We start from the raw sequence: 57,671 nt of genomic DNA on the forward strand, positions 1-57,671 counted from the left end.
GGCACAACTTTAGACAGGTGCAGAGAACTTCTAGCCGGAGCAGTCCGAAGGCGGTACAACTTTAGACAGGTGCAGAGAACTTCTAGCCGGAGCAGTCCGAAGACGGCACAACTTTAGACAGGTGCAGAGAACTTCTAGCCGGAGCAGTCCGAAGACGGCACAACTTTAGACAGGTGCAGAGAATTTCCAGCCGGAGCAGTCCGAAGTCGGTATAACTTTAGACATCCACAGAGAACTACCGGCCAGTGCAGTCCAAACAAGAGGTGAATTCACCCTTCCAAAACCAAGTTCCAGCTATAACTGTCCAAAACATAACAAGCATTCAAGCTAGTCAAACGAATTTCCTGCAACTTATGGCCCGATCAAGCGCTCAACATTCCACCTTTTACCATTACTTACTTTCTTCGTAGTCCATTTTTATTAATTCCAATATTTTTTAATATACATGCCAAGAATGGGAATATTAATCGTGATATTAAAAAAATAATTCCTTGATATAATTCGGAAATCTTAGAGAAAGGACTTTTTGATGTGGAGCCAATTAAACCAATAAAACCAACAAAAATCCAATCAAGCAAGTCAGATCATACAAAGGAAAAGCTAACTTCTGTTGAATTGGGTAAGCTTTGGGTTACATACACTGGTAACACTATGGCAAAGTGTGTGCTGAGCTATTATTTGACACATGTAGATGACGAAGAAATTAAACAGATTTTACAAAATGCCCTCCAACTAACAGAAGAAATTATTAAGAGCACAAAAGGATTTATGGAGCAGGAAGGGTTCCCTTTGCCTATTGGCTTTACTCATGATGATGTAAACTTGGGGGCTCCAAGACTATTTGCTGATGAGTTTTATCTTCATTATTTACGATATACTAGCAAAGCAGGAATGAGCATCTATTCCATTGCCATACCAATATTAGTGAGAGCGGATATTCGCGAATTTTTTATCAAAACATTGAATTCCACAATTAAATTGATTGAACAGGTAAATGAAGTGATGATTGAAAAAGGTTTATTAGACAAGCCGCCTATCATACCGATTCCAGAAAAAGTCGAATTTGTAGAACAAAAAAGCTATTTTAAAGGTTTTTTCGGGGATGTCCGGCCGCTTCATGCTCTAGAAATTGCCCACTTATATGATAATATAGATAACAACATAACAAGTAAAACCTTGTTAATGGCATTTAGCCAGGTGGCAAAATCAGAAGCAGTGAAAAATTTCATGCTGAAAGGGAAAGATATAACAGGCAAACATATTGAGGCTTGTTCCAAGCAGCTAAATGAAAATAATTTGCCGTCACCATCATTACTGGGGGACCTAATCACGACCTCTACGTATGCGCCTTTTTCGGATAAATTACTAATGTGGCATAAAATTGATATGTTTTCGATGAAAATCAGGTCCTATGCCAATGCCATTTCATTAAATGGCAGGAGGGATATTGGCACCATGTATGCTCGTTTCCTGATGGATATTGCTGTATACGTACAGGAAGGAGCAAATATTATGGTTGATAATGGCTGGCTGGAAGAGCCGCCACATGCAATTGATCGTGCATCCAAAGATTAATCAGACTTTAAAACATGCGCTTCTCACCGAGATGGCAGGGCGCATGTTTTTTATTTTATATAAAATTCTCGTCATACCTTTTTGCTCCGTCAATTTCATCTCCGGGTTATAATATGAGCTCATTTAGCGGATGATAGCTATTGAAATGGTGCCACCTTTCCGGTTTTTTTATAAAAAAAGTTTCTAAAAAAGAGTAGTGTTCCGATTAAATTTTGCTATAATATAACTATTTTAAAAAACCTGGAGGTCCTTCCATGAAACTTTCTGAAAAGGAATTGGAAATTGTAGAGATTTTGGAAAAAGATAGCCGGATTCAAACTGAAGACCTGGCTAAAATGGTGAACTTAAGCACAGAAGAAACAGAAGTGGCGATCAAAAAACTCGAAGAACAAAAGATTATTGTTAAATATATATCTGTGATTGATTGGTCTAAGGTTGAAGATCACACTGGTGTAACAGCAATGATTGATGTGAAAGTTACTCCGCAAAGAGGAGTGGGATTTAATGAAATTGCTGAAAGAATCTATCGGTTTAAGGAAGTAGATTCGGTGTATTTAATGTCTGGTACGTATGATTTATCTGTCGTAATTGAGGGGAAATCCATGAATGAAATTGCAAATTTTGTTTCCCAGAAGCTATCAACACTTGATACCGTTATTTCTACTACAACTCATTTTATCTTGAAAAAATATAAGCATGACGGAACAATTTTTGAACAATCTGACGAAGACAAACGAATTGTGGTGTCACCTTAATGAAAACAAAAACAAGCTATTTATCAAAAAAAGCACAAGAATTAAAACCATCTGGGATTCGCCGGTTCTTTGATTTAGCCGCGGGCATGGAAGGGGTTATTTCTCTTGGTGTTGGTGAACCGGATTTTGTTACCCCATGGTCTGTAAGGGAAGCGGCTATCACATCCATTGAACAAGGGTATACATCCTACTCGGCAAATGCTGGTTTATTGGAGCTGCGCGAAGAAATTGCTGCATACATGAATAGACAATTTCACGTTGCTTATTCGCCTAAATCAGAAATCATTGTCACTGTTGGTGCCAGCCAAGCGATCGACATTGCCATGCGGGCAATCCTTGATCCGGGTGATGAAGTGATTGTGATTGAACCATGCTTTGTATCTTATGCTCCGATGGTGGATTTGGCAGGAGGGGTTCCTGTTACTGTTCAGACATTAAAGGAAAATGATTTTAAAATCCTTCCGTCACAGCTTGAGGAAGTGATTACACCTCGAACAAAGGCTATCATGCTTTGTTCACCAAATAACCCAACCGGATCTATGCTTAATAAAAAGGAATTAGAGGATTTGGCAGCAGTTGCAGAAAAATACGACTTACTTGTCATTGCTGATGAAATTTATGCAGAGCTTGTTTATGATGAAAAATATACCAGTTTAGCGGCTATAAAAGGAATGAGAGAAAGAACCATACTCATTTCTGGTTTTTCCAAGGGCTTTGCGATGACAGGCTGGAGGCTTGGTTTTGTCTGTGCACCTGAAGAATTGACGCAGGCGATGCTAAAAATTCATCAATATGCGATTATGTGTGCACCAACAATGGCTCAATTTGCAGCTATTGATGCCCTGCAAAATGGGCGCTCCGATGTGGAAGACATGGTTAAAAGCTATCGCAGACGCCGCAATTTTATCGTCCAGTCTTTTAATGAAATTGGACTTTCCTGTCATACACCGGGCGGAGCTTTTTATGCTTTTCCTTCTATTGAATCAACAGGGCTAACATCTGATCAGTTTGCTGAACGATTACTAAAAGAAGAAAGTGTTGCTGTAGTCCCTGGAAATGTTTTTGGTGAAAGCGGCGAGGGGCATATCCGCTGCTCATATGCCACATCTTTAGAGCAAATTCAAGAAGCCATCAAAAGAATCAAACGATTTATTGATAAATTAAACTAAGAAAAACGGGAAGGCAACTCTTTAGTGCCTTCCCGTTTCTATTTTCAATGCCTGAATTTTTCCTTTTGCTGAAAACTGATTGGAGATATAGGATCCAACTGACAAATTAATAATCATATTTATTATGGGGGCTATGGCCGCAAGCTCACTAATAAATTGAAAGGCTAAGATGGCGGCAAGTGCTGTATTGCATAGCCCGACTTGAAACAAAATAGCTCTTGCATCTTCTTTTGCTACTGAACATTTTTTAGCAATCACGTAGGCAGCGAACATTGGCAGGACGACCTGTATAAATGTGGCAAGGATAATCAGAGGTATGAAACTGATATGCTGAGAAATCGCCTCTGTGCCATTGCCGACAATGGTATGTATGATAAGCAGCAAGGAAAGGGAGGAGCCAAACCTTGTCATATCTTTAGAATGGGCTGCCATTTTCGGGAAAAATTGTTTAACCGCAAGTCCTGTACTCATCGGGATAACAACAATCAATAGAAATGATTTTAGCAGGTCTAAAAAAGAAATCGTTATACTGCTTCCTGACAGTCCAAGCATTGATAGGGGAGTAACAATTGGGCTGATGCCAACATCAATTAGTGATGAGGCAATGACTAGGGAAGTATTTCCTCCCGCCAGAAACGTATATAGGGTTGCTGCCGTTGCACTTGGTACCGTTCCTGATAAAATAATCCCCGCCGCAATCTCATGATTCGATTGAAAAAATACAAAAGCCAAGCCAATGGATACAAATACTGTAATCGTCCACTTTAACAAAGCAGCCAGGACGAGTTCTTTCCTTTTGGAGCGGATTCCTTTAATTTCATCAATATTCATCGAAAGCCCGGTGAAAAAAATAACTACTCCTAAAAGTAAACTCGGTACCCATGAAGCTGTTTTCCAATAAATCGGTGAAACATATGTCCCAGCACCAACTAAAATAATTAGCAAGGGAAGGTTCTTCGATAGAAAATTACTTATTTTTATCATTAATCAACAATTCCTTTTAGTTTTTACATACTTACGAGCTGGGGAGCGGAATGAGAACCTGAATAGGATTATTTTAAAGGATCTGCATTCTTTAATGATAAACCAAATTTGCTTAACTTTTTGCTTATCGTTGATTGACTTACGTGTAGGGCTTTAGACATTTCCACTGTTGACTTATATTTTTCCAAGGAATACTCAAGAATTTTTCTCTCAATTGCTTGAAGAGTTTCATAGTAATGTACGTCATCGGTAATATCAAAATGAAAGCCCGAGTCTGAGGCAGTATCTTTGTTAAATAAAATGTCCAGGACATCGTCTTTTTCAATGACTTCCCCATGGGACATGATTAAAACCCGTTCAATAATATTCTGCAGCTCTCTTACATTGCCTTCCCACTTGTACTTCATTAGGTCTCTTAACGCTTCTGCGCTAATTGATTTATTTGTTTTGTACTCCTGGTTGAATAGTTCTATAAAGTGTTTTGTGATGGCAGGAATATCTTCTTTTCTATCCCTTAATGGAGGAACTTCGATAGGAAAAACATTTAAGCGATAATATAGATCTTCTCTAAATTGCTTATCATCTATTAGCTTTTTGATGTTTTTGTTTGTTGATGCGATCACCCTTACATCGATTTTAATAGGTTTAACACTTCCAACACGTCTAATTTCTCTTTCTTGAAGAACACGAAGAAGTTTTACCTGCAAGGGCATGGACATTTCGGTTACTTCGTCCAGTAAGATGGTACCATTGTTCGCAGCAAAAAACAGCCCGTCCTTCCCATTCTTATTTCCCCCGGTAAATGTGCCTTTTTCATAACCAAAAAGTTCTGATTCTAACAGGCTTTCCGGAATGGCCCCGCAGTTTATTTTTACAAACGGCTGATCATTTCGATAGCTGAAATGATGAATCATTGAAGCGATAATTTCTTTACCGACACCAGACTCTCCCAAGATTAATACATTCGAATGATAACTTGCCACTTTTTTTATTTGATGAACAACCTGCTGCATTTTTTTACTTTCATAAACCAGCTTAGATTGAATTGGCGAGGATTTAAGCTCTTTCAGTTGTTGAATCTCTCGCTGATACCCTGCAGATATTTCCTTCATTTCATTTAATTCTTTTTGTAATTGATCAATTTCTGTAATATCCCTTGAGGCATTAACAATTCTTCTAACCTTTCCGCTTTTGTCAAATACAGGGGTCCCAACAACTAATAAAGTTCTGTTTTTATCGGTCTTTTGTATTGTTGAGATTTTTCTTTTTTGCTCCAAAACCATTCGTGTAACCGAAGGGGTAAAAACACCTTGCTCCTCAAGTTTAAAAACGTTGCTTCCGATAAATTCTTCTTTTTTTACTCCCCAAAATCTTTCACAGGAATCACTTACTCGCAACGCTGTTCCATTTTCATCTGCAACAAAGATGACATCATAGGAGGATTCGAAAATAATTCGCAGATCTGTTGCAAGGCTTTGTAATTCTTCATAATCATTGATTTCAGGGATTTCAAAGAATAAAAAGACTCCTAACAGTTTCCCAGATGATAGGACTGGATTTCCCCGAATACGTACCTTAATTCCATGAATACCCGTATCGATTACTTTGGAAATCGACTTTTCATCTAAAAAAATATCATCCACCAATTTTTTTATCGCAGGATCTTCTAAACTTATATCATTTAATGAATCTGTTAAAAACATATACTGAATATTTTTATCACAATCGTATAAAACATATGGAACCTGAAAAGCATTTAAGAAATCTTGCTGAATCATGTCCTGAAAAGAAGACAGGGATTTGGCCAATAATAACACCTCATATTATTTATTCCAAATGTAATATGTATTATGAATATTATGATAACCGTATAAAGCCTATTATTCAAGGGATATCATACATGGCAGATTACGTTTGGAATAACTTTAATAAAAATAAGATTTTTAAATCATAGGATTCAGCTGGTAATAAGCTATATTGACAGTTTTTTATAGTTGGCACATTAATTGCATTATGAAAAATGTAATAACTAATCAGAATGGAGAGAGAGGAAGCATGAAATCTACTGTAAAAGCGGCGCTTGTGCAGCATTCACCTTTTTCAATGTGGGATAAGGAAAAGAACGCCAGCTTTATTTCAGAAAAAATTTCTGAATTAGCAAGGAGGGGAAATGAGTTAATCGTCTTTCCTGAAATGAGTCTGACAAACTTTTATGAGCATATTCCAAATGGAAAAAAGACCTATTGGGATAATGGTGCCATCACATTTGATGATCCATATTTACAAAGAATAATAGAAACAGTGAAAGAACATCAGGTACATATCATTATTGGAATTGCCGAACGCTCAGATATTATTGGAAACATATATAATTCAGCCTTATTGATTGGACCAGAGGGAATTGTTGGGATTGCAAGAAAAGTTCATTTTCCTGGATTAGAAAAGCTATATTTTACACCAGGCAGCGACATTCCTGTCTTTGATACTCCCCTAGGGAGAATCGGGATATGTATTTGCTATGATTGCATGTTCCCTGAACATGTTAGAATGCTAGCCTCCAAAGGTGCTGAAATCATCGCATTTCCTTCCTCTATCTGGAAGGGCGGCAATAAAGGCGGAATAGGTGCACTGGGATCCAAGGAACAATTCTGGAGAGAACTCCCCGCCGTAAGAGCAGTGGAAAATCAATGTTTTATCATTGCATGCAATGGAGGAGGAACACATGATCTTGGACCAGAGCTGGGAACATGGGAAAGAATGGGGTTAAGTAAAATTGTTTCTCCCTCCGGAAAAATTTTAGCTCAGGCAGAAGGAAATCAGGAGGAGGTTCTTGAAGCTCTTTTAGAGAGAGAGGTTCTGGAAGATTCGAGGAGTGTTTATGCCTTTCTTTCGGATCGCAGGCCGAATATGTATAAAGAAATTGCAGATCCTTTGTCTTAATGTCTATTAAGTATTCACAATATTAAAAATTATCCATCTACTTATTTTTAATATTTAGAAATATATAAAAGGAGGACTATTATGTTTCGATTAGGTGTTGATGTGGGAGGTACATTTACAGATTTAATATTAACGAATGAATCAAAAGGGGAGTCTTGGGTACATAAGGTTCCTTCGACACCATCTGATCCTTCAGAAGGGGTTATTACTGGTTTATTGGAAATTTGCGAAATGGCAAAAATTACTCCAAAAGATATTGAACAATTTTTCCACGGCACGACTGTATCTACCAATATAGTTCTCGAGCATAACGGTGCCAATGTTGGGATGATTACTACAGAGGGATTTAGGGATATTTTGCACATTGCCCGACATAAGCGGCCATATAATTTTTCATTGTATCAAGACCTGCCTTGGCAAAGCCATCCCCTTGTAAAAAGAAGAAACCGATTAGTTGTTCCTGAAAGGATTTCGGCTGAAGGAGAAATACTTAAGCCATTAGATGAAGAAAAGGTAAGAGAGCAAGTTAGAACATTAAAGGAACAGCAGGTTGAAGCCATTGCTGTATGCTTCTTATTTTCTTTCAAAAACCCAGTTCATGAAAATCGCGTGAAAGAAATTATTCAGGAAGAATATCCGGAAGCCTATTTATCTATTAGTAATGAAATCCTGCCTCAATATCGGGAATATGAGCGTTTCAGCACAGTAGCATTAAACGCATTTATTGGGCCAAAAACCAGTTCATATATTAAGAGGTTAGAAAAAAATCTTAAAGAAGAAGGTCTGGAAACAAGTCTCCATCTTATGCAATCAAACGGCGGGATTGCAACTTCAGAAGTAGCAGCTGAGAAACCAATTGGGCTTCTTTTATCAGGGCCTGTCGGCGGGTTGATTGGCGGTATTTCAGCCGCAAGAAACGCTGGATTTGAAAATGTTATTACACTGGATATTGGCGGCACATCAGCAGATATTGGTGTTGCTCCACAAGGGAAAATGAGAATGCGACATTTGCTCGATACACGCATAGGGCAATACAATGCCATGGTTCCTATGGTCGATATTGATACGATTGGTGCTGGCGGCGGGTCGATTGCCTATGTTGATGAAGGAGGAATTTTCCGTGTTGGCCCTAAGAGTGCTGGAGCTGATCCTGGTCCGGCATGCTATGGAAAAGGCGGAGATTTGCCAACATCAACAGATGCAAATGTCTTGCTTGGCAGAATCAATGCTGATGGAGAGCTTGCGGGGAACCTAAAAATTAATCCAGAGTTATCCAGAAAAGCTTATGAAACACATATTGGTTCCAAGTTAAACATGACTCCTTTAGAAGCTGCAGCTGGAGCTTTAAAAATCATGACACACAATATGGTCAATGCGATTGAAATGAACAGTGTCAGAAAAGGATATGATCCGCGTGAATTTACCCTTGTTGCAGCTGGCGGTGCAGGTCCATTATTTGCGTGTGACATTGCTGAAGAATTAAATATTCCGCATGTGGTGGTACCGCCATACCCAGGAATTACGGCTGCCATGGGATTATTATCAACAGATATTGCGTATGAAAAGGTATTTACCGTTTGGGCAAGTCTTTCTTATCCAGACATTCAGCATATCTCATCAGCGATCAGCCAGTTAGAAAAAGAGTCTATGGATTCATTGCTTGCGGATGGATTATCTAAAGAACAAATTAAGCTAAAACGTGTGTTTGATTGCCGGTATGCCGGCCAAGGGTACGAGCTGCGCGTCGATGCACCAGAAGGTGAAATTACGCAGGAATGGATTGATGAGGTCATTCAGCGCTTCCACAAAGTACATGAACAGGAATATGCAAGCCAGTTCCCTGACCAGGAAGTTCAAGTTATTAATGTCCGTGTGATTGGCATTGGATTAGTGACTGCCGATAAAAAGACAGAAGCCAAGATTAATCAAAAGACCGATTTTGACCTGTCAAAATGCGCGAAGCATTCCGTTTATTTCTGGATTAATGATCAATTAAGCCAATTTGAAACACCTTTTATTAACCGTGAGGACATTCCAACTTACACAGAATTAGTTGGCCCTGCGATTATCCAGCAAAAGGATTCGACAACAGTGATCCCTCCATATCGCAAAGCGACTTTTGATCATTACGGAAATATCGTCATCAATATGAAAGAAATATTTGCTGAAAAAGCAGAAAGATACATTGCATCAACAAAAGAGTAAGGGAGGAGAAAATACTATGACAGAGAAGAAAACCTATGAAAATATTGATCCTGTTACGCTAGGTGTTATAGCCGGTTCCTTTAATTCAATTGCAAAGGAAATGGCTCTTGTCCTATACCGAATGGCTTACTCAAGTATCATCCGCGAATCTGAGGATCTTGGGGCTGGGTTATTTGATGTAAATGGAAATGAACTTTGCGAAAGTGATTCCACACCGATGCATATCGGTTCACTGCCTGGCTACATTGCCGGTGTGAAGCATTTCTTAGGCGACGACATTCATGATGGCGATATCATTTTGCACAATAACCCATATTATGGGGCATCACATACACCTGACTTGGCTATTATTATTCCAATCTTCCATGAGGGTGAATTAGTAGCCTATGCTGCGAACACTGGGCATGTTCTGGATGTAGGCGGAATGTCTCCTGGATTAATGGTAGACGTTGTGGATGTTTACGCTGAGGGCAAACATTACAATGCTGTTAAGCTTTATAGCAAAGGCATTAAGAATGATGAGATTTGGCGGCATGTCCTCGAAAATGTCCGTACGCCTAAAGAAAACAAAGGCGATATCGAAGCATTGATTGCTTCTGCAAAATTAGGCAGAAAACGATATCTTGAATTAATCGAACGATACGGGCTAGAAACTGTAAGAGCAGCGGAACAGCGCTGGATGGACTACTCAGAAGAAATGCTGAGAAAAGAAATTGAAAAAATTCCTGATGGAGTCTATAAGGCACCAACAGGCTGGCTTGATGATGATGGCCGAAATTATGGCAAGCGTCTTCGAATTGAAACGAGTGTCAAAATTGAGGGAAGCGATTTAACCGTTGATTTGACTGGAAGCTCGCCGCAGGTGGAAACTGCTTATAATGTGCCATATTCCGGTTCCACACTTCCAGCTACCTATACAATCGTTCGCGCCATCTTGCTTGATGAAGCGAATTCAGAAGTATTTATCCCGCAAAACAGCGGAATTTTTAAGCCGATTAAAGTTATTGCTCCGTATGGAAGTATTTGGAATCCAAAGCCGCCAGCTGCAAACACAGCACGTATTAATCAGGTTCAGAGATTAGCAGACCAAATTAACCTGGCTTTATCAGAAGTGCTCCCAGAAAAGACAACCGCCGGAAACTCTGCGCATGTTCATTTCAACTCTTACGCTGGGGTTAAATCGGATTCTGGTGAGTACTGGGTATATGTTGAAGTCAATGAAGGCTCATATGGCGGACGTAATGGGAAAGATGGTCTTGATAGCGTCGATAATCTTATTGCCAATACAAGAAATAATCCAATTGAAGAATTGGAAATGCGTCTTCCTATGAGATGCAATCGGTATGAATTGCGTGAAGAAGGTGCAGTTGCGGGTAAATGGCGCGGCGGAATTGGTATTGTAAGAACATGGGAGTTTTTAGAAGGTGGTCTTTTCACAGGTGAAGGTGACCGCCATACTGATCCGCCTAAAGGAGTAAATGGTGGACTTGATGGACTAACCGGCTCATTAACATTAAATCCTGGTACGGAAAATGAGAAGAGCCTGCCGGCAAAGCTGACGAATTTTAAATTCAATAAGGGGGATCAATTAGAAATTAAAACCCCTTGTGCGGCAGGATATGGCGATCCGTTAGACCGGGATGTCAATAAAGTCTTAGAAGATGTCCTAGATGGTTATATTGCAATTGAACAGGCTAGAAAGGATTATGGTGTTGTTATTACGGAAGACCTGAAGGTTGATGTAGAGGAAACAGCAAGAGTTAGAAAAAGTATGGAAAAAGTGAATCAATAAGCAAAAAAAAACGCCAGGCAATACAGAAATTTGATTCTGTGCCTGGCGTTTTTTTTATTTGGAAAGCGAATGTCCATCAACCATGGTAATCTTTTTTCCGAAAGTAATTTTTCTTGGAAGAAGGTAAGATGCAACAGCGGCAATTAAAGCCAGCAGAGCTGCAGAACCAAAAGCGATGGTGTGAGTACCGAAGGTCTCATAGCCCCATCCGCCTAAAAAGGAACCAATAGCCCCGCCAATCTGGTGGCCAAAATAGGCCCATCCGTTCAGAAAGCCGAGCAAGCGGATTCCGTATAGATCACCTAGAATTGCCGATGTTAAAGAAACGGAACCCGCCCAGACTAATCCTCCCGCCGCAGCTACAAAAAAGAGCTGTGCAGGTGTTGCCACGAAAGTTAGGCCAAGTATCCCGAGCCCTCTAACCAAATAGATCCAAAATAGGATGTTTTTTCGTGGAAAGCGATCGGCAAGGGTCCCTAAAAAAAGCGTACTAAAAATGGCAACAATCCCAATTAGCCCAAAACCAAACGATGCTGTCATCGGTCCAAATCCATGGTCCATTAACATCGGGACTGAGTGGGAACCCATCAGATTCATTCCATAGCCGCAAGCAAACATACCAAAAGCCAGCTGCCAGAACCCCTTTGTCTTTACAGCTTCTTTCCATGTTAGTCCGTCTGGGATTTCGGACTGAATATTTCTGTTTCGCGGATTTTTTCCATCAGCACCTTCTGGAACGTCTTCACGCATGACAAAAATGGCTGAAGGAAGGACAATGCAGATGAATACGACAGCAAAAATAATGAGTGTCATTTTCCAGCCGACCCATTCCAGCAGCATCGACTCAACTGGCACCATAACAGCAATACCAGCCATACCCCCGGTCGAAAGATAAAAAAGAGCTCTGCCGCGTGCTTCCACAAACCATTTGCTTATAATTGGCGTCAGGGTAATGCTGCTTAAAAATGCAAGACCAAGGGATAGAAAAACACCAAAAGAAAGCAGAAAGGAAATAAATCCTGTTGAAAAAATCGCCCAGACCATTGACCCGCAAACAACAGCCAAACCATTCAGAAGAACAAATCTAGTCGTGTGCGTCTTTAAAAAATGGCCGGCAATCGGCATGCCTAAACCATAAAGAATCATGCCAACTGCAATAATAATGGAAAATTCTGTCCTTGTCAGAGATAAGTCCTCCATAATCGGTTTGACGAAAGGACCAATTCCCATCCGCAAACCCATCGAAAGCAGAACAATCACAGATGCTGAAGCAACGATATACCAGCCGTAATAAATCGAACTGTTTCTTTTTGACATAGCTAGTCCTCCAAACCCCATCCAATCTTTTTGCTTATCTTATTACAAAATTCTGATAATTAAACTGTACCACGTTAAAGTCAATCTGTATATATATGTCAAAGACATTTTCCTTGAGTAAAAAGGATTTAATCTATGAAAACGTTTGCTTGTGATAGAATTATTTTTTCGGATATTGACGTGGGAAAAAAGATAGTACTATAATTATTTTATAAGCCAATAAAAATGATTTATATGAATGAAGGGGCCTTAGCTCAGCTGGGAGAGCGCCTGCTTTGCACGCAGGAGGTCAGCGGTTCGATCCCGCTAGGCTCCATTCCACTTGGAGGAATACCCAAGTCCGGCTGAAGGGATCGGTCTCGAAAACCGACAGGCGAGTCAAACCGCGCGGGGGTTCAAATCCCTCTTCCTCCGCCAGAATTGAATATGCGGGTGTAGTTTAGTGGTAAAATAACAGCTTCCCAAGCTGTGGTCGTGGGTTCGATTCCCATCACCCGCTCTAAATCGAGAAGAACTAATCCTTAATAAAAGGGTTAGTTTTTTTATTGCCATAAATTTAGGGACACGAAAATTATTTTTAATAATATTATGACAAAATAAACAAAAGGGTTTATAATGGTGTTTATTCTTTTGCAGAGAAAATAGAAAAATAGGAATTTATATCACTATGAAGGACAAATTTCGTTAAAAAACCAAGTCAAATGTCTATCATCGGGGTAATGAAGGACAAATCCCATTAAAAACCAAGTCAAATGTCTTTCATCAGGGTTATGAAGAACAAACCCCGTTAAAAAACCAGATCAGATGTCTTTCATCAATGTTATGAAGGACAAATCTCGTTCAAAATTCAGCAAAATGATCTAATTCAAATACATCCCAGATCACCAGAACATAATTAAACACAAAATCTTCTTTTACACAAAAACATCGAGGTGAAACCCAATTGCTTGTGACTGTTAACAGGTACCTAGAACGGCTCATGCCGGTAATTACACCAACGAGTGTAGTTATTGGCGTTTTGCTTGCTGGTACAATGGATAATTATGCTTTTTTAATACCGTGGATTTTTGCATTTATGACTTTTTCAGGAAGCTTGAACTCCAATTTTTCTTCCTTAAAAAATACGCTGCAGCACCCATTTCCAATGTTCTTAATCTTTTTCGTCCTGCACATCCTTATGCCTCTTTGGGCATGGGGGATCGGCAACATGACTTTTAACGGGGACTCCCTTACTATAATTGGTATTATCCTAGCTATGTCAATTCCAACAGGGATCTCCAGCTTTATTTGGGTATCTATTTACCGGGGGAATATTCCATTAACCCTCTCCATAATACTGATAGATGCCTTTCTCGCACCATTTATTGTACCGTTAACGCTATCGATCTTAGTGGGTGCAAGTGTGGAAATGGACTCCCTTACTATTATGAAGGGGCTAATCGGCATGATTGTCGTCCCAACCCTCATTGGCATGATATTGAATCATACAACAAAGGGGAAGGTTGCTAAGGTATTAAGCCCAAAGCTTGCGCCCTTTACAAAGCTTGGTATGGCAACAATCGTAATGATCAACGGAGCAGTCGTTGCGCCTTATTTGAAAAATATTGATAAAAAATTAGTGATGATCACCATTATTGTTTTTTGCATTGCCTTCACAGGCTATTTATTTGCTTTTATCATCGGAAAAATGTGCCGTGTAGATAAGGAAACAGTCATTACTATTACTTTTACAGGCGGAATGAGAAATATCAGTACCGGTGCGGTTTTAGCCGTTTCGTATTTTCCGCCGCCAGTCGCAGTCCCAGTTGTTATTGGCATGCTCTTTCAGCAAGTGCTCGCTTCGCTGTACGGAGCGGTGCTAGACCGATATTATCATAGACAGGTATACAACAGCAGGGAACAGGCAATGTAATTAAGCAAGATTTTTGAAACATCTGTTGACAAAAGAGTTTTTTAGTTGTATTGTATATTTAATAATTTAATATTTAAAAATTTTTCTTATCCAGAGAGGTGGAGGGACTGGCCCTTTGAAGCCTCGGCAGCGGACTTAATTTAAGTACTGTGCCAATTCCAGTAGCTTTTAAGCTAAGAGATAAGAGGAGCCGGAAATCAATGATATGTTGTGTATCCAACCCCTCTTCTTATTTTTAGAAGAGGGGTTTTTGCTTTTTATTTATATAATGGGAGGAAATTAAGATGACAAAAACATTAGTTAAAGCACCATTTAGAGCAGATCATGTAGGAAGTTTATTGCGGCCTGAAAGAATACATAAGGCCAGAAAGGCTTTCCAGGAAGGCAGCTTAACAGCACAAGAACTGCATGATATTGAAACAGAAGAAATTAAAAAAGCCGTTGATAAGCAAATTGAAGTTGGATTGAAGGCAGTTACCGACGGAGAATTTCGCCGCCGATTTTGGCATACAGACTTCTTAGAGCATTTAAATGGAGTAGAGGGCTATGTTCCAGATCAAGGGTACGTATTTGTAGGAGAAGAAACAGAAAGATACAATATCCGTGTGACTGGAAAAGTCTCATTTAACCCAAATCATCCGCATGTAAAGGACTTTATCCTGTTCAAAGAGATTGTTGGGGATCGAGCAATTGCCAAACAAACCATCCCAAGTCCTAACCAGCTGTTTAATGCCGGAATTCGCAACCTTGAAATTTATCCAGATATTGAAGAATATGCAAATGATGTTATTCAGGCATATCGCGATGCCATCAAGGCGTTTTATGATGCAGGCTGCCGTTACTTGCAGCTCGATGATGTGTACATCGCCGGCCTTAATGCACCAGAAATTCCATTCAATGATAGCGGTTATTCACGAGAGGAATTAATTGATTTAGCTTTGCGTGTGGCAAATGGTGTATTAGAAGATAAACCAGAAGACCTGGTTGTCACCACACACCTCTGCCGTGGAAACTACCGCTCGAAATGGGCATTTGAAGGCAGCTATGCAAAAATCGCCCCAACATTATTTGCAAAAGAAAAAGTAAACGGATTTTTCCTGGAATATGATGATGACCGTTCTGGAGATTTCAAACCATTAGAATATATCCAAAATGGAGGACCTCAGGTAGTACTAGGTGTATTTACATCAAAACACGGGAAATTAGAAGATAAAGAAAATATAAAAGCCCGTGTAGAAGAGGCAACAAAATATGTACCATTAGAGCAATTATGCATCAGTCCGCAGTGCGGTTTTGCTTCTACACATCATGGAAATATTTTAACGGAAGAAGAACAATGGGCTAAGCTGAAATATATTGTTGATATTTCTAAAGAGATTTGGGGATAAGACGCAAAGCGAACAGTTATCTAAACTGTTCGCTTTTTATAATTTTATGAAAAGTCGGTCTTTTAATCTTTTTCCAATCGTAGTATGATATCCTTATTCTTTTAGTTGGGAGATGTTTACAGGTGTACTACGGATGGATCGTAGTTGGGCTGACATTTGTGGCTGTACTCATAGCTGCAGGGATACGCTCAATTACAGGCGTTTTAATGATTCCGCTTGAACAAGAGTTTGAATGGAGCAGATCGGCTATTTCATTGGCATTTGCTATAAATCTCACGCTCTATGGAATTTCCGGGCCTTTTATTGCTGCGGGATTCCAGCGCATCGGTATTCGGAAAATGATGTCCTTTGCCATGTTAATCTTGGTTGCGGGAATGGGAGCCAGCTTGTTTATGACAAAAGTCTGGCATCTTCAGTTCATTTGGGGAATTATCATTGGAACTGGATGCGGGGTCTTTTTAACCGTACTTTCAGCAACCGTGGCTAATAACTGGTTTGAAAAGAGAAAAGGTATCGTCCTGGGATTTCTCATGGCTGCAACAGCTGCGGGGCAAATGATTTTCCTGCCGCTGCTTTCAAATGTAACCGAGCAATATTCATGGCGCGCAGGTATTTACATCTTTATGGTTCTAGGCCTACTAATGGTTCCAGCTATTATTATTTGGATGAGGAATAAGCCTGCTGATAAGGGACTTCTTCCATATGGGGTTACAGAAATTGTTCCAGAGGAAAATAAGGGATCTAAGAAAAACCCGATTGCAGATGCATTTAGCGTACTAGGCATTGCGGTTCGAAAGGGACCATTCTGGCTCTTATCTTTAAGCTTTTTTATTTGCGGACTATCGACTGCGGGATTAATGGCTACCCATTTCATCCCAGCCTGCGGGGCTTATGGCATACCTGAAGTAACAGCCGCCAGCTTGTTTGCTTTTATGGGCATTTTTAATATCGTTGGCACAATGGCGTCCGGCTGGCTTTCCGACCGTTTTGATAATCGGTGGCTATTATTCTGGTATTATGGCCTTCGCGGGTTGTCTTTGATGTTCCTTCCTTATGCGCTGAGCACAGTGTCATATCCAATGCTGATTGCTTTTGCCGTCTTCTATGGACTAGATTGGATCGCCACTGTACCGCCAACGGTGAAGCTTACAACTGAGTATTTTGGTAGAGATAAAGGGCCGATTGTCTACGGCTGGGTGTTCGCGTTCCATCAATTAGGTTCAGGTGCCGCTGCTTTTATGGGCGGATATCTGTACGAAATCCTTAATGGCTATACCATCACTTTTATGTCTGCAGGTATTCTTTGCATTGTTGCTACCATTTTTGTCCTAAGTGTAAAAAAACAGCAGCAGCCAGTGCAGCCAGCTGTCAGCGCATAACTTTTCAACCTCCGTTTTTTAACGGGGGTTTTTTAGATTAAATTTGGCCGTTGATTTCCTCTCCAGGCGCTTCGCTTTCCGGGGGGCGTTTTGCGATCCTCCTCACAGCTTGCGCTCCTGCGGGTCTCGCTTCAACGCTGATCCCCCAGGAGTCTACGCGCCTGCAGCGAAGATCAACTAAGCCGCTAAAATCAATATTAAGCTTTAACACAGCCTAGATTAAAGAAAAATCCTTGCTGTAAAAATACCCGAAACGATTTTTCCCAAAATCTACACGATAAGTGTAAATCCCCGCCAGACTTGCTCTTTTTTCACAAATGATTCCTGTCTTATTCTCAAATTCTCTTAAATAATAAAAGTCCTCAGGATTTGTATTTTTAATAGATTCATTATTCATTTTCTTTATTATGACCGATTGCCCGATAGTTATATTTTCGAGAGAGGTACCCTGATTCGTATCTAATAAATTGTCCATTCCATTCATCTCTTTTCCTCTTAACCATACAAAAGGGGGGGTGATTTGTCAACAAAGTTGACGATTGTTTGATAGTATCATATAATTATTGTAAACAAGGTTAACAATTTAAAGATTGGGGATATGGAAATGGAAATGTTTCATATCGGAGATATCATTGTATATTCTGTACATGGCTTAAGTCGAATTGATGATATTTGTGAAAAGACATATTTTGACGAAACGAAATTGTACTATGTGCTGCATCCGCTTGATAACACGACACTAACAATCAGCACCCCGGTAGACAACGAAAAGGTTTTAATGCTAAAGATGATGAATCGTGAACAGTCAAAGGAAATTTTACAATCATTTAAACAGCCTGGCACAGACTGGATTGAAGAACCTCGGCAAAGAGTTCGCAAATACAAGGAAACCGTACATACTGGTGATCGGAAAGAGATTGCCAAAATTGTAAATACGATGCTGAGGAAAAGTGTGGAGCTGAAGCAGAAAGAAAAGAAGCTGTATGACCAGGATCAGAAAATCTTGGACTCTATTAAAAAAATATTGTTTAAAGAACTGGCTATGTCGTTGGATACTGACGCTCAGGAGATTGCCGAGCAAGTTAATCGAATGATTGTAAGGTATCATTGAGGAGTTAATTAGACAACTAAGGAAAGTTTGAGGTTTTAAATGTCTGAAGTTCCGAAGTCTTCTGACAGAATTGCAAGATTTTGAGCAGGAACTGTGTGAAGTAAGGTGAGGTTCGGACAGGGTCAGTAGATTTTAAACCACAGATGTCTGAAGTAAGGCGAGGATTGGACAAAATTCATAGAATTCGAGCTAGAGCTGTCTAAAGTAGGCTAACCTTCGGACAGCTTTATTAGATTTGAAACTGAATCAGTCCAAACCAAGGTAATCTTCGGACAAGATTTCCAAATTTCGAGCCCCAGCTGTCTAAAGCAAGCTAACCTTCAGACAGCTTTATTAGAATTGAAACTGAATCAGTCCAAAACAAGTCAATCCTCGGACAAGATCCACAGAATTCGTGCCAAAGCTGTCTGAAGTAGGCTAACCTTCGGACAGCTTTATTAAATTCGGTAACTGAGTGGTCTAAACAAATGACTATTTCACCGTTAAACCCCAATCAGATTTTAATATATCCTTAAGAAGCGCAATTTGTTCTTCACCAATTTTCTCTCCGATTTGCTTTTCGAGAGTGGCTTTCAGTGTCTCGTTTTTTTCATAACATTCTTCACCAAGAGAGGAAAGCCGAATGCACTTTTCTTTATTATTGTTCTCCACGTTCATCACTTCGACTAAGCCTTTGGTTTCAAGCTTTTTAATAAATTTATGTACAGCCTGCCGAGATATATCTACATTTTTTGAAACATAGGCAATCGTTGGCTGCTTTTTATATATTCTTGCCATGATAAACCATTCTGAATTCGAAATATAAATGTCACTGCTGTTATTCCATAACTTTTCTGTTATCCCGCGAAGCAAATGATGACGTTCACTTAATAAATCGATTAGATCTAAGTGCTCAAATTCAGGCTTCATTTCCTTCACTCCAATCAGTATGTCGGCACTACTATACAAAAATATTACTTATATGTCAACTAAGTTGACGGATTACAAGATATTAAAAAATAGTCAACTTAGTTGACATTTTTCGTTTCACCGAATAAAATGACTAAGTCAACCAAGTTGACAATACTGATAAATGAGAAAGGAGTATCTACGAAACATAAAGATAGTCAATTTAAATAGAGGGAGTTAATTATGGATACACAATTTAAAGTGAGAAATCCTAAATCAATGGCATTTATCTTAATGTTAGGTGCTTTCATAGGATTATTTGGTGAAACAGCATTGAACATGGCATTAACAAATGTAATGGATGAATTTTCAGTAAAACCGGCCCTTGCACAGTGGCTGACAACAGGATATTTATTAGTCTTGGCCATATTAGTGCCGATTTCGGCTCTTTTAATGAAATGGTTTACTACAAGACAGTTAGTTATTGGCGGACTCCTTGTTTCGATGATAGGAGCGATTTTAGCCGCTTTGTCTATTGACTTTACGATGTTACTAATTGGCCGTATCGTGCAAGCCATCGGAACGGGGATCCTCATACCGGTCATGACGAGTGTACTTTTAATTATTTTTCCTGTTCATAAACGTGGAGTTGTTATGGGAGTGATGGGGCTTGTTATTACATTAGGTCCGGCTTTAGGACCAACACTATCTGGGGTTATTATAAGTACGTTGGGCTGGCCTTATATCTTCTGGATCAGCGCTGTATTATATATGTTTTTAACAATTTTTGCTGCAGCTAAAATAATGAATGTTTCAGAAATTACTAAGCCTAGAATTGATATTTTGTCAGTTACTCTATCAACAATCGGTTTTGGCGGATTAATTTATGCTTTGGCAACGATGGCAGAAGCATCTGTTTCGTCTCCTAAAGTATGGGTCCCTTTATTTGCAGGGATTATCGCACTTGTGTTATTTGGTACTCGTCAAATGAGTATGGCACAGCCAATGGTTAATTTACGTGTTTTTAAGTATCCGATGTTCACATTAGGAACAGCCATGATGTTCCTTGGGATTTTAATCATTTTATCAACTGGAATTTTATTGCCGATGTATTTAAAGGGAGCTTTGTTACTTAGTGCAGCGGTGGCGGGTTTATTGCTGCTTCCGGGTAATGCTATCAATGTTATAATGTCACCAATTGTTGGGACTCTATTTGATAAGTTTGGACCGCGTATGTTCGTCATCATTGGTTCAGCCATTATCTTGATTGCGAATGTCATGTTTATGAACATAGTTTCGGCAGCTACACCTGCTTGGCAAATCATAGTGGCATTTATGATTCTATTTTTTGGTTTAACAATGGTCATGATGCCATCCCAAACTAATGCGCTTAATCAATTGCCGCGTGCCTTATATGCAGACGGATCAGCTGCGATGAATACATTGAATCAAGTGGCTGGTGCAGCAGGTACAGCCACTGCGATTACTTTATTTACAGCAGGTCAAAGCGGATATGCTGTTAATTTTCCTGATGCTTCCAAACAAGAAGTGTTAGCTGCTGGAATAAAATATACCTTCTATTTCCTTTCTGGAATTTCCGCAGTTACATTAATCTGTTCTTTATTCGTCAAAAAATCAAGTGCTGTAAAGAAAAAAACTAAAGCAATGTTGAAATCTGCTAAGTCTGTTAGCCGATAGCACAAAGTTTTAACTATGTATTTTCCAGAAAAAAACCTGTCTCCATAAAGAGACAGGTTAGCTTTTCTTTACTTTTTCCTTATTTAAAATAACAAGATACAAAATCATCGCAAAAAGAACTGAGACTCCGGCGACAATATAGATGAAGCTGTATCCAAATAAGAAAGCAATTTGCCCAAATGCCATTGCACCAATGCCAACGCCTAAGTCAAAGAACGAGAAGAATGTCGCATTGGCCATTCCCCGGCGATTTGGGGGAGATTCTTTAACAGACCATGCCTGCAGAGCCGGCTGAACAGTACCAAATCCTAAACCGTAAAAAACCGCTGCAATATAAAGGATGAGGCTATTTGGCAGCCAGGCAAGCAAGAACATGGTAATTAAAATTAACAAAGTTCCTGGCAGGAAGACCGCTTTATGTCCCTTTAAGTCGTACAGCTTGCCGGCAAAAGTTCGAGTTATCATTAATGCAATAGCATATAGGAGAAAATACCACTGTATGCCTTCGATGCCTTTTTCCAATGAATAAATCGGCAGGAACGCAGCGATGCCGCCAAAAGTAACTGTTATGAAAAACAAGAGCAGGGAAGGGGGCAATGCACTCTTTTCGTAAAAATCCCATTTTTTTAGCGGTACGGCTTGGGGCTGCACCTCTTTATAACGAATTCTCGAAGCCAATAATAAAGCCATAAGTCCTAAGATTGCACATATAGTAAATAATTGAGAAAAAGATATGATTCCTGTCAGCGCCAATCCCAAAGAAGGTCCAAATGCCAAAGCAAGGTTACCGGATAACCCATAATAGCCCATCCCTTCACCGCGCCGTTTTGCCGGGATGAGATCAGTAGCAATCGTACCAGAGGCGGTAGTTGAAAATCCCCAGCCAAGTCCCTGGATAATTCTCATGGCAAAAAGGAAGATGAGTCCAGCTGCAAAACCAAAGGATCCAACAGAAAGGACAAATATTCCCAGCCCTGTTAAAAAGACAAACCTTCTGCCTTTAGATTCTAACGCATGCCCTGCATAGGGGCGGATGGCAAGCGCAGAAAAGGTGAAAATCCCCACAACCAAGCCAATCAGCTGATCGTTTCCTCCTAATTCCTCAACAAACAGCGGGATTGTCGGCAAGGTCATTTGAAATCCCAGAAAAACAAAAAAATTGGCCGTGCAAATTAATATAAAATCACGGGTCCAAATTTTTTCCGAGCTCACCTTAGGAGCTTCTTTAACTAATTGGTCACTCATTTTATTCCTCCTATACGGCAACTCCATAAGTATTCCGTTCATTTCAAATAATAAAATTCCAAAATTATTTAGAGTCACTAAGTAATCAAGATTATACATGAAATTGGAATGAATTTCTATGGTTTAGATGGTGTGTTTAGTTTAAACATTGAGGGCAGAAAATAATTTTGTTGAAATCAATCGAATTTTTGAAATTTATGTTGAATTAATAAAATTTTGTCCTTATACTAAAACCTAACTAATAATCATTAGGTGATAATATGACGACAAAAACAAAGATCAAAGATGCAGCATTAAAAATTTTTTCAACAAGCAGCTATGAAGAAACAACTTTATCGAAAATTGCCAATGAAGTAGGTATTAAAACACCCTCCATCTATGCCTTTTACAAAAATAAGGAAGACTTGTTTTTGACTGTTTTGCACATGGTGTTTACTGATCATTATGAGCATATTAAGCAGCTGGTTGATTCGCTGGCAAATGAATCAGCAGAGCGAAAGCTATTTATGATTTTGCAGGAAATGTATAACTACCATCTAAATGAAGAAGAAAAAACCAATTTTTATCGCAGATTTATGCAATTCCCGCCGCATGGTCTTGAGGAAATAGTGCAGGATGAATTTTTAAAATCGGATGAGTACCTATCCAATGTATTAAACGACATATTCCTTACAGCTATTAAAAACGGGGAAGTTCGAGAAATGGAAATCGAAACTTTGACTGCCAGCTTTCTGTGTCTGATGGATGGCTTGTTTACACAGTTATTTTATTATCCAAGGGATAAGGAGCAGCTGGATTGGCGTTTGCGAATCAATTGGGAAATTTATTGGAGTGGGGTTGCAAACAAATTTACGGGGGTTAAATCATGAGATTCTTAGGCATCGAAGAAATTGAGAATATCGCCATCGGCGCGGCAGTTTTAGGCACCGGAGGCGGCGGGGATCCATACATAGGAAAAATGATGGCTATTGAAGCAGTAAAAAAATACGGCAAGGTACAAATGATTTCCGTGGATGAATTGAGTGAAGATGACCTGGTCATCCCAGTTTCATCCATTGGAGCTCCTACTGTGGGGGTCGAAAAGATACCTTCTGAAGAGGTTCTCACTGCAGCATTAGAAATGCTCGAAAAGGTCCTGGGCAAAAAAGCATCAGCCATTATGCCAATTGAAGTAGGCGGAAGCAACTCGCTGATTCCAGTGGCAGCAGCTGCAAAAAAAGGAATCCCTGTGCTTGATGCAGATGCGATGGGGAGGGCATTCCCTGAAGCGCAGATGGTAACCTTCCATTTGGACGGGCATTCTCCTGGTGCAGTGACAATGGCAGATGAAAAAGGAAATAATTTGCTTATGTACCCGATAAACGGTGAGTGGTCAGAACGTCTTGCCCGCGCTGTTACGATTCAAATGGGCGGTCAGGCGAAAATGTGTGATTACGCGCTTGAAGGAAAGTATGTAAAGGAAAGCGCGATTCCTAGCACGCTGACACTTGCCGAAGATATTGGAAAGATTATCCGCACATCCAAAGCAAAAGGCTTAAACCCAGTGAGCGAAATGCTGACTAAGCTGGAAGGCTTCGAATTATTCCAAGGAAAAGCTGTTGATATCAGACGCCGAATTCAGGATGGTTTTACTAAAGGTGAGGCTGTTATGGAAGGAATAAATGATTACAAGGATAAGAAACTAAAGCTTTTTTTCCAAAATGAACATTTACTTGCTGTAGATGAGGCAACTAATAACCCATTGGCCATCACACCAGATTTAATTGCGGTATTAGATTTGGAGACAGGCAATCCAATCACAACAGAAGGTCTAAAATACGGCGCAAGAGCTGTGGTCGTTTCATTCCCATGCCACAAAAAATGGCGTACAGCCAAGGGAATTGAAACTGCAGGTCCGCAGTATTTCGGCTACCAATACGAATACGAGCCGGTTGAAGAGTTAGTCAGCAAGAGAAAGGACGGTCAGAAATGAAATATCGCATCGGTATAGATGTCGGAGGTACTCACACGGATTCTGTTCTTCTCGACGGAAATCTGCAGTGTGTCTGCCAAGTCAAAGTAGCAACCTCTAAAGATATTAGTTCAGGAATTTATCAATCTGTCAAAGAGCTCCTTGAAAAGAGCCAGGTGGACCCGCAAAAAATCGCTCATGCGATGTTAGGCACCACCCATTGTACAAACGCGATTGTTGAACGCAAAAAGCTGATGGAAGTTGCTGTCATCAGACTTGGGGCGCCTGCAACAACAGCGATTCCTCCGCTTGCGGGATGGCCTGATGATTTAGTCGGAATGATTGGGAGGAACACATATATTATCTCTGGCGGCTATGAATATGATGGCCGAAAAATTGCTGCTGTAGATGAAATAGAAGTTCGTGAGGTTTGTCAAAAAATAAAGGGAAAAGTCCATTCAGTTGCGATTGTCGGTGTCTTTTCACCTGTTAATCAGGAGCAGGAGAAACAAGTGGCTGAGATTGTCAGAGAAGAGCTTGGAGAAGATATCTTTCTCTCCTTGTCCAATGAAATAGGCAGTGTTGGCCTGCTGGAAAGGGAAAATGCCACCATTCTCAATGCAGCATTAAAAGAAACTGTTAAGGAAGTAGCCAATGGCTTTCAGCAGACGCTAGAAAGAGAAGGCATTCAGGCAAAGATTTATTTTGGGCAAAATGATGGAACATTAATGACAAGTGAATATGCACTTGATTACCCAATCCTGACGATTGCCAGTGGACCGACCAATTCGATCAGAGGTGCTGCTCATTTGACAGGATTAGAAAATGCGCTCGTCGTTGATATTGGCGGAACAACCACTGATATAGGCGTTCTCGTTAATGGTTTCCCAAGACAATCCTCTCTTGCTGTAGAGATCGGCGGCATCCGAACAAATTTCAGAATGCCAGATTTATTGTCAATCGGCCTAGGGGGAGGAACCGTTGTTCATCAAAAAAAGGGCAAGTTGTCCATTGGCCCTGACAGTGTCGGCTACAGACTAAAAGAAAAAGGTATGATCTTTGGCGGGGACACCTTAACGACAACTGACGTTGCAGTTAAACTAGGAAAATATCATTTTGAAAATGCCCTGACAGATAAAGTAGATGCCTCAATTGCCGAGCAAGCGAATCAATTAATGACAGAAATGCTTGAAGAGGCAATTGACCGAATGAAGACAAGCCGTGACGATGTACAGGTTATCCTTGTTGGCGGAGGGAGTATTCTTGTACCTTCGAAATTAAAAGGGGTTTCAAAGGTACATCTGCCGGAAAATTATGCAGCAGCCAACGCCATTGGTGCAGCATTAGGGGAAGTTAGCGGAGAAACCGATAAGATTTATGCATTAGACAGCAAAACATATGAAGAGGTCATTCAAGATGCAAAAGATCATGCGATTAATGCGGCGATTACTGCTGGAGCATCTCCTGAAACGGTAAAAATTGTCCATCTTGAGGATATCCCTTTAGCTTATCTGCCTGGTAACTCTATCCACGTTAAAGTAAAAGCAGCTGGCCTGTTAAAAGATTAACTGGATAATTATAAATGCGGGAATATTCAGAGTCCTTGTTGTACTAAGCAGGGGCTCTTTAAGAGTTAGAAGCCTCTTCACAAAAATCTCGGACCTCAAATGATTCAGAATAAAGGTTTATGAAAAATTAACTTACTTTTCAGCAAGTTCTGATCGGAAAGTATTGACACCGGTAAACAGGGTGTTAAAATATTCAATATATTTAAGATTATTAAGTATATTGAATATTTATCGAAAAGGGAGAAAATTTTCAAATGGAAGAGGTTTATGAAAAAATAAAAAGTCTGCGTGTAGAAAACAACTGGACGCTTAAGGAATTAAGCGAAAAAACAGAGCTATCTAGCGGATTTTTATCCATGATTGAGCGAGGATCTTCCTCTTTAACGATCACTTCGCTAAAAAAGATCGCGGATGCATTTGGTGTAGATATCTCCTTCTTTTTTGAGAAGCCTGTTTCCAACAAAAACTTTCATTTATCCATCTCAGACCAGAAGAAGTTTCAAATTGAAGACTCTCAAACTTCGTATATTCGTTTAAATGGAAATTTCCCTAATCGAGCGATTGAGCCATTAGTAGTCATTTTAAAGCCGCACCAGCAAAAGGATGAGGATTTTGTCCACCGTGGTGAAGAATTTTATTACATATTAAAAGGAGCTGTCCGGTTTATTGTAGATCGGGAAGAATACTTTGTATCTGAAAAAGAATCGATACATTTCCCCTCACATATTCCGCATGACTATGAAAATCCTTTATCAGAGGAATCAATCATGCTTTGTGTATTAACACCACCTATTTTTTAGCGAAAGGGAGAAAACGGGATGAGAGTTTCAACGGATGTTGGGGGTACGTTCACGGACCTCGTATACGTAACCGAGACGGGTGAAATTGGCTTTTCAAAAAGCAGTACAACCCCTCCGAATTTTGAAGAGGGCGTACTCAATGTATTAGAGAAGAGCAAGATAGACTTAGGAGAAATCAGCACCTTTATACATGGCACAACTGTGATCATTAATGCATTAACGGAGCGAAAAGGCGTCAAAACTGGATTGATTACCACCAAGGGTTTTCGTGACGTATTGGAAATTGCCCGCGGAAACAGACCTGATTTATTTAATGCCCGCTATCAAAAACCAAAGCCTATCGTCCCACGCCGTCTAAGAAGAGAGGCAGAAGAACGGCTTAATCATAAAGGAGAAATTATTACACCTTTAAATACTGATCTGCTTGCTGAAATTATCGATGACTTTAAAAAAGAGCAGGTGGAAGCGATAGCAATTGTGTTCCTTCACTCTTATAAAAATCCGGTTCATGAGATACAGGCAGCAAACAAAATTAAAGAGCTTTGGCCCGAGGCTGCACTTACCTTATCCCATGAGATGACCAAGGAATGGCGAGAGTACGAGCGTACAAATACTGCTGTCATGAATGCCTATGTTAAACCGATTGCTTCTAATTATATTAATCAATTAGAACAGCAATTAAATGACAAAAAGGTACATTCTCCAAAATACATTATGCAATCGAATGGCGGAACTTCTACATTCAGCATGGCTAAAGAAGGTCCAATACATATGGTTGAATCTGGGCCAGTGGCAGGTGTTTTCGGTTCAGCCATCTTGGGTGAATATATAGGTGAAGACAACCTCATTGCATTTGATGTAGGCGGGACAACAGCCAAATGCTCATTAATCGAAAACGGCCATGTGAAAATAACAACAGACTACCATATCGAAAAAACAGAGAAATGGGCGGGTTATCCATTAAAGGTACCAGTTGTTGATATCGTAGAAATCGGCAATGGCGGCGGTTCAATTGCCTGGATCGATTCTGTTGGCTCTTTAAGGGTTGGCCCTCACTCAGCTGGTGCTTCTCCTGGTCCAGTGGCGTACGGAAAAGGTGGACAAGAACCAACAATCACTGATGCCAATCTGCTGACTGGCCGTCTTAGTGCAGACAATTTCGATTATGAGGTTGATTTAGAAAAAGTAAAAGCAGTCATGAATGAAAAAATTGCTAAACCCTTTAACTTAAAGGTTGAAGATGCAGCCCTTGGCATCATCCGGTTAGCCAATTCTAATATGTTAAACGCTTTAAAGCTTATATCAGTAAGAAAAGGCTATGACCCTCGTGAATTTTCGATGGTCGCATTTGGCGGCGGCGGCCCGCTGCATGCTTCATATCTTGCAGCAGAGTTAGGGATCAAAAAAGTCATTGTCCCTGTAGCGTCTGCGGTATTCTCCGCCTGGGGCATGCTTATGACAGATTTGCGGTCTGACTTTATTCAAACCTATATTAAGAGATTAAAAGACACTGACGCAGCTGATATTAATGAGATGTGGGCAGCGATCGAAAAGCAAAATAGCGAACAGTATCTGAAGGAAGGCATTGAGCAGAAGGATATTCTTTTTACCAGATATGCTGATCTTCGCTATGTGGGGCAAGAGCATACAGTTAAGGTAGCTGTGCCTGGTGGGCATTGGGATGAGTCAGCAATCAATGAAATAATTAAATCCTTTCATGAATATCACGAGAAAGCTTATACGTTTAAACTTGAGGACGCAGAAGTTGAAATCGTCAATCTTCATTTAACAACAATTGGCAGCATTACCCGTCCTGAAATGAAGAAGCTCGATCGGACTGACACGAAACAGGCAGAACCAGTAAATAGCAGAAAGGTCTATTTTGAGAATCAAGGGTGGCTCATGACAGATGTGTACAACCGTGAGCACATGAAGCCAGACTTAAGAATAAAAGGTCCGGCGATTGTTGAGGATCATATGTCATCTATCCTCCTCTATCCTGCACAGGAGCTTGTTGTTGATCCATACGGGAATCTAGTCATTTATACAGGAGGGAAATCAATTGGCGCAGACAACGATTGATCCATTCACTTTAGAGATTATCAAAGATTCCTTGACTTCAATAGGAGAGGAAATGTTCTTTACCTTAGGCCGGACATCGATGAGCCCGATTATCTACGAGGTACTGGATTATGCCACAGGCATAACGGATGCAGAGGGAAATCTGTTAACCCAGGGCAACGGGGTTACCGGTTTTATCGGTATGATCAGCTCAATGGCCAAAGAAACCTTAAAGAAATACAGGGACAACTTAAAACCTGGAGACCTGATCATTATTAATGATTCCTACAAAGGGGGCGGGACTCATCTATCTGATGTTGGGCTAGTGCTGCCAATTTTTTACGAAGGAAAGCTTGTTGCTTTTTCCGGCAATAAAGCGCACTGGACAGAAGTCGGCGGCAAGGATCCTGGTTCCTTCTCAAATGATGCTACCGAGATTTATCAGGAGGGACTGCAATTTCCGTGTGTAAAATTGTTTGATGAAGGAAAATTAAACCAGGCACTTGTGGAGATGATTCAGGCCAATGTCCGTTATCCTGAGTTATCGATGAGCGATATGTGGGCGCAGATTGCCTCCTTAAGAATTGGCGAAAAACGGTATCTTGAATTAATCCAAAAATATGGACTTGATGCTGTTTTACATACTGGCGAATTTTTATTAAATCAAGGCGAAAAAGCTGCGAAAAATTTGATCAGGCAGCTGCCTAATGGCGAATATTTTGCTGAGGATTATATTGATTCGGATGGCCTAGGCAACGGTCCTTTCAAGGTTCAGGTAAAAGTAACCATCGAAGACGAGCGATTCATCTGTGACTTTCGCGGAAGTCATCCACAGGTTCCCGGTCCTGTGAACTGTTCATATACAACCTTGGTTTCCGATGTTCGAACTGTCTTTCTCTCGGTCATTAATGATGATCAGCAAATTAATGATGGTGTTTTCCGCCCATTGGAAGTCATCACAGATCCTGGATCTATCTTTTCCTGTGAACGCCCTGCGCCAATGTCAAGCTATTGGGAAAGCAGTGCGATCGGAGGAGATCTCGTTTGGAAAGCACTTGCTGAAGTTCTTCCAGAAAAATTAGGTGCCGGTCACTTCCTTTCTGTATGTTCAGTTACACTATCAGGTAATCATCCAGATACAAACGATCCATTTTTGATTGTCGAACCTTCTGTTGGAGGATGGGGAGCCAGCAGCAAAGAAGATGGGGCACGAGCTCAATTCTGCATTGGCGATGGGGAAACGTACAATGTGCCAGTGGAAATTGCTGAATCCAGGTACGGAGTGATGGTGGACGAGTATTCACTAAATACAGAAGAAGCAGGGACGGGTGAATACATCGGCGGTTCTGGTGCTATTCGTTCCTATAAAGCTTTGTCGGACGGGCAGTTCGTATCAGTTACCTATGGGAGAAATAAGTTTTCGCCATGGGGATTAAACGGCGGACAAGACGGATCGCCAAACCGGTTTTATGTTGAAAAGGGCGATGGCACCGTCGATGGGCCATTTGGCGTCTATGCCAGATATCCGCTTAATAAGGGGGATGTGGTGAAGCTTGTCACCGGAATCGGCGGAGGGTACGGCAATCCGCTTGACCGAGATATCAGCCAGGTCCTTGAAGATGTAAAAAACCAGTTCTTTACAGTTGAGCAGGCGAAGAATATTTTTGGAGTCATTATTGATGATGCTGCTTATGAGATTAAAGGATTGACGAAGGAACGTCAGGAACGCATGAAATAGGGAGAATGAGGGGAATTACAAGTTTTTGAGAGCTATAAAAGGGGGATTTTACCTGAAAACCTTATCACAGCAGGAAGCAGAGGACATGTTATACGGAGCCTGTATATATGGGACAGGCGGAGGCGGAAATCTTGAAGAGGGACTTCAGATTATAAATAAACTTTATACGAGCGGCAAACGAATACAGCTTGTACCTTTAGATGAAGCACAAGACGAGTGGCTAATTGCTTCTCCATACTATGTAGGTTCTGCTGCCCCGCCAAAGAAGGAATTAATGGATAAACTAAACAAACTGCCAGCAAGCAATGAAAATGTCTCCGTTCTTGCTGCTAGGGCACTTGAGCAATCATTCGGGAGAAAATTAGATGCTGTCATTGCTACAGAGCTCGGAGCAAATATCGCTTGGGCAATGGAAACAGCGGCCGAACTTGGCATCCCGCTTATTGATGCGGATCCTGCCGGCAGAGCAGTTCCCGATATCGCCCATACAACCTTTAATATTTTCGACATCTCGATTGCACCATTTGCTTTAGCCAATAGGTATGGGGATGTCCTCATTGTTCAGTCTGTTGCCAACCATGACAGGGCTGAAGCGATTGCCCGTTCATTTGCTATTTCATCAGGCAATTTGGCTGGAATGTGTGACCATCCCGTCACTGGCCGACAGTTAAAACAATCTGTTGTTCCTCGCACGCTTTCGAAGTCTGAAGCGGCAGGAAAAGCAATGCGGACAGCATATGAAAAAGGGGAATCCCCAGCTGAATTAGTCTGCAAGGCTGGAAATGGAAAACTGATGATCAAAGGAAGAATCACCTCGGCTGAATGGAAAGATGTCATTGGATTTATTGAAGGAGATGTTCATATCGAATCATTTGATGGTGAGGATCGGATCTCCTTATGGTTTAGAAACGAACATATGTCTGTGAAAAGGAATAATGAATTGATCGCGATTATTCCTGAATTAATTTCTGTACTTGATCTAAAAACAGGCAAACCTATCCTTAATCCGGCCTGTGAAGCAGGTATGGAGGTCGCTGTATTAACATTTCCGGCGCCAAAGGTCTGGGAATCGGAAAAAGGCTTGGCTATTTTTGGCCCCGAATATATCGGGCTGAAAACAGACACGTATCAAAATCTTAAAAAGCCAAGGAATTTAATTATATAGATAGCCTGGCGTAAAAAAATAGGGGGTTGGAACAGTGAAAGGGAATAAAAAGATTTGGAGCTTGCTAGTGTCGCTCAGCCTGCTGGTCTTTCTTGCGGCATGCAGCGGAAATAGCAGCAGTTCAACCGAAGGTAACGAAAATTCTAATGGAAAATCAGAAGAAGGGCAGCCAAAAGGCGGTGTAGCTATATATGGCTATCATGATGATATCATGACTTTCTGGGATCCAAGCGACAGTTACTCAAACGAAATTGTTGCGATGAACAATATGTACGAAACATTGCTAAGATATGATTCGAAAACAGAAACATTCAAAAACATTTTAGCAGAAAGCTATGAAGTTTCAGATGATGGCTTAACATGGACTTTTAAACTAAGAGAAGGCGTGAAGTTCCATACTGGTAATGAAATGACTGCCGAAAGCGCGAAGGCTTCTTTTGAACGTACGATTGAAAGAGGAAAAGGGGCTGCGTTTATTTGGGATCCTGTTAAAGAAATTAATGTAAAAGATACGTATACGCTTGAATTTGTTTTATCATACCCGGCTGCCCTTGATACGATTGTGTCCAGCGGATATGCCGCCTTCGTTTTTGATGTAAAAGCTGCAGAAGAAAATGGCGGCGAAGATTGGTTTAATGAAGGAAACTCAGCAGGTACAGGGCCTTATATGCCAGAAAAATGGGAAAGAGGAAGTCAGCTGATTCTTACAGCTTTTAATGAATATTGGGCAGGCTGGAAGGCAGAAAATTATCAAAAGGTTGCCTTTAAGACGATTCCAGAAGCAAATACCCGTCTGCAGATGGCACAGGCTGGAGAGCTGCAGTACATCTCTCAAATGCCTAACGAATTAATCAAATCTTTAAAAGACAGTGAAAATCTTACCATTGCAGAAACAGAAAGCTTCCAGCAATTAGTGATGCAATTTAACACAGAAAAAGAACCGTTAAATAATCCAAAGGTTCGCCAAGCATTAGGATATGCCATTCCATATGAAAGCATCATTAAAGAAATATTAGGAGATTCGGCCACTCAATCGTTTGGAAACATTCCTAAAGGACTTTGGGGTCATAGCGGGGATCTTCCGCAATTCGAATACAATCTTGATAAAGCAAAGGCGCTTTTAAAAGAGGCTGGTGTTGATAGCAAAAAGCTGACACTTACTTATTTATCCGGTGACGAAGATGAACGTCAAATTGCTGAATTGATGAAAATTGAATTAGCGAAAATTGGCTTTGATTTAGAGATAAAAGGAATGCTTTGGGAAGCACAGTGGGATTTGGCTAAATCATCAAACCCAGCAGATCGTCAGGACATTTTATTCATGTACTGGTGGCCTGACTATGCAGATCCATATTCATTCATGAAAAACCTTTATGGATCTGAAGAAGAAGTAGTCTTTAACCTTGCCTACTTTAAGAATGAACAGTATGACAAGCTTGTTGACGAAGCACAGAAAATTGCTGGTGTTGACAGGAACAAGGCTATTGAACTTTATAAACAAGCACAGCAAATTTTATTTGATGAAGCACCAGGAATTTCTTTATATGATAAAAAATATGTTCGTGTTCTTGACAATAGCTTGGGCGGTTATGAGGACAATCCAGCATATCCAAATGTTGTATTTTCTCACGATACATTTAAAAAATAGGTGATAACACATGATCCGTTTTTTTCTTCGCAGACTGTTACTAGGAATATTTGTATTATTCGGTGTATCACTCATTACATTTTTTATCGCCAGAGTTATACCGTCAGAACCTGCGGCCCGCTGGATCGGGCCGCGGGCAACGGCTGAACAGATTGCTGCAGCCAAAATTGAATTAGGATTGGACCAGCCAATATATATTCAGTATCTTTCCTATATAAAAGGACTGTTTACAGGGGATTGGGGAGTATCGATTACTTCCCATCAGCCTGTTTTAAAAGAACTTCTAACCTTTCTGCCATCAAGCCTTGAAATCATTCTCGGCGGCATGCTGATTGCTGTCATCATCGGCATTCCATTGGGAGTGCTAACAGCCATTAAAAAGGAAACATGGGTTGATCATTTGGCAAGAGGAATTAGTATTGGAGGGGTATCCATCCCAACCTTCTGGCTTGCGATGATTCTCCAGTTAATCTTCTTTCAGACTCTTGGCTGGTTCCCATTGGGTGAAAGGGTTTCAACTGATGTTGCATTGCTGTATCCGATTGAAACCATTACCGGCTCCAATTTACTGGATTCACTTTTGCAGGGAAATTGGATGTTTTTTAAAGATGCCTTGATGCATTCTATTCTGCCCATGCTGACAATGGCTGCTTTTCCTTTAGGAGTTGTGACAAGAATGACCCGCTCCTCCATGCTGGAGGTTATCGGGGAAGAATATATGCGTGTAACGAAAGCTTATGGTTTTTCAAATCTTTCAAGAACTTTTAAATATGCGCTGAAAAATGCCATGGGGCCAACTTTGACATCTCTAGGACTGACATTTGCATATGCACTTACAACAACATTTTTAATAGAGTCGGTGTTTACTTGGCCTGGTTTAGGATTATATACCTCTAAAGCCATTCTATCATCTGATTATCCGGTTATTATGGGAATAACTATTTTTGTAACGGCTGCCTATCTCTTGGTCAATTTCCTTGTTGATATGTTTTTAGCTGTCCTGGATCCAAGAATAAAGGTAAATGCGGAATAGGGAGGAGACAAAATCATGAATGCCAATCCAAATGTTACTCCTCCTGCTTCGGAGAAGACATATATAAAAAAAAGGGCAAAAAAGAGTGCAGCCTTCAATGAATGGATGTATTTCTTTAAAACAAATAAACTCGCTTTTTTAGGCTTTGTTATTATTGCTTTTTTACTGATTATCGCTATTTTGGCACCCATCATAGTTCCGTACCCAGGTGATATTGCAACTGAAACGCATTTGGAGAAGAAATTTGTTCCGCCAAGCTCCGAGCATTTCTTTGGCACGGATGAATTAGGCCGGGATTTGTTCAGCAGAGTAATTTACGGGACAAGAATTTCCTTTCAGATTGGTTTAATTGCCATCGGGCTAGCGGTCGCAATCGGGATTCCTTTAGGCCTTATCGCCGGTTATTTTGGCAGATGGCTGGATGAAACAATCATGCGTATTTGTGATATTTTTCTAAGCTTTCCGCCATTATTATTATCCATTGCCATCGCTGCCTTATTAGGGCCCTCCATTACCAATATGATGATTGCTATATCTATTTCCTGGTGGCCCTGGTATACAAGATTAATAAGAGGACAGGTTGTATCCTTGAGGGAACGCGGATTTGTTGAAGCAGCCAAGGGGTTGGGTGTGCCATCATGGAAAATTATCATCCGTCATATTCTCCCAAATAGTTTGGCTCCGGTGATTGTTCAAATTTCTATGGATTTTGGATCGATCATTCTAACAGCGGCATCACTAAGTTTCCTAGGATTGGGTGCCCAGCCGCCATTGCCTGAATGGGGCCTTTTAGTTAATATCGGGAAAAACTTCTTCCTGACCCATTGGTGGTATGTGACCTTCCCTGGTTTATTTATTTTTATTACCGTTATGGCTTTTAACTTATTAGGTGATGGATTAAGAGATTATTTAGATCCAAAAACTCGAGATTGATAGGGGGTAAATCCAGTGGATGTTCTATTAGAAATGAAAGACGTCAAGGTTGAAATTGAAACACGCTCCGGAACATTTACCGCTTTGGATCTAGAGCATCTCGCGATAAATCGTGGTGAAACCATAGCATTGGTCGGGGAAACCGGTTCTGGAAAATCAATGACGGCTTCAGCGATTATGAAGCTTTTCCCAACGAAAAAAGCCAGCTTATCACAAGGATCCATTCTTTTTGATGGGATGGATCTCATCAAAATGTCCGAAAAAAAAATGGAGGAACTTCGCGGCAAATCAATGACAATGATTTTCCAGGATCCAATGACCTCGCTTAATCCGGTATTTGCCATCGGTGAACCAATGATTAAAATGATCCAAAAACATTTAGGGCTTAAGAAGCAAGAGGCGAGAGCAAAAGCTATCGAGGCTTTGTCCTTTGTCGGACTTCCAGATCCTATAGGCCTTTTAAAAAGATATCCTCATGAATTAAGCGGAGGCCAGCGCCAGCGTGTAATGATAGCGATGGCAATGGCTTGTCAGCCGAAATTATTGATTGCTGATGAACCTACAACAGCATTGGATGTAACCATTCAATCGCAAATTCTTTATTTATTAAATAAGATGAAGGAATCAAGCGGCACATCCATTTTATTTATTACCCATAATCTTAGTGTTGTCTCTCATATTGCAGATACCATCGTTATTATGTACGGCGGGCATGTTGTGGAAACAGGACCAACAAAGAAAGTCTTTAAAAACCCAAAACATCCTTATACAAAAATGCTGATGGATGCGATCCCCAGACTTCATGAGACAAGAGAAAAGCTTCCGGTCATCGAGGGGATCATTGATCGTTCACTGACAGGCTGTCCCTTTTTTAATCGCTGCCCAAATGCTCAGTCAGCATGCCATACACAGGGAATGCCGAAGCTGACCACATTTGAGGACCAGCATAAAGCGGCTTGTTATTATCCGATCGGGGAGGTGCCGCAGCATGTCTGAGCTAATTGAAATTTCAGGTCTAAAAAAATATTTTCCTGTCCGTACTGGGCTTTTCGGAAAAAAGCAATTCGTCCACGCGGTTGACGATGTGACACTTTCGATAGAAAAAGGGGAGTGCTTTGGTCTAGTAGGAGAATCTGGATGCGGAAAAAGCACCATTTCCCGTACCATCCTCCGTTCCTATAAACCAACTGACGGCCAGGTACGATTTGAAAATAAAAATCTATTTCAATTGAATAAAGCAGACGAAAAGCAAAGCCGGCGGGACATTCAGATGGTGTTCCAGGATCCATATTGGTCTGTTAATCCAAAGATGACTATTGGCGCGATCATTGAAGAGCCGATGAAGACTCATCTATCCTTAAGCAGAGAAGATAGGGAAGCGGAAGCGAAACGGCTTTTGCATGAAGTTGGTTTATCAGAGGATTTCTATTCCCGGTATCCGCATCAATTAAGCGGAGGGCAGCGTCAGAGGGTAGGAATTGCCAGAGCAATCGCCCTTAATCCAAAATTCATCATTTTGGATGAGCCCACATCTGCTTTGGATATGTCTGTTCAGGCGCAAATTTTAAACCTGTTAAAAGACCTGCAAAAAACAAAGGGATTTACTTATCTTTTTATTTCCCATGATTTAAGTGTCATTAAGCATATGTGTTCAAGAGTTGCGGTTATGTATCTTGGCGAGATTGTTGAAATTGGCGATGTCGAGCAAATATTCAGCCATCCAGCACACCCATATACACAGCTGCTATTTAAATCTATACCGACTATGGATGAGGACAGCCCGTTCAGCCTTTCCATGTTTGAAGGGGAAATGCCAAAAGCCGTTGATCCACCTGCAGGCTGCCGTTTCGCCTCCAGGTGCCCCCATGCAAGAAAAGAATGCCAGCAAAAACAAGAGCTATCGGCAATTCAGAGTGGCCAGTTTGTTCGCTGCCATTTGGCGAATGAACTAATGAAGGAAACAGTGAAATAAGGCAAAAAAAGTGTCTGGTACTAGATGTGCCCAGACACTTTTTATTTCGATTTAATTTTTTAATTGTCTTCCTCACTGATTTTATCCAGCATATTAATGGCATCCACAAGGTGGTTGTTAAAGATTTGCTTGGTAACGTTTAGAAGTTCCACAATCATCGGGTCTCTTAAGGAATAAATGACACGATTTCCGTCTTTTGTCCCAGTAACAATGTTTTTTGACCGTAAGACAGTCAGCTGCTGGGATACTGCTGAACCTTCGCTCCCGACGAGTGTTTGTATTTCATTGACACTTTTTTCTCCCTCCGCCAGAAGTTCTAATATCCGAATGCGAAGCGGATGGGCTAAAGCCTTAAAAAAGTCGGCTTTAAATTTTTGCATTTCAAGGTTCATTTTTTTAACCTCTCTTTGTATACTAAAGCTTTTATGAAGTAAGGGCCTTTTCGCCTGAAGCTCGGACTTTGCCTTGTTCAGATAGGGCGGCACATTCTCTGAAAGCGAAATGCTTGCAGCCTAGGCACTTATCTTTATTTAAATAGTTTAGAGCTAAACCGAGGGCCTCCCCAGTATGTTCGAAGAAATGTTCTTTCCCAATGACATCGTATAATCCTGTCTTTTGCAGAACCTTCATTGGCTGAGGCTTAATCCCTGAGATAATCACGGTTCCATGTTTGGAAAAATCTTTCACAATGCTCGCCAAGGAAGCTTCACCCGTTGTATCCATAAAAGGGACTTTGCTCATCCTTAGAAGCAGCACTCTTGGTTTATAATTAATCGTATTTAATATGGTTTGTGAAAACGTCTGGGCCGCACCAAAGAATAAGGGGCCCTCCACATTAAAAATACTAATTTGCGGGCAATCACGTGATTCTGATACCACATGGGTCTTCATTTTTTCATTTTTAGTATTTGGGTCAGGCAGTGCCTTAGCTGTAACAATCATTTCGCTCATATGTTTGGTAAAGAGCACAACCGCTAATAAAAGACCGACCTCAACAGCCACGGTTAAATTGATAAAAACCGTTAATAAAAAGGTAACAACAAGTACAAAGGAATCGGCTGTTTTAGTTTTCAGCACGTGAAGGAACACATGTCTTTCACTCATATTCCAGGCTACCACCATTAGAATAGGTGCCATGCTTGCCAATGGAATGCTTGATGCATATGGAGCAAATAAGACAAGGATAACCAATACCATCATACCATGAATAACCCCAGAAATCGGCGAAACTGCTCCGTTTTTTATATTCGTTGCGGTCCTAGCAATTGCACCAGTTGCAGGGATTCCGCCAAAGAGCGGGGCAGCCATGTTTGCCACCCCCTGGCCGATAAGCTCACGGTTGCTATGGTGTTTGCTTCCAGTCATCCCATCTGCGACAACGGCAGATAACAAAGATTCAATGGCACCAAGGATGGCTATAACAAAAGCAGGGCGGATCAGCTGTACCACTTTTTCAAAAGAAACCTCTGGAATAGCGAAGCTTGGCAATGTATTTGGAATTTCTCCATATGTAGAACCAATCGTCGCAACCTGAGAAGGATAGAAAATGGCCGCAATAATCGTTGATAATAACAAGCCAATTAGCGGTCCAGGAATTTTCGGGAAAAACTTTGGTGTTAAAATTATGGTAAACAAACAAATGGCTGCTGTTAAGACACTGTAAAAATTAATTGTGTAAAAATGACTGACAAGCTCCATTACATTTTTGTGAAATTCTTCATGGCTCTCAACATTTTTTAACCCAAGAAAATTGGCCACCTGACCTGTAAAAATAATAACGGCAATCCCAGTTGTAAAGCCGATTGTCACAGGTCTTGGGATAAATTTAATTAAAATTCCCAGCTTAAAGATCCCCATAAGGACAAGAATTATACCTGCCATAAAACCTGCTATTAGCAGATTTTCATAGCCATAGGTGATCACAACGCCAAATAGAATGGGAATAAAAGCCCCGGTCGGTCCGCCAATTTGGAATTTGGAACCGCCCAAAAGCGAAATAAGAATTCCAGCAATGATTGTCGTATAGATCCCATACTCCGGCTTCACTCCAGAAGCAATAGCAAAAGCCATTCCTAAAGGAATCGCAATGACTCCGACAACAAGGCCTGATAAAAGATCCTTTTGGAAGCTCTGCAGCGAATAATTCTTATAACGCCCAGTAAAGAACCACTTGTTTTGCACAAATACCCCTTCTTTTCATATAATCATATTTTAGTATATCTGATTATTTGAATATACTATGAAATGAATTTACACCCTTTTTCCCTTGATGTCAAAGGGGGTTTGTGATATAAATCATAAAATTTTAAAAGAATAGTTGTGGTATATAAAAATATTTAACAACCTAATTGATTAGAGCTGAAGAAACGGACAAGCAAGTAAAATTAGGGGTGGCAGCCTAAAAGTGGCTGCACACCCCATTAAAGGAAAATTCTCCTAAAGATGTTGCTCATTTGAGGACACCAAAAAATGCACTAATGACAGTGGCTGCTGCAAGTGCTATGAGGGCAATAGAGCCTGCTCTGCTCTTTTCCCTCCAAAGTGAAAGGGAGAAGCCGATGGTATAGATAAGAAGAATGATTAGGCAAATCCAGATGATCACTGTCATTTTTAATCTCTCACATCCTGATATTTTGGCAGTCTGCTTTGTCTGCCGAATTCGCCGAATTGAATCTTTACATTAATATTTACATCCATGTCTGGATAGGATTTCATCCAGTCAAAGTTTTCATATTCAGGAATAGTAGCGAATTTTTTCCTTGCGGCGAGTGACCAGCCGAACGGTTCCCCTTTATATTCATCCTGTGTTTTTTTTACCAGTTCCATCATTTTTCCTGTAAATCTTACCTTGATCTGCTGTTTTAATAAATTTCTTTTCTCTTTATCATTGGCATAGTTAACCATATTATGATCAGATAACACATCAACGATCATTGGCACTGTGACATCTATTTTTGCAGGGCGAGTGTTTGTATCAATTTTTATAACATTCTTTTTTAATTTTATTATCCTAAGTGCTATTTGATATTTCTCATTAATGGGATCTGGTATACTCAACACCATATCCTGAGCATTTTCTGTATTATTTAATAAATAGGTGAACCTTGTTTCTTCTCCAGTTAACTTTCCAATCATCTTTCCTTCTTTAAATAGCGCAGACCCTATGAACTGGGTTGTATTTGTCAGGCCAGTTGTTTCCATTTGTCCTGCAATGATATCATCACTTTTTTCTGCATCGTTATTCTTTTCCTCATGTACGGTTGTAGCATAAATCCCTAAATAAAGGTCAGCATCCGCCTCTGTAATCCGATAATATCTATGAAGATCCGAATATGGAATGATGCCAATTTCGATATTCCGTCTAATAATGATGTCATAATATTTATGGGCCCTTGTTTCCAGTTTCGGCTTATTATTCAAAATAAACTCACTGGCTGCTTCTTTTGTAACAATAAAAAATGAATCCCTGCGAATATCCTTTTCCTTTGTCAAATCATACATCCACCGAAGAAAATCTTTTGTCTTTGCCAACTCTTCAGAAACAATAATATTTCTTAACAGGTCATAGGAAACTTCTTTTGCAATAACGATGTTTGCTTTACTTTCTGCCGTAATGATACTGCCTGTTTCAAAGGTGATAATTTCGTTAGCGGGCTCGTTTGTACTGCTGCCTCCTTGTTGGCTGCCATACTCCGGGTTTATAATCAAATAGGACACCTTTAAATTGCCATCCTTCCCTTTATCTAAACCCATCGCAATGACATAAGCCCTTTTTTCAATTTCTCTTTTATCCCAGCAGCCGCTTAAAGGAAGGGTGAGAAGAAGTAAGCAAACTATTTTAATTAGAAGTATCTGTTTTTTCATTTCTAAATACTCCTTTAGCTTTAGCTATTACCCAAAGTAAAATGGGGAAAGAGATAAAAACAGGGGTAAGCAGATGTAATAGATTTTCTCTTAATTGGAAAATGGTGAAAGTTGGATTTTCCGGAATCATGCCAACGAATAAAACAAATGCGGCAAGAATCGGAATGGTATATTCAAATTCTTTGATTCGAAATATTGCTCCAAAAAGTATGGCTAACAAATAAAGATAAACAGAAAATCTAATAAAAGAGCTGATCACCCATAATGGAAAGAAAAACGTTTCCACATTGACCATAAACCCTAGCTCAATATAGCGGATTGCTTCGTGGAATGGAAAGTTTATTTCCTTCACACCCATGTAATCAAATAGCATGACATAGCCAATGAGGGCAAAGACATGCTCTGCAATAATGATGGTCATTGCAATAGCTGTTCCTTTTTTATAATCCCTTTTATTGCGAATATAGGAAAAGATAAGAGTTATGAACATAAGATCGCTATATAAAGAAGTTAAATAAGCACTTTCTTTTATTACCTTCCATTCTCCGGGTCCAAATATCGGGAAAATAAAAGATGGAATACCCTGAGCAAAAATAATAATTAAGACACCAACAAGAGATGCTTTGATCCAATAGAGAGTTGCCCAGGCAACCGATCCAATCTGTTCAAGACCTTTTTTTGCCCCGTAGGCACATACAACCATCATGGCCGCGTATATCACAATGGTTGGTGTTTTTTTAAAGTACATGGTTGAGATAATGTTCGTATAGATAGCCGTGTCAAACAAGATGGCACCTAACCCAAATAACCATAAAATGAAAAGAATGATGCAGCCGAACACTTTTCCAAATAAAAGATTAATGACATCAGATAAGTTTTTATTTTCGTAAGCGGATAATACTTTATATAGGAAGAAGAGCGGAATAACTGCAATCACACCTATAATTATGGGTGACATCCAAGCAGTATGGCCCATTAAATTAAAAACAATCGCCGGAGTATCATCGCCATATTTAGGACCGATGGTCAGCAATAATATGGCGATGAATTCCCTTATTCCAATCTTTCCTTTTGACTCTTCCATTTGCATTCTCCTAATACAAAGGTGTTAGGTGCTTAACTTTTTTTCATATCTTTAGGCTTTAAATAACCTGGACGGAAAATTTCATTCTTAAGAAATCTCCTAAAAACAGTATCTTTCGAAGAAACATATTTTGGTGTCATTGGTGAAAGATATGAGATACCAAACGATTTGATCGATACCAAATAAAACATTCCAGCTGTAAATAATGCGGCCATTCCCAAAAATCCAAAAAGTCCTGCTGAAATAATAAATAAAAATCTGCTTAAACGTATCGTATAGTTCAAGCTAATGTCTCCAACGGTAAAGGAGCATAACCCGCTTAACGCCACGGCAATGACAACTATCGGACTTACAATATTGGCCTGTACAGCAGCCTGACCTAATATCAAAGCTCCTACAATTCCAATCGTCGGCCCAATTGGCGAAGGTACTCTAAGGCCGCCCTCTCTTATTAATTCGAATGCTATCTCCATTAAAAACACCTCAATAAAAGCAGGAAAAGGGACCTTTTCCCTTGTGGAGGCGATGGCAAGCAGCAAATCAGGCGGAATCATTTCCGTATGATAATTGGTCAATCCAACATAAATGGCTGACGTAAATAAAGTGATAAACATGGCCACCAGTCTTAAAGCTCTTGTAAAATTTCCATATATATATCTCATATAATGATCTTCTGGTGTGTGGAAAAAAGACCAAAAGGTTGCAGGCAGAATTAGGGAGGCCGGTGAATTATTCATTAGGAGAACAATATACCCATCCTCGAGAAAGGTTGCTGCCCGGTCAGGCCTTTCTGTGTACAAAACAGTAGGAAAAAGCGAAAGTTCTCTTTCCTCAATATGCTGCTCTAAAAGGGCAAGATTTTGAACCGTGTCTACATTAAGATTATTAATTCTTTCCTTAATATTATTAAGAAGTTTTTCATTGGCCAGGTCCTTGATATACACCAGGTTTACTTCATTCCTTGATCTTTTAGCAACAACGAAAGATTCAACGACCAACCCTTCATTTTTTATCCTTTTCCTTATGAGGGAAATATTCGTCGATACCTTTTCAGTAAATGCTTCCTTAGGACCTTTTAGCACAACCTCATTATCAGGTTTGGTAATATCTTTGCTTTGAAAATTTTCGATATTGATACAGTAAGCAAATTGCTCTTCATCAACAAAAAGAATGGCATTCCCATCATTGATTTTTTCAATAGCTTCTTTATTCGTATTAGCAGTGGAAAGACCGCGGACTCCTAGGATTTCATCTATTTTTCTTCGGTTATCTGTATTTGTAAGCAATGGCTTCAATACATGTTCATCTAGCAAATTGGGGTCTGTAATGGTCCCGATGGAAAGTACAGCTGCCTTTTTTTCCAGGCCTGAAATTTTAAAAGTTCGAACGATAACATCTTTATTAACTGGAATAGAGTAAATCTTTGAAAAAATTTGGATTGTCCGTTCCAGGTCTGGGTTAATAGGCTGTTCTTTTATTTTTATTTCCTCTGTATTTGATTTTTCAGTGAAACGATAATCCTTATTTTTAAATAATATTTTTTTAAGCAGCGGTCCGATCAATAGTCAATCCCCTCCTTTTTACAGTTTTCCTAATTAAGGGGAAGTTATGTAAAGATAACTAAATTCAAGAAGATACAGTAAACATTGTCATAATTCGGTTAAAATTGTATAGGATGAAATGTGCACTTTTTCCAACAAATGAGAAAAGAGGCGATATTGTGGAATATTTTTTGGGGCTGGCAATCAGTATTGCTATCACCGTTTATATGGTCATTGACGCACCAAAGCATGGAAAAAGCCCTGTCCTTTGGGGAATTCTCGGGTTCGTTCTGGGACTTCTTGGATTGGGAATTTACTTAATAGTTACGGATAGAAAAGTACTGGGCTGGATTATCATTGGCTTATTTATATTGTTAGTGGTTGTCGTTATTTTGTTATTTGCCCTTATTTTTTCCGTATTTTTAAATTCAGGATTTTAATTAAACAAAAAATCCCGCTCGTGTGAGCGGGATTTCCTATATTAAAGAATATAAAGATATACGCATAGAAAATGGGCTGTACTGCCAAGCATGATAAAAATGTGAAAAATTTCATGAAACCCAAAATGCTTAAATTCTAAGAATTTTGGTTTAACTGCATAAATCACTCCGCCAATTGTATAGAAAATTCCCCCAAGCAGCAATAAAAGGATGCCTGGTGTGCTTAATGTCTCTGATAGCGGTGAAAAAGCGAAGACTATGACCCAGCCTAATGCCAAATAAAGTGCGGTAGAAAGCCATCTTGGACAAGAAAACCAGATCATTTTAAATAAAACCCCTAAGACTGCGACCGTTGCTACAATGGAAAAAATCACCCAGCCTGTGACCCCGTTTAAGCTGATCAAGCAGAAAGGAGCATACGAGCCGGCAATAAGGACAAAAATCATCGAATGGTCAATGCGTCTGAGAAAAGCAATGACTTTATCGCGGGCAATCACCATGTGATAAGTAGCTGAAGCGGAATAAAGCAAAATCATGCTGATGCCAAAAACAATCACTGATGCAATCACTAATCCTGAAGATGTGCTTGCAGAAGCTTTAATAACCATGGCGAGAAGCCCTGCAAAGGAAAGGATAGCACCGGCTAAATGGGTAAGCCCATTAATGGGTTCACGGATATAAGTTGTCACAGAAATCCCCCTAAACTTTATGTAGTTTTGATAACTACTTATAATAATATTACCATTACAACATCTAGTCAATATTTACATGCAAGAATTTTTTGAGTAAAATGAAATAAGCGAAGAAAATAGATGAGGTTAATAGAATGAAAAATATGATAGATTTGATTAATTCATTTGACTTGGACAGTCAAATAACATTAGAAGACATTCCGCAGATTGACCTGTACATGGACCAGGTCATCCAGCTTTTTGAAAATTCCTTCAATAGCTCTAAAAGAAACGAAGATGAAAAAGTTCTTACGAAAACGATGATTAATAATTATGCGAAGGGGAAATTGTTTTTTCCTGTCAAAAATAAAAAGTATTCAAAGGAACATCTCATACTTATCAGTTTGATTTATCAGCTAAAAGGCGGACTTTCAATCAGCGATATAAAGGAAACATTAGCAGGAGTTAATGAAAAGATTGTATCTGGAAGCATTCATTTGGATCAATTCTATGAAAGCTACTTGCATCTTGCAGAAAAAAACACTGCTTCATTTAAAAAAGATGTGATAGCGAAAGCCGAGGATACAGAAAAGGAAATCAAGAGTTTAGAAGTAAGTAAAAAAGACGAGCTGGAAAAAGTCCTCATGATCGCCTCTTTTATACACATGAGCAATTTATACAGACGGGCAGCAGAAAGGCTTGTTGATGAGATAGGGGAGAAGGGAGAAAAATAGAGAAAGGGCATAGCACCGAATGTGGTGCATGCCCTCTTGTCTATTTACCGCTCATGATATCAGCCACGATTTCAAATGAACGCAGCCGGTCATGGTGATCGAAAATTTGTCCGTTCAACATGATCTCATCGGCATTGGTTTCATGAATAAAAGTTTCAAGCTGTATTTTTACATTCTCCGCGCTGCCTATAATGGAACCGCCAAGCTGCTTTTGCAAAATTGACATTTCATACTCGCTCATGAGATTGTCAATATTATCAACAGGAGGCTGAAGCTTGCCGCGATTATTGCGAATCATTGCCAAGAACTGCTGTTTAATAGATGTGGCAAGATGCTGAGCTTTTTCTTCATCATCTGCAGCAATGACATTTATACCAACCATGGCATAGGGTTCATCTAGCACTTCTGATGGGCGAAAACTGCGGCGGTACAATTCAAGAGCAGGGAGTGTATTCTCCGGTGAAAAATGGCCAGCAAAGGAAAATGGCAGACCAAGGCTGCCTGCAAGCTGAGCACTGAATCCGCTGGAACCAAGCAGCCATATCGGAATATTTAAGCCTTCGCCAGGAACAGCACGGACGTGAACAGGACCACTGGCTCTAGACGGATCAAAATAGGTCCGCAATTCCTCTACCTGCTCTGGAAAGTCTGATCCGTCCAATCGGCTGCTCCTTCTTAAAGCCATTGCCGTAAATTGGTCAGTTCCTGGTGCCCTCCCTAAGCCGAGATCAATCCGGCCTGGGAAAAGGGATTCAAGTGTGCCAAACTGTTCCGCAATGACAAGGGGTGAATGGTTTGGCAGCATAACTCCGCCAGATCCGACGCGAATCTTGGAAGTGCCGGCAGCGACATGGCCAATGACAACAGCTGTTGCGGAACTGGCAATCCCTTGCATATTATGATGTTCTGCCAGCCAATATCGGGTGTAACCCCATTTATCCGCATGCTGAGCAAGATCCAATGTATTCTTTAGTGAATCAGCAGCGGTTCCTCCAACAATAATCGGCGAGAGATCAAGAATAGAATAGCGTACATTATGTAACGAATTTTCTGCGGACATAACATCAACTTCTTCCTATATATTATAGGGACCATTTTAGCAAGGATAGAGTAAAAGGCAAAATGATATGACTAGAGAAATAACCAAGACCTTATGCGTTAATCACTTTTTCAGCATCATGTTTAGACAGAAACAATAAGATATCGTGGTCATTAAGCGGCTTACTGAAATAAAAACCTTGAACCGTATCACAGGAGAATTGTTTGACCATTGATAATTGCTTATAGTTTTCAACACCTTCGGCAATAACCTTTAATTTCAGGTCATGAGCAAGTACTGCGATGGCCTTGGTCAGGGCTGCACTGCTTGGATTTTTATCAATATCAAAAATAAATGACCGATCAATCTTTAATGAATTTATTGGGAAGTCCTTCAAATAATTTAATGATGAATAGCCTGTTCCGAAATCATCGAGAGCTATACAGACTCCAAGATCCTGTAATTTGTGCAAAACCTCTATGGCCATTTTCACATCATGCATAACCATATTTTCCGTTATTTCAAGCTCTAAAAAGGAGGGGTCTAAATCAGTCTCCATCAAAATCCTTTTAACCTTCTCAACAAAACCGTTTTGTAAAAATTGTCCCGCCGAGAGATTGACAGCAACTCTTACAGGCGGATAACCGGCACACTGCCATTCTTTCATTTTTTTGCAGACACTTTTTAGGACCCAATCACTAATCGGCAGTATAAGGCCTGTTTCTTCGGCAATTGGGATAAATTCACCTGGAGCAATAATCCCTAAATCGGGGTGATTCCAGCGAATTAATGCTTCCATTGAGGTTATTTCGCTGGTTTTAATATGTACCTGCGGCTGAAAATATAAGATGAATTCATCTTCATCAAGAGCTTTACGCAAACTATTTTCTAATAGAAGCTTTTCAAACCCTCCAGCTGCCATATTTGCTTTTGCCCTTTCAAATTGATTTCTTCCCTTTTTCTTGGCACTGTACATCGCGGAATCTGCATTGGTTAATAGTAATTCTTCATCATCTCCATCAAAAGGATACAGGCTGATCCCAACACTTGTCGATACGTAAACCTCTGTCTCAAATAAATGAAAAACTTCATTAAAGCCTGAAATGATTTTCTTCGCAATAAGTTCTGCTTCTTTCTCATCGTGCAAATCCTTAAGGATGCAAACAAACTCATCTCCGCCCATGCGTGCAATCATACTATTTTCTCCTATAGCGAATTTGACTCTCCTGGCAGCTTCCTGTAATAAAACATCACCTGAGGAGTGTCCAAGGGTGTCATTAACAAATTTAAAACGGTCCAAATCCAGATAGAAAACGGCAAGGATAGAGCAGTTTTCCTTAGCACAGTCCAGGGCTTTTTTTAATTCTTGATTAAGAAGAAATCTGTTTGGCAGCTGTGTCAAAGGATCAAACCCCGTAACTTGGAAATCACTTAACACCCAAACATAAAATGGCCTGTCCTGATTAACATCAACAATCGTGCTTACCGAGAGGTTTTTAAGTTTTTCGCTGCCGTTTTTTAATTTCATATATACTTCTTTTTTTGCAGAGTCACAGAAAGGAAAGGCGCCTTCAACAAATATGCTAATATTCTTTCCCGCTGCATCAAGTTTGCTATACCCGCTAGCTGATGCATAAGCGGTATTGATATCTTTAATCTGTCCCATATGATCAGAGACGATGGCGGGAGTCTCTAATTGTATAAATAATTCTTTGTAAAAGTTAGGTGAAACGTCAGCCATAAAAATAAGCCTCCCTTTTTAAAACGTTTTTCTATTATTTTACCGTTATAATTAATGGGGAAAATTGATCTATATCAAGGTCGCGGAATATTTAACCAATTAATATATAAATTAGCTGATATTATTGGTTGGAGGAATGTTAGATGAGTTTATTTACCTTTGAAGATATGAAGAAAATTAACCGCAAAACTTTAGGTAATATGGTCCCGCTAGAATTATTTCGATCTGTCAGATTAATTGGCATGTATCAAGGGCTGCCAATGAAAGGCAAAAACACAACGATTACAGTTGGCAGAGAAATCGGAAAAAACCTTCCCGTTCAATCAATAGATGATGCCCTAAAATTATATGAAGAATTAAAAATAGGAATCCCTAAAGTAGTAGAGCGGTCCGAAAATGAAATGCGCATTGCCATTGAGGATTGCTTCTGTGAAGGTCTTCCTGTCATGGAAGGCAATATTGTGTGTGACCTAGAAGGTGCGATATTAGAAGGGGCGCTGCTTAACATCTATGATGAAGTCAGTATTCGTGAAATTAAATGTAATGTAAACGGGGACGAGCATTGCGAATACATCATAAAATTCAAATAAAAAGAAAAGGCAGGCCCTTTAGGATACTATCCTAAAGGGATCTGCCTTTTTGTTTAGAAAAACACTAAATATATCACTGCAGCTAAAACAATTCGGTAAATCGCAAATGGAATGAGTTTAATTTTATTGATCAGCTGTAAGAAGAACTTTATGGAAATAAGAGCAAAAACAAATGCGCTTATAAAACCGGCGATAAAAAATGGCAACGCATCAAAAGTGATATACTCCCAATTTTTCAGCAGGGAAAGAAAGCTTGCTCCTGCCATTATCGGCACAGCCATAATAAAAGTAAAATCAGCAGCAGCTCTGTGGCTTAAACCCAGCAGGACACCGCCGGAAATTGTTGAACCGGAGCGGGAAAAGCCAGGCCACAAGGACAAGCATTGTATTAGACCAATTGTAAACGCCTGCTTGTATGTAATTTGGTCCACAGTATTAATCTTTGGTTTCTTTCCGCCGAAAATATCAGCAAAAATCATCAAAATTGCTCCAGCTACAAGCCCTACTAATACCGTTTCGGTGGAAAATAGGTTTTCATCAATATAATCCTCGAATAAAACACCCAAGATCCCTGCAGGAATTAATCCTACAATTACTTGTGTCAGCTTTAAGCGTTTTTCCCCAGCCGCATGTTTGCTCTTGGTGTTAAGCCCTAGCATATCAAGAAACCTATCCCAGAATACAATGACAACCGCCAGGATTGAACCTAATTGAATAACAACTTTAAACGTATTGGCTGGATATTTACCTAAAAACTCCTGAGACTTCAGCCACATATCATCCACAATAATCATATGCCCAGTAGAGGAAACGGGGGCAAATTCAGTTAATCCTTCAACAAGCCCGAGAATAATTGCTTTTAAAATAGTAATCACATCTAACACCATTGATTAAAAATCTCCTTTGTAACATAAAAAGTTTCATTCCATAATAATAGACGCGTTAAGGTATGATATCCCCTACACTTAATATTCGTTTTTAGCAAAAAACAATCGCCGTTAAAGTATATCACAGTCACAGCGATTGTTGCGAAACAAATCTATTATATGACAGTTGGAAGAGAAAGGGCAGTGTCTAAAACAGCATTTTCTGCGATAGAAGAATACATGAACTTTCCTTCACAAACTATTCACAGATTTAGATTTCTATGTGAGATATATCACCTATTTTGAGGGGCTAAATGAATATTATTAAAGTAAGCAATAGCTTAAAAGCCTTAATAATAAAGGAGGAAATTGAGATGAATAAAGGGGTAAAATATTTATTAACATCAGCCATCGGTCTTAGTTTATTAACTGCTTGCGGCGGTCAGACAGTTACTGAGAAAGTACAAATAACAGATCAAAAAGCGCTTGCTGCCGAAAAAGGCGAAACCGAAGTCATCGCTCCGCATAAAGGTCTAAACCAAAAACCTATCCCTCTAAAAGTTGAGAGAGTAGGGCCAACAGAGGTAAACGTTGAAATGACTTCACAAATTACTGACATTGAAATTGACAAAGGCAAAATGTACAAAGCATGGACATTTAATGGTGAAGCACCAGGACCGTTAGTTGTCGTAAATGAAGGGGACACCATTAATTTTACATTAAAAAATATGGACCCAGCCATTCCGCACAGCATGGATTTTCATGCCGTACATGCATCACCATCTAAAGATTTCGCCAATGTCATGCCTGACGAAACTGGAACTTTCAGCTACCCAGCTAAAAACCCTGGAGTATTTATGTATCACTGCGGAACAGCACCGGTATTATCACATATTGCTAATGGAATGCACGGTACTATAATTGTAAAGCCTAAGAATGGCTATCCTACAGATAAAGAGATTGATAGAGAATTTGTAATCGTTCAAAACGAATGGTATAAGTATAACGATTTAAATGATTTTACTAACGGCGTCCCAAGTCATGTTGTCTTTTCAACTAAGGCTTTGAAAGAAGGAGACCAAAATACAAACGGCGATACCTTCTCACTTAAGGAAAAACCGTTATTAGCAAAGGTTGGCGACAAGATTCGAATTTATGTCAATAACGTAGGTCCTAACGAAGTCAGCTCATTCCACGTAGTTGGAACTGTATTTGATGATGTATATATGGACGGCAATCCATATAATCATTTCAAAGGTTTACAGACTGTTATGCTTCCAGCAAGCGGCGGAGCAATTGTTGAATTCACAGTTGATCGGGTAGGAAGCTATTCTATCGTTACTCACCAATTCAATCATGTACAAAAAGGAGCCGCCGCAGTCATAAAGGTTACAGAAACAGGTGAAGACGACGGCAAGGCTGTCATGAGCCATTAATAACCAAACAAAATAAATAAATAAAACTCAACTCATCACAATTATACAAAAAAAAGATAAATATGTGAACCTTAAATTAATAAAAACATGGGCAGTTTTCCCAATTTGCGTAAGTGTTTTGTATCTAGGCCTGGGGAGCACTGCCCTATAGCTATTGCAATTAAAATATATAGCTTGCATAAGTGAGGGTGAGGTGTAACCCTAATGATAAAAAAGACAGCATTCTTTATTCTATTTTTTTTGATTGTTTTCACTGGAAAAGCCTCTGGCGAGGAGATCTATGTACAAAATAGTACAGAACTTCATAAGGCACTGCAGCAAACCGGCAGTGGACACCAACAAGTGATTAAATTGGCCCCTGGTGAGTATCAGGGAAATTTTATCGTTAAAAACTCTGTCCATATCATTGGTGAGGAAGGGGCTCAAATCACAGGACCGGATCAGGGAAGCGTACTTACTATCGAAGCAGATGATGTCATCGTTGAAGGACTGCAAATCGAAGGCGGAGGATCGCAAAATGCTGGGATCTATATTAAAGGGAACCGTTCCTACGTCCATCATAATGTCTTTAAAAATGTCTTTCACGGTATATATGCCCATGAAAGCTATGGTCATCGATTTGAAACCAATGTGATTTCAAGTTTTTCAGACATAAAAAAGCATAAAGGCTATGGAATATATCTTGCGAAAGCACCTAACACAGTCATTACAAATAATTTTGTACATGATACACAGGATGGTGTGTATGTTTCCTATTCAGATAACTGTCAGGTCAATGGCAACCAAATGATACGGGCTCGATACGGTGTTCACACAATGGACTCAAGAAATGTGATGATTTCCAATAATCAAGTCCGGGAAAGCATCAATGGCCTAATGATCATGCAAAGCTATGAAATTTCAATGATTAATAACTTCTTTTACTTAAATACAAAAATAGACGGCGCTGGAATGTTTGTGTTCGATACATTTGATTCGACAATTTCATCAAATATAGTTATGAATAACTCTAAAGGACTGCTGCTTGAGAATGCGAAAAGAAACCAGATTGAATTTAATATGTTTTTTGGAAACAATATCGGTTTGGAGATAAGACAAGGTTCAGAGAATAACATCATTTATCTGAATAATTTCTACAAAAACACCAATCAAATTATTTCTGCTAAGGATAATCAGAATCAATTTAGCAGAGACCAATATGGAAATTTCTTTGATGATCATCGTTCATTAAATATAAACCAAGATGATACCGTCGACTACGCTTATAAGAGCGGGGACGTTTTTTATAATATGTCTTCTAATGAACCTTATTTGCAAATCTTCTATAAAAGTCCTGCTGTTGAACTATGGAATATGATTGAAAGATATACACCCATTCCATCGGACACATTTATCATCGATGAATTTCCTCTGGCACAGCCGGCACCTTTTCAATGGGGGAATAGCACTAATAACAGCCCTGAGATGAAAAGCAAGGACTTTAGCTCTATACAAATTTTGTTTTTCCTGCTTGTTTTCGGAGCAAGTATATTAATCATTTGGAGCGCTAGGAGTGAAAAGCATGAAGCTTAAGTGGATGTTTCCAATTGCAGCCGTCCTTCTCATATTTACTGGCTGTTCATCAAAAGCGGCTTCACCCGCAGAAATAAAGGTTAATCAGGATGAATGTGATACATGCCATATGGGCATACAAGATCTGGAATCAGCCGCACAAATCATTCTTAATGATGGAAAGCCATTATTATTTGATGATATCGGCTGCCTGTTTGTCTATCTTCAAGAAGAGCAGCCTGAGTATGAAGCAGCATTTGTTCATGATTTTCAAACAAAGGAATGGATCTCACTGGATAAAAGCACATTTGTTCAAGATGAAGGAATTGAAAGCCCAATGAGCTACGGTATTGCTGCGTTTGAATCTGAAGAAAAAGCAAGTGACTTTCAAAAGAATGACGGCGGCACAATCTATACAAAAGAAGAGCTAAAGAATTTAGATATTAAAGCCTTTAAAAAGGGTGACATGACACACAGTCATTAACGGTTCACCTAGAATGGGGGAATCATGATGAAACACTATCTTTTATTCTCAATGACCAAGCACGAGCTAAGACTGCTGCTTAGAAGCAAATGGCTGATGAATTTTATGGTTCTATTTATCTTTCTATCTGTCTTGCTTTACTTCTATGGATTGCATTCCGTTCAATCGGATCCAGCAGAAGTAACTTATGGTCTGGAATCCGTCGGTAATAATATTGATACAAATGGGGTGAACCCAGAGTGGTTTGGTCTTAAAGAAATTGAGCAGCAGTCCCAAACGGCTGCAGATATTCAGCAGACAGCCTATAATCGTTCTATTGCCATGCTGATTAATCTGTCATTATGGCTGGTACCAATCATTTGCCTTGTATTAGGCTCAAATTCCATCATTGCTGATAAGGAAAGTGGGCGATTTGGACTATTCAAAACCTATCAGATTCCGTATTGGCGGTACATGACAAGCAAATTTGCAGCATTAGTTTTGTCTATGCTTGTTGTTTTAGGTGTATCTTATGGGCTCTTTGGCCTCATCTTTTCTCTTATTGGCCAATCATTTGAAGCAACGATTTTTCAAATTTTCCTTGTGGTTAATCTTCTGCTCATCATTATGTTTTCAGCCGCCTCCTTATTTGTCGGTGCAATTAGTAAAACGAGGATGCAAGGCCTGTCATTAGCTTTATTTTTTTGGAGTATGGCCGTGTTTGTCTACGAATTTATCATTTTTTCAATCATTGATTGGATACCGTATGCTTTTAAGTTAAATAGCTTGTTTTCGCTTATACTCCTGAATCCTGTAGAATCGATTCGAGTTTGGTCGATTTCCAAGCTGAATGCGGAGTATGTATTCGGACCAGAGTATTTAATTATTGATCAATGGGGAAACAGCGGGGTTTTGACCGCATCATTAATTCTATCTATCTTCCTCTTAGTTTTTATGACGATTGCAGCGTCGACAAAATTGTTAAAACGGGGTGTTTAAAATGATTTTGGAGCTAAAGAACATTTCTAAAAACTACAAGCGTAAAATTGCTTTAGCACCTGTGGACCTGTCAATAGACGAAGGTGAATGTGTTGTATTATGTGGCGGTAATGGTGCAGGCAAAAGCACGATGATTAAAATGATTACAGGGATTAATAAGCCGTCAACAGGGAAAATCATCTTTCATTCTAAACAAAAAAAATCTTTTGCCTACATGCCCGATCAAATGAATTTCCCTCCTGAGCTGACACCGCTTGAAATTCTCGGATACTACGGGAATTTTCTGCAGGCTGATAAAAATAAAATTAACGAAGTATTAAAAGAGGTCGGTCTTTGGGAGGAAAGAAACACAAGGACGGGCGGATTTTCAAAAGGGATGTCCCAGCGATTAAATTTAGCTCAGTGTCTGCTTGCTGATACCGATATTTATATTCTTGATGAACCAACAAACGGTCTCGACCCGTATTGGGTTATCCAATTTAAAGAAATAATTCAAAGGCTTAAAAAGTTAAAAAAAACGATCATTGTCAGCAGCCATATTATGAGAGATGCTATAGAAATTGCTGATAAAGTAATCATTTTGTTTAATGGGAAGGTCAAATCCTTTGGGACACTGGAGGAAATATACAAAAGGCATGGATGTTCCACACTGGAAGAAGTGTTTTTGACCATTCACCAGCAAGAACAGCATCAGGCCGTATAAAAGCGGAAGCAATCATGCCTCCGCTTTTTTTAGTAAATGGAATACAGCCCAATATTTTTCACCCAAAGCTCAGAATTTTTTCCATTTATATCTGCAATCCACAAATCTCCATTCATCGCATTCATATTTTTTCTTACCCATGTTAGCTTATTGGCAGATGAAGCGTAGTTAGGCTGAAAATCTCCCTGGCCTTTTTTCGGATTGGTGATTTTCGGCTGCTCATTTTCTTTCATTTTGATCATATACAGGGCAGGGTTTGGACGTTTGTTCGGATCATTGTTCCATTCTGCTTCTACAACCCGTGAAACAATCAGTGTATTGTCATTTACCCATGTAAAGCCCATCTCGGCAAAATTTGGCGGGGTAAGCGTATTTGACTTAAACGCAGGAAGCTCCTGTACTTTAAGTTTCTTGTTCTTAAAGCCAAACACAATTCTCCCGCCGCCAGCAATATAGCCAAGCAAGTTCTCACTAGGAGCCCAGGAAGGCTGGTCGATGCCAAGAATTGTCTCATCAAGAACCTCAAAATTTTCCCCATCTGCAGTAATAACACAGACCATATCACTATCCATTGACCAGGAAGCAGTCGGATTCACGATAAAAGATACCCATTTTCCATCTGGTGAAAAGGCAAAACTTGAAGCATTGATGGATAGAATGCTGACCTTGCCATTTGAAAGCTCCTTTGGAATTTTAAACAGTTCCTGCACGTTCTCAGACATCGTGATTTCCTTGAAGTTCTGTCCGATGGGAATTTTATAGAGCTCAGGGTTTGTCCACCCATCTGGTTTAATTGCGGCGGCAGATGAGGCAAAGACTGCTCTGCCGTCAGGGTACCATTCAAAATTATCAACACCTAGGGCAACATTCTTAAAATCATCTAAATTGGAAACATTCAATACACCGCCGCTTAGAAACGCAACGATATTTTCTTTTGGAGACCACTTGGCGTTAACACCATCATGGAAAATTTTCCGATGTTCTTTCGTTTCCATGTTATAAACCCATATTTCCGAATGTGTTTCTTTATTGGAGTTGATTTCAGACACCATTTCCTTTTGATAAAGAATCCATTTTCCATCATGAGACCACTGAGGCGGGTAAAGAATATTGGCTGCCTGTTTTGTGATTCGTTCCTCCTTAGCACCCGTTTTTATCCAGACAAAACCATCGCGGGTGAAGGCGATTTTCAGGGCATTCTCGTTGTTTTTTTGGCCGTGAACGGTACTCGGTAAACTAATAACAAAACATAATAAAAGGAACAATAACCTTTTCACTTTGATCGCCTCTTTCTAAGGTGCATAATAATGACAGTCTTATTATGATTCAAGGGAAGGTAAAAAATGAGCTAAGCAGTCTAATTTACATTTTTCCTTTATTTGCTTTATACTAGAAAAATATTGTAACCTTCCCAGTCAGTCAGTTTTTCAACGGGGAATTGGGGAATTATACATAAGAACGATAATTTACGGAGGCGTCACAATTTGGTCATTGCAATTGCTTTTTTTATGTTTATGTCTTTTTTCCTTTCAGGCAGTGAAACGGCTCTTACAGCAGTCAATAAAATGAAAGTGAAAACGAGAGCTGAGAACAATGATATAAAATCAAAAAAGCTGCTCAAACTGGTTTCCAATCCTGATGAACTTATTTCTGCGATATTAATTGGAAATAACATTGCGAATATTATGCTCCCTACATTAGTCACAGTGATTGCTATTCAATACGATTTTAATGTTGGTTTAGCAACAGGTGTCTTGACGGTTGTTCTAATCATTTTTTGTGAAGTACTGCCAAAATCGATTGCGGCTTCCTTATCAGAAAAAATTGCTTATCTTGTTTTACCAATCATCCGAATCCTTGTCATTATCTTAAAGCCCCTAACGTTTTTATTATCCAAATTTACGAGAGCCGTAATCAACTTATTTTCAAAGAATGATGAAGAGACACCATCTGTTTCAAAGGAAGAATTGATGACGATGGTCGACATCGCCTCTGTTGAAGGAACGTTCAAAAATGAGGAATCTGTAAGAATTAAAGGGGTTATTGATTTCTACAGTCTCGATGTCCGTGACGCACTGAAAACACCAAGAATGGATATTATTGGGATTCCATGCAAGAGCACATTTGAGCAAACACGGGAAATTGTGTTAGATAACCGATATACAAGATATCCGGTGTATAAAGGAAATATGGACAACATTGTCGGTGTATTTCATGCAAAACAATTGATTGCCTGGTCATTAAACCACGAAAAGCCAATGGAGGAATATACAGATAATGATCCGCTCTTTGTGTTTGAATTTCATCTGATTGAAAAAATTTATAAACTAATGATGCGCGACCGGAAGCATTTAGCGATTGTCCTTGATGAATATGGCGGAACAAAAGGAATTATTACCCTTGAAGATATCATTGAGGCAATGCTGGGCCAGGAAATTGAGGATGAAACCGATGAGGATAATGAAGTCCTTATTGATGAGCTGACAGACTCGCACATTATTTGCAACGGAAAGCTTGCCCTCCATCGGATTAACGAAGTCTTCAAAACAAAGATCCCTGAAGATGAAGACGTCCTATCTGGATTCCTCTTAAAGGAAATAGGCTATTTCCCAAACCAAGGGGATACGTTTGAATACCATCATCTTCATTTTCAAATTTTAGAGGTGGAAGATAATCGAATAAAAACGGTTAAAATCGTGAAAAAAGTCCATTAAAAAAACGT

The 57,671-nt window shown here is 39.7% G+C and carries 49 protein-coding genes, 3 tRNA genes and 1 riboswitch; of the genes, 35 read left to right on the forward strand and 17 right to left on the reverse strand.

Annotation, left to right across the window (positions count from 1 at the left end; all coding sequences use genetic code 11):
- Positions 1-531 precede the first annotated feature (531 nt).
- From AC1Q59_RS00235 to AC1Q59_RS00245, 3 genes are all read left to right on the forward strand, one after another.
- On the forward strand, positions 532-1,575 hold the full coding sequence (locus AC1Q59_RS00235) for a DUF3231 family protein (protein WP_492363755.1): 1,044 nt from the start codon (positions 532-534) through the stop codon (positions 1,573-1,575).
- A 254-nt stretch (positions 1,576-1,829) separates the two neighbouring features.
- Positions 1,830-2,330: an Lrp/AsnC family transcriptional regulator gene (locus AC1Q59_RS00240; protein ID WP_492363756.1), complete on the forward strand. Its 501-nt coding sequence runs from the start codon at positions 1,830-1,832 to the stop codon at positions 2,328-2,330.
- Positions 2,330-3,499, forward strand: a complete 1,170-nt coding sequence (locus AC1Q59_RS00245) for an aminotransferase (RefSeq protein WP_492363757.1) — start codon at positions 2,330-2,332, stop codon at positions 3,497-3,499. Before AC1Q59_RS00240 ends, AC1Q59_RS00245 begins: the two co-directional genes overlap by 1 nt.
- Before the next feature lie 21 nt (positions 3,500-3,520).
- Here AC1Q59_RS00245 and AC1Q59_RS00250 read toward each other — a convergent pair whose 3' ends face one another.
- Positions 3,521-4,483 carry a bile acid:sodium symporter family protein gene (locus tag AC1Q59_RS00250; protein WP_492363758.1) on the reverse strand — a complete coding sequence of 321 codons (963 nt, stop codon included), beginning with the start codon at positions 4,481-4,483 and terminating at the stop codon, positions 3,521-3,523.
- A gap of 68 nt (positions 4,484-4,551) precedes the next feature.
- Positions 4,552-6,291 carry a sigma-54 interaction domain-containing protein gene (locus AC1Q59_RS00255; RefSeq protein ID WP_492363759.1) on the reverse strand — a complete coding sequence of 580 codons (1,740 nt, stop codon included), beginning with the start codon at positions 6,289-6,291 and terminating at the stop codon, positions 4,552-4,554.
- A gap of 247 nt (positions 6,292-6,538) precedes the next feature.
- Here AC1Q59_RS00255 and AC1Q59_RS00260 point away from each other — a divergent pair, with 247 nt between their 5' ends.
- From AC1Q59_RS00260 to AC1Q59_RS00270, 3 genes are all read left to right on the forward strand, one after another.
- Positions 6,539-7,423 carry a carbon-nitrogen hydrolase family protein gene (locus tag AC1Q59_RS00260; RefSeq protein ID WP_492363760.1) on the forward strand — a complete coding sequence of 295 codons (885 nt, stop codon included), beginning with the start codon at positions 6,539-6,541 and terminating at the stop codon, positions 7,421-7,423.
- An 81-nt stretch (positions 7,424-7,504) separates the two neighbouring features.
- Entirely contained in the window at positions 7,505-9,628 is a 2,124-nt protein-coding gene (locus tag AC1Q59_RS00265; protein ID WP_492363761.1) for a hydantoinase/oxoprolinase family protein, read from the forward strand.
- A 16-nt stretch (positions 9,629-9,644) separates the two neighbouring features.
- Complete coding sequence (locus AC1Q59_RS00270; protein ID WP_492363762.1) at positions 9,645-11,420, forward strand: hydantoinase B/oxoprolinase family protein; 1,776 nt, start codon at positions 9,645-9,647, stop codon at positions 11,418-11,420.
- A gap of 54 nt (positions 11,421-11,474) precedes the next feature.
- Here AC1Q59_RS00270 and AC1Q59_RS00275 read toward each other — a convergent pair whose 3' ends face one another.
- On the reverse strand, positions 11,475-12,737 hold the full coding sequence (locus tag AC1Q59_RS00275; protein WP_492363763.1) for an MFS transporter: 1,263 nt from the start codon (positions 12,735-12,737) through the stop codon (positions 11,475-11,477).
- Positions 12,738-12,980: 243 nt separating this feature from the next.
- Between AC1Q59_RS00275 and AC1Q59_RS00280 the strand changes: the two genes are divergently transcribed.
- The 6 genes from AC1Q59_RS00280 to AC1Q59_RS00305 all read left to right on the forward strand — a co-directional run bounded on the left by AC1Q59_RS00280 (position 12,981) and on the right by AC1Q59_RS00305 (position 17,416).
- Positions 12,981-13,053: transfer RNA gene (locus AC1Q59_RS00280), tRNA-Ala, on the forward strand.
- Between the two features lie 8 nt (positions 13,054-13,061).
- Positions 13,062-13,154, forward strand: a tRNA-Ser gene (locus tag AC1Q59_RS00285).
- A gap of 11 nt (positions 13,155-13,165) precedes the next feature.
- Positions 13,166-13,236 (forward strand) — tRNA-Gly (locus tag AC1Q59_RS00290).
- A gap of 444 nt (positions 13,237-13,680) precedes the next feature.
- The gene (locus tag AC1Q59_RS00295; protein ID WP_492363764.1) at positions 13,681-14,649 is read left to right on the forward strand and encodes a bile acid:sodium symporter family protein; all 969 of its coding nucleotides are present in this window, start codon (positions 13,681-13,683) and stop codon (positions 14,647-14,649) included.
- Positions 14,650-14,732: 83 nt separating this feature from the next.
- Positions 14,733-14,836, forward strand: a riboswitch (SAM riboswitch).
- Positions 14,837-14,933: 97 nt separating this feature from the next.
- Entirely contained in the window at positions 14,934-16,037 is a 1,104-nt protein-coding gene (locus AC1Q59_RS00300; RefSeq protein WP_492363765.1) for a 5-methyltetrahydropteroyltriglutamate--homocysteine S-methyltransferase, read from the forward strand.
- Positions 16,038-16,159: 122 nt separating this feature from the next.
- Positions 16,160-17,416, forward strand: a complete 1,257-nt coding sequence (locus tag AC1Q59_RS00305) for an MFS transporter (protein ID WP_492363766.1) — start codon at positions 16,160-16,162, stop codon at positions 17,414-17,416.
- Between the two features lie 214 nt (positions 17,417-17,630).
- Here the strand turns inward: AC1Q59_RS00305 and AC1Q59_RS00310 are convergent, their stop codons facing one another.
- On the reverse strand, positions 17,631-17,900 hold the full coding sequence (locus tag AC1Q59_RS00310; RefSeq protein ID WP_492363767.1) for a hypothetical protein: 270 nt from the start codon (positions 17,898-17,900) through the stop codon (positions 17,631-17,633).
- A gap of 120 nt (positions 17,901-18,020) precedes the next feature.
- Here AC1Q59_RS00310 and AC1Q59_RS00315 point away from each other — a divergent pair, with 120 nt between their 5' ends.
- Positions 18,021-18,527: a CarD family transcriptional regulator gene (locus tag AC1Q59_RS00315; RefSeq protein WP_492363768.1), complete on the forward strand. Its 507-nt coding sequence runs from the start codon at positions 18,021-18,023 to the stop codon at positions 18,525-18,527.
- 471 nt (positions 18,528-18,998) lie between these two features.
- Here AC1Q59_RS00315 and AC1Q59_RS00320 read toward each other — a convergent pair whose 3' ends face one another.
- Positions 18,999-19,436: a MarR family winged helix-turn-helix transcriptional regulator gene (locus tag AC1Q59_RS00320; RefSeq protein ID WP_492363769.1), complete on the reverse strand. Its 438-nt coding sequence runs from the start codon at positions 19,434-19,436 to the stop codon at positions 18,999-19,001.
- A gap of 222 nt (positions 19,437-19,658) precedes the next feature.
- Between AC1Q59_RS00320 and AC1Q59_RS00325 the strand changes: the two genes are divergently transcribed.
- Complete coding sequence (locus AC1Q59_RS00325; protein WP_492363770.1) at positions 19,659-21,113, forward strand: DHA2 family efflux MFS transporter permease subunit; 1,455 nt, start codon at positions 19,659-19,661, stop codon at positions 21,111-21,113.
- A 57-nt stretch (positions 21,114-21,170) separates the two neighbouring features.
- Here the strand turns inward: AC1Q59_RS00325 and AC1Q59_RS00330 are convergent, their stop codons facing one another.
- Positions 21,171-22,358, reverse strand: a complete 1,188-nt coding sequence (locus AC1Q59_RS00330; RefSeq protein WP_492363771.1) for an MFS transporter — start codon at positions 22,356-22,358, stop codon at positions 21,171-21,173.
- Between the two features lie 260 nt (positions 22,359-22,618).
- Between AC1Q59_RS00330 and AC1Q59_RS00335 the strand changes: the two genes are divergently transcribed.
- The 12 genes from AC1Q59_RS00335 (at position 22,619) to AC1Q59_RS00390 (ending at position 37,227) form a co-directional block, all read left to right on the forward strand.
- A complete protein-coding gene (locus AC1Q59_RS00335; protein ID WP_492363772.1) occupies positions 22,619-23,227 on the forward strand; it encodes a TetR/AcrR family transcriptional regulator in 609 nt (202 codons plus the stop codon).
- The gene (locus tag AC1Q59_RS00340) at positions 23,224-24,330 is read left to right on the forward strand and encodes an S-methyl thiohydantoin desulfurase family protein (protein ID WP_492363773.1); all 1,107 of its coding nucleotides are present in this window, start codon (positions 23,224-23,226) and stop codon (positions 24,328-24,330) included. Before AC1Q59_RS00335 ends, AC1Q59_RS00340 begins: the two co-directional genes overlap by 4 nt.
- The gene (locus AC1Q59_RS00345; protein WP_492363774.1) at positions 24,327-25,877 is read left to right on the forward strand and encodes a hydantoinase/oxoprolinase N-terminal domain-containing protein; all 1,551 of its coding nucleotides are present in this window, start codon (positions 24,327-24,329) and stop codon (positions 25,875-25,877) included. The genes AC1Q59_RS00340 and AC1Q59_RS00345 overlap by 4 nt, the downstream gene beginning before the upstream one ends.
- Before the next feature lie 254 nt (positions 25,878-26,131).
- Positions 26,132-26,677, forward strand: coding sequence for a helix-turn-helix domain-containing protein (locus tag AC1Q59_RS00350; protein ID WP_492363775.1), 546 nt, complete (start codon positions 26,132-26,134; stop codon positions 26,675-26,677).
- An 18-nt stretch (positions 26,678-26,695) separates the two neighbouring features.
- Positions 26,696-28,759, forward strand: coding sequence for a hydantoinase/oxoprolinase family protein (locus tag AC1Q59_RS00355; protein WP_492363776.1), 2,064 nt, complete (start codon positions 26,696-26,698; stop codon positions 28,757-28,759).
- On the forward strand, positions 28,740-30,476 hold the full coding sequence (locus tag AC1Q59_RS00360; protein WP_492363777.1) for a hydantoinase B/oxoprolinase family protein: 1,737 nt from the start codon (positions 28,740-28,742) through the stop codon (positions 30,474-30,476). The genes AC1Q59_RS00355 and AC1Q59_RS00360 overlap by 20 nt, the downstream gene beginning before the upstream one ends.
- Positions 30,477-30,501: 25 nt before the next feature.
- The gene (locus AC1Q59_RS00365) at positions 30,502-31,641 is read left to right on the forward strand and encodes an S-methyl thiohydantoin desulfurase family protein (protein ID WP_492363778.1); all 1,140 of its coding nucleotides are present in this window, start codon (positions 30,502-30,504) and stop codon (positions 31,639-31,641) included.
- 34 nt (positions 31,642-31,675) lie between these two features.
- On the forward strand, positions 31,676-33,289 hold the full coding sequence (locus AC1Q59_RS00370; RefSeq protein ID WP_492363779.1) for an ABC transporter substrate-binding protein: 1,614 nt from the start codon (positions 31,676-31,678) through the stop codon (positions 33,287-33,289).
- Between the two features lie 10 nt (positions 33,290-33,299).
- Positions 33,300-34,322, forward strand: a complete 1,023-nt coding sequence (locus AC1Q59_RS00375) for an ABC transporter permease (RefSeq protein WP_492363780.1) — start codon at positions 33,300-33,302, stop codon at positions 34,320-34,322.
- 15 nt (positions 34,323-34,337) lie between these two features.
- Complete coding sequence (nikC, locus tag AC1Q59_RS00380; protein WP_492363781.1) at positions 34,338-35,255, forward strand: nickel transporter permease; 918 nt, start codon at positions 34,338-34,340, stop codon at positions 35,253-35,255.
- A gap of 15 nt (positions 35,256-35,270) precedes the next feature.
- Entirely contained in the window at positions 35,271-36,251 is a 981-nt protein-coding gene (locus AC1Q59_RS00385; protein ID WP_492363782.1) for an ABC transporter ATP-binding protein, read from the forward strand.
- The gene (locus tag AC1Q59_RS00390; protein ID WP_492363783.1) at positions 36,244-37,227 is read left to right on the forward strand and encodes an ABC transporter ATP-binding protein; all 984 of its coding nucleotides are present in this window, start codon (positions 36,244-36,246) and stop codon (positions 37,225-37,227) included. Before AC1Q59_RS00385 ends, AC1Q59_RS00390 begins: the two co-directional genes overlap by 8 nt.
- Positions 37,228-37,286: 59 nt before the next feature.
- Here the strand turns inward: AC1Q59_RS00390 and AC1Q59_RS00395 are convergent, their stop codons facing one another.
- From AC1Q59_RS00395 to AC1Q59_RS00420, 6 genes are all read right to left on the reverse strand, one after another.
- Positions 37,287-37,619 (reverse strand): ArsR/SmtB family transcription factor, encoded by a 333-nt coding sequence (locus tag AC1Q59_RS00395; RefSeq protein ID WP_492363784.1) that lies wholly within the window; start codon positions 37,617-37,619, stop codon positions 37,287-37,289.
- Positions 37,620-37,650: 31 nt separating this feature from the next.
- On the reverse strand, positions 37,651-39,408 hold the full coding sequence (locus tag AC1Q59_RS00400) for a SulP family inorganic anion transporter (protein ID WP_492363785.1): 1,758 nt from the start codon (positions 39,406-39,408) through the stop codon (positions 37,651-37,653).
- A 268-nt stretch (positions 39,409-39,676) separates the two neighbouring features.
- Positions 39,677-39,835: a hypothetical protein gene (locus AC1Q59_RS00405; RefSeq protein ID WP_492363786.1), complete on the reverse strand. Its 159-nt coding sequence runs from the start codon at positions 39,833-39,835 to the stop codon at positions 39,677-39,679.
- A gap of 2 nt (positions 39,836-39,837) precedes the next feature.
- On the reverse strand, positions 39,838-41,091 hold the full coding sequence (locus AC1Q59_RS00410) for a Ger(x)C family spore germination protein (RefSeq protein WP_492363787.1): 1,254 nt from the start codon (positions 41,089-41,091) through the stop codon (positions 39,838-39,840).
- Positions 41,066-42,175 (reverse strand): GerAB/ArcD/ProY family transporter, encoded by a 1,110-nt coding sequence (locus AC1Q59_RS00415; protein WP_492363788.1) that lies wholly within the window; start codon positions 42,173-42,175, stop codon positions 41,066-41,068. Before AC1Q59_RS00415 ends, AC1Q59_RS00410 begins: the two co-directional genes overlap by 26 nt.
- A 32-nt stretch (positions 42,176-42,207) precedes the next feature.
- The gene (locus tag AC1Q59_RS00420; protein ID WP_492363789.1) at positions 42,208-43,737 is read right to left on the reverse strand and encodes a spore germination protein; all 1,530 of its coding nucleotides are present in this window, start codon (positions 43,735-43,737) and stop codon (positions 42,208-42,210) included.
- Between the two features lie 158 nt (positions 43,738-43,895).
- Between AC1Q59_RS00420 and AC1Q59_RS00425 the strand changes: the two genes are divergently transcribed.
- A complete protein-coding gene (locus AC1Q59_RS00425) occupies positions 43,896-44,156 on the forward strand; it encodes a hypothetical protein (RefSeq protein WP_492363790.1) in 261 nt (86 codons plus the stop codon).
- Between the two features lie 41 nt (positions 44,157-44,197).
- Here the strand turns inward: AC1Q59_RS00425 and trhA are convergent, their stop codons facing one another.
- A complete protein-coding gene (gene trhA, locus AC1Q59_RS00430) occupies positions 44,198-44,845 on the reverse strand; it encodes a PAQR family membrane homeostasis protein TrhA (protein ID WP_492363791.1) in 648 nt (215 codons plus the stop codon).
- A 137-nt stretch (positions 44,846-44,982) separates the two neighbouring features.
- Here trhA and AC1Q59_RS00435 point away from each other — a divergent pair, with 137 nt between their 5' ends.
- Positions 44,983-45,561: a DUF1836 domain-containing protein gene (locus tag AC1Q59_RS00435; RefSeq protein ID WP_492363792.1), complete on the forward strand. Its 579-nt coding sequence runs from the start codon at positions 44,983-44,985 to the stop codon at positions 45,559-45,561.
- Positions 45,562-45,601: 40 nt separating this feature from the next.
- Here AC1Q59_RS00435 and AC1Q59_RS00440 read toward each other — a convergent pair whose 3' ends face one another.
- Together AC1Q59_RS00440 and AC1Q59_RS00445 are read right to left on the reverse strand one after the other, a co-directional pair.
- Positions 45,602-46,621, reverse strand: a complete 1,020-nt coding sequence (locus tag AC1Q59_RS00440; RefSeq protein ID WP_492363793.1) for an LLM class flavin-dependent oxidoreductase — start codon at positions 46,619-46,621, stop codon at positions 45,602-45,604.
- A 91-nt stretch (positions 46,622-46,712) separates the two neighbouring features.
- On the reverse strand, positions 46,713-48,341 hold the full coding sequence (locus AC1Q59_RS00445; protein ID WP_492363794.1) for a putative bifunctional diguanylate cyclase/phosphodiesterase: 1,629 nt from the start codon (positions 48,339-48,341) through the stop codon (positions 46,713-46,715).
- A gap of 143 nt (positions 48,342-48,484) precedes the next feature.
- On the opposite strand from AC1Q59_RS00445, the gene AC1Q59_RS00450 reads away from it, so the two are divergent.
- Positions 48,485-48,931, forward strand: a complete 447-nt coding sequence (locus AC1Q59_RS00450) for a V4R domain-containing protein (RefSeq protein ID WP_492363795.1) — start codon at positions 48,485-48,487, stop codon at positions 48,929-48,931.
- Positions 48,932-48,984: 53 nt separating this feature from the next.
- On the opposite strand, the gene AC1Q59_RS00455 is transcribed toward AC1Q59_RS00450, so the two are convergent.
- Positions 48,985-49,818 (reverse strand): undecaprenyl-diphosphate phosphatase, encoded by an 834-nt coding sequence (locus tag AC1Q59_RS00455; protein ID WP_492363796.1) that lies wholly within the window; start codon positions 49,816-49,818, stop codon positions 48,985-48,987.
- 353 nt (positions 49,819-50,171) lie between these two features.
- Here AC1Q59_RS00455 and AC1Q59_RS00460 point away from each other — a divergent pair, with 353 nt between their 5' ends.
- From AC1Q59_RS00460 to AC1Q59_RS00480, 5 genes are all read left to right on the forward strand, one after another.
- Positions 50,172-51,233 carry a multicopper oxidase domain-containing protein gene (locus AC1Q59_RS00460; RefSeq protein ID WP_492363797.1) on the forward strand — a complete coding sequence of 354 codons (1,062 nt, stop codon included), beginning with the start codon at positions 50,172-50,174 and terminating at the stop codon, positions 51,231-51,233.
- Between the two features lie 204 nt (positions 51,234-51,437).
- Positions 51,438-52,805: a right-handed parallel beta-helix repeat-containing protein gene (locus tag AC1Q59_RS00465; protein ID WP_492363798.1), complete on the forward strand. Its 1,368-nt coding sequence runs from the start codon at positions 51,438-51,440 to the stop codon at positions 52,803-52,805.
- Positions 52,795-53,268: a nitrous oxide reductase accessory protein NosL gene (locus AC1Q59_RS00470; RefSeq protein WP_492363799.1), complete on the forward strand. Its 474-nt coding sequence runs from the start codon at positions 52,795-52,797 to the stop codon at positions 53,266-53,268. The genes AC1Q59_RS00465 and AC1Q59_RS00470 overlap by 11 nt, the downstream gene beginning before the upstream one ends.
- A gap of 24 nt (positions 53,269-53,292) precedes the next feature.
- Positions 53,293-54,246, forward strand: a complete 954-nt coding sequence (locus tag AC1Q59_RS00475) for an ABC transporter permease (protein WP_492363800.1) — start codon at positions 53,293-53,295, stop codon at positions 54,244-54,246.
- A 1-nt stretch (position 54,247) separates the two neighbouring features.
- Entirely contained in the window at positions 54,248-54,949 is a 702-nt protein-coding gene (locus AC1Q59_RS00480; RefSeq protein WP_492363801.1) for an ABC transporter ATP-binding protein, read from the forward strand.
- 29 nt (positions 54,950-54,978) lie between these two features.
- Here AC1Q59_RS00480 and AC1Q59_RS00485 read toward each other — a convergent pair whose 3' ends face one another.
- Positions 54,979-56,226, reverse strand: a complete 1,248-nt coding sequence (locus AC1Q59_RS00485) for a TolB family protein (RefSeq protein WP_492363802.1) — start codon at positions 56,224-56,226, stop codon at positions 54,979-54,981.
- Between the two features lie 207 nt (positions 56,227-56,433).
- Here AC1Q59_RS00485 and AC1Q59_RS00490 point away from each other — a divergent pair, with 207 nt between their 5' ends.
- Positions 56,434-57,663, forward strand: a complete 1,230-nt coding sequence (locus AC1Q59_RS00490) for a hemolysin family protein (RefSeq protein ID WP_492363803.1) — start codon at positions 56,434-56,436, stop codon at positions 57,661-57,663.
- The last annotated feature ends 8 nt before the right edge of the window (positions 57,664-57,671 follow it).

This window comes from Cytobacillus sp. MT66, from assembly GCF_058792595.1.

Excerpts from the sequence above, each read along its gene's own strand:
- AC1Q59_RS00440 (WP_492363793.1), bottom strand. The coding sequence starts at position 46,621 with ATGTCCGCAGAAAATTCGTTACATAATGTACGCTATTCTATTCTTGAT.
- AC1Q59_RS00330 (WP_492363771.1), bottom strand. The coding sequence starts at position 22,358 with ATGAGTGACCAATTAGTTAAAGAAGCTCCTAAGGTGAGCTCGGAAAAA.
- AC1Q59_RS00355 (WP_492363776.1), top strand. The coding sequence starts at position 26,696 with ATGAGAGTTTCAACGGATGTTGGGGGTACGTTCACGGACCTCGTATAC.
- AC1Q59_RS00455 (WP_492363796.1), bottom strand. The coding sequence starts at position 49,818 with ATGGTGTTAGATGTGATTACTATTTTAAAAGCAATTATTCTCGGGCTT.
- AC1Q59_RS00315 (WP_492363768.1), top strand. The coding sequence starts at position 18,021 with ATGGAAATGTTTCATATCGGAGATATCATTGTATATTCTGTACATGGC.
- AC1Q59_RS00260 (WP_492363760.1), top strand. The coding sequence starts at position 6,539 with ATGAAATCTACTGTAAAAGCGGCGCTTGTGCAGCATTCACCTTTTTCA.
- AC1Q59_RS00470 (WP_492363799.1), top strand. The coding sequence starts at position 52,795 with ATGAAGCTTAAGTGGATGTTTCCAATTGCAGCCGTCCTTCTCATATTT.
- AC1Q59_RS00320 (WP_492363769.1), bottom strand. The coding sequence starts at position 19,436 with ATGAAGCCTGAATTTGAGCACTTAGATCTAATCGATTTATTAAGTGAA.
- AC1Q59_RS00375 (WP_492363780.1), top strand. The coding sequence starts at position 33,300 with ATGATCCGTTTTTTTCTTCGCAGACTGTTACTAGGAATATTTGTATTA.
- AC1Q59_RS00460 (WP_492363797.1), top strand. The coding sequence starts at position 50,172 with ATGAATAAAGGGGTAAAATATTTATTAACATCAGCCATCGGTCTTAGT.
- AC1Q59_RS00340 (WP_492363773.1), top strand. The coding sequence starts at position 23,224 with ATGAGATTCTTAGGCATCGAAGAAATTGAGAATATCGCCATCGGCGCG.
- AC1Q59_RS00395 (WP_492363784.1), bottom strand. The coding sequence starts at position 37,619 with ATGAACCTTGAAATGCAAAAATTTAAAGCCGACTTTTTTAAGGCTTTA.
- AC1Q59_RS00275 (WP_492363763.1), bottom strand. The coding sequence starts at position 12,737 with ATGTCAAAAAGAAACAGTTCGATTTATTACGGCTGGTATATCGTTGCT.
- AC1Q59_RS00405 (WP_492363786.1), bottom strand. The coding sequence starts at position 39,835 with ATGACAGTGATCATCTGGATTTGCCTAATCATTCTTCTTATCTATACC.
- nikC (WP_492363781.1), top strand. The coding sequence starts at position 34,338 with ATGAATGCCAATCCAAATGTTACTCCTCCTGCTTCGGAGAAGACATAT.
- AC1Q59_RS00325 (WP_492363770.1), top strand. The coding sequence starts at position 19,659 with ATGGATACACAATTTAAAGTGAGAAATCCTAAATCAATGGCATTTATC.
- AC1Q59_RS00265 (WP_492363761.1), top strand. The coding sequence starts at position 7,505 with ATGTTTCGATTAGGTGTTGATGTGGGAGGTACATTTACAGATTTAATA.
- AC1Q59_RS00250 (WP_492363758.1), bottom strand. The coding sequence starts at position 4,483 with ATGATAAAAATAAGTAATTTTCTATCGAAGAACCTTCCCTTGCTAATT.
- AC1Q59_RS00435 (WP_492363792.1), top strand. The coding sequence starts at position 44,983 with ATGAAAAATATGATAGATTTGATTAATTCATTTGACTTGGACAGTCAA.
- AC1Q59_RS00245 (WP_492363757.1), top strand. The coding sequence starts at position 2,330 with ATGAAAACAAAAACAAGCTATTTATCAAAAAAAGCACAAGAATTAAAA.
- AC1Q59_RS00465 (WP_492363798.1), top strand. The coding sequence starts at position 51,438 with ATGATAAAAAAGACAGCATTCTTTATTCTATTTTTTTTGATTGTTTTC.
- AC1Q59_RS00480 (WP_492363801.1), top strand. The coding sequence starts at position 54,248 with ATGATTTTGGAGCTAAAGAACATTTCTAAAAACTACAAGCGTAAAATT.
- AC1Q59_RS00300 (WP_492363765.1), top strand. The coding sequence starts at position 14,934 with ATGACAAAAACATTAGTTAAAGCACCATTTAGAGCAGATCATGTAGGA.
- AC1Q59_RS00415 (WP_492363788.1), bottom strand. The coding sequence starts at position 42,175 with ATGGAAGAGTCAAAAGGAAAGATTGGAATAAGGGAATTCATCGCCATA.
- AC1Q59_RS00445 (WP_492363794.1), bottom strand. The coding sequence starts at position 48,341 with ATGGCTGACGTTTCACCTAACTTTTACAAAGAATTATTTATACAATTA.
- AC1Q59_RS00310 (WP_492363767.1), bottom strand. The coding sequence starts at position 17,900 with ATGAATGGAATGGACAATTTATTAGATACGAATCAGGGTACCTCTCTC.
- AC1Q59_RS00390 (WP_492363783.1), top strand. The coding sequence starts at position 36,244 with ATGTCTGAGCTAATTGAAATTTCAGGTCTAAAAAAATATTTTCCTGTC.
- AC1Q59_RS00345 (WP_492363774.1), top strand. The coding sequence starts at position 24,327 with ATGAAATATCGCATCGGTATAGATGTCGGAGGTACTCACACGGATTCT.
- AC1Q59_RS00350 (WP_492363775.1), top strand. The coding sequence starts at position 26,132 with ATGGAAGAGGTTTATGAAAAAATAAAAAGTCTGCGTGTAGAAAACAAC.
- AC1Q59_RS00475 (WP_492363800.1), top strand. The coding sequence starts at position 53,293 with ATGATGAAACACTATCTTTTATTCTCAATGACCAAGCACGAGCTAAGA.
- AC1Q59_RS00335 (WP_492363772.1), top strand. The coding sequence starts at position 22,619 with ATGACGACAAAAACAAAGATCAAAGATGCAGCATTAAAAATTTTTTCA.
- AC1Q59_RS00270 (WP_492363762.1), top strand. The coding sequence starts at position 9,645 with ATGACAGAGAAGAAAACCTATGAAAATATTGATCCTGTTACGCTAGGT.
- AC1Q59_RS00450 (WP_492363795.1), top strand. The coding sequence starts at position 48,485 with ATGAGTTTATTTACCTTTGAAGATATGAAGAAAATTAACCGCAAAACT.
- AC1Q59_RS00410 (WP_492363787.1), bottom strand. The coding sequence starts at position 41,091 with ATGAAAAAACAGATACTTCTAATTAAAATAGTTTGCTTACTTCTTCTC.
- AC1Q59_RS00240 (WP_492363756.1), top strand. The coding sequence starts at position 1,830 with ATGAAACTTTCTGAAAAGGAATTGGAAATTGTAGAGATTTTGGAAAAA.